39 protein-coding genes (2 of these 39 running past the window's edge) are annotated in these 57,671 nt (G+C 39.9%); 14 read left to right on the top strand and 25 right to left on the bottom strand.

Annotated elements, in window-relative coordinates:
• The 3 genes from AC27JL_RS06985 to AC27JL_RS06975 all read right to left on the bottom strand — a co-directional run.
• Positions 1–923: the 5' end (the start) of a family 20 glycosylhydrolase gene (locus tag AC27JL_RS06985; RefSeq protein WP_487195207.1), read on the bottom strand. 1,747 nt of this gene lie to the left of the window's left edge; only the first 923 of its 2,670 coding nucleotides appear in the window; its start codon is at positions 921–923; its stop codon lies beyond the left edge, outside the window.
• 20 nt (positions 924–943) lie between these two features.
• Positions 944–1,981 (bottom strand): cupin-like domain-containing protein, encoded by a 1,038-nt coding sequence (locus AC27JL_RS06980; protein ID WP_487195206.1) that lies wholly within the window; start codon positions 1,979–1,981, stop codon positions 944–946.
• An 85-nt stretch (positions 1,982–2,066) separates the two neighbouring features.
• Positions 2,067–4,730: a TonB-dependent receptor gene (locus AC27JL_RS06975; RefSeq protein WP_487195205.1), complete on the bottom strand. Its 2,664-nt coding sequence runs from the start codon at positions 4,728–4,730 to the stop codon at positions 2,067–2,069.
• 449 nt (positions 4,731–5,179) lie between these two features.
• Here AC27JL_RS06975 and AC27JL_RS06970 point away from each other — a divergent pair, with 449 nt between their 5' ends.
• Positions 5,180–6,196, top strand: a complete 1,017-nt coding sequence (locus AC27JL_RS06970; RefSeq protein WP_006793525.1) for a LacI family DNA-binding transcriptional regulator — start codon at positions 5,180–5,182, stop codon at positions 6,194–6,196.
• A gap of 222 nt (positions 6,197–6,418) precedes the next feature.
• On the opposite strand, the gene eat is transcribed toward AC27JL_RS06970, so the two are convergent.
• The 3 genes from eat to AC27JL_RS06955 are packed head-to-tail and all read right to left on the bottom strand — an operon-like array spanning position 6,419 to position 10,153.
• Positions 6,419–7,831, bottom strand: coding sequence for an ethanolamine permease (gene eat, locus AC27JL_RS06965; RefSeq protein ID WP_487195204.1), 1,413 nt, complete (start codon positions 7,829–7,831; stop codon positions 6,419–6,421).
• Between the two features lie 52 nt (positions 7,832–7,883).
• The gene (gene eutC, locus AC27JL_RS06960; RefSeq protein WP_487195202.1) at positions 7,884–8,750 is read right to left on the bottom strand and encodes an ethanolamine ammonia-lyase subunit EutC; all 867 of its coding nucleotides are present in this window, start codon (positions 8,748–8,750) and stop codon (positions 7,884–7,886) included.
• A complete protein-coding gene (locus AC27JL_RS06955) occupies positions 8,750–10,153 on the bottom strand; it encodes an ethanolamine ammonia-lyase subunit EutB (RefSeq protein ID WP_058429394.1) in 1,404 nt (467 codons plus the stop codon). The genes eutC and AC27JL_RS06955 overlap by 1 nt, the downstream gene beginning before the upstream one ends.
• A gap of 216 nt (positions 10,154–10,369) precedes the next feature.
• On the opposite strand from AC27JL_RS06955, the gene AC27JL_RS06950 reads away from it, so the two are divergent.
• Both AC27JL_RS06950 and AC27JL_RS06945 read left to right on the top strand, forming a co-directional pair.
• A complete protein-coding gene (locus tag AC27JL_RS06950; protein ID WP_487195201.1) occupies positions 10,370–11,329 on the top strand; it encodes a helix-turn-helix domain-containing protein in 960 nt (319 codons plus the stop codon).
• Positions 11,330–12,247: 918 nt separating this feature from the next.
• The gene (locus AC27JL_RS06945; protein WP_487195200.1) at positions 12,248–12,844 is read left to right on the top strand and encodes a cytochrome b; all 597 of its coding nucleotides are present in this window, start codon (positions 12,248–12,250) and stop codon (positions 12,842–12,844) included.
• Here AC27JL_RS06945 and arfA read toward each other — a convergent pair.
• The 8 genes from arfA to AC27JL_RS06905 form a co-directional block, all read right to left on the bottom strand.
• Entirely contained in the window at positions 12,841–13,041 is a 201-nt protein-coding gene (arfA, locus tag AC27JL_RS06940) for an alternative ribosome rescue factor ArfA (protein ID WP_006793520.1), read from the bottom strand. The genes AC27JL_RS06945 and arfA overlap by 4 nt on opposite strands.
• Positions 13,042–13,412: 371 nt before the next feature.
• The gene (locus tag AC27JL_RS06935) at positions 13,413–15,953 is read right to left on the bottom strand and encodes a TonB-dependent receptor plug domain-containing protein (protein ID WP_487195198.1); all 2,541 of its coding nucleotides are present in this window, start codon (positions 15,951–15,953) and stop codon (positions 13,413–13,415) included.
• Positions 15,954–16,201: 248 nt separating this feature from the next.
• Positions 16,202–17,113 (bottom strand): sensor histidine kinase, encoded by a 912-nt coding sequence (locus AC27JL_RS06930; protein WP_487195197.1) that lies wholly within the window; start codon positions 17,111–17,113, stop codon positions 16,202–16,204.
• Between the two features lie 119 nt (positions 17,114–17,232).
• Positions 17,233–18,360, bottom strand: a complete 1,128-nt coding sequence (locus tag AC27JL_RS06925) for an HDOD domain-containing protein (RefSeq protein WP_487195196.1) — start codon at positions 18,358–18,360, stop codon at positions 17,233–17,235.
• Positions 18,357–20,363 (bottom strand): EAL domain-containing response regulator, encoded by a 2,007-nt coding sequence (locus AC27JL_RS06920; RefSeq protein ID WP_487195195.1) that lies wholly within the window; start codon positions 20,361–20,363, stop codon positions 18,357–18,359. Before AC27JL_RS06920 ends, AC27JL_RS06925 begins: the two co-directional genes overlap by 4 nt.
• A gap of 296 nt (positions 20,364–20,659) precedes the next feature.
• On the bottom strand, positions 20,660–21,937 hold the full coding sequence (locus AC27JL_RS06915) for a PAS domain-containing sensor histidine kinase (protein WP_487195194.1): 1,278 nt from the start codon (positions 21,935–21,937) through the stop codon (positions 20,660–20,662).
• Positions 21,937–22,512 carry a chemotaxis protein CheX gene (locus tag AC27JL_RS06910; protein WP_006793514.1) on the bottom strand — a complete coding sequence of 192 codons (576 nt, stop codon included), beginning with the start codon at positions 22,510–22,512 and terminating at the stop codon, positions 21,937–21,939. Before AC27JL_RS06910 ends, AC27JL_RS06915 begins: the two co-directional genes overlap by 1 nt.
• Positions 22,509–22,874: a response regulator gene (locus AC27JL_RS06905; RefSeq protein WP_008133194.1), complete on the bottom strand. Its 366-nt coding sequence runs from the start codon at positions 22,872–22,874 to the stop codon at positions 22,509–22,511. The genes AC27JL_RS06910 and AC27JL_RS06905 overlap by 4 nt, the downstream gene beginning before the upstream one ends.
• Before the next feature lie 245 nt (positions 22,875–23,119).
• Here AC27JL_RS06905 and nosR point away from each other — a divergent pair, with 245 nt between their 5' ends.
• The 3 genes from nosR to AC27JL_RS06890 all read left to right on the top strand — a co-directional run bounded on the left by nosR (position 23,120) and on the right by AC27JL_RS06890 (position 25,776).
• Positions 23,120–24,454, top strand: a complete 1,335-nt coding sequence (gene nosR / locus AC27JL_RS06900) for a response regulator c-di-GMP phosphodiesterase, NosR family (RefSeq protein ID WP_010556068.1) — start codon at positions 23,120–23,122, stop codon at positions 24,452–24,454.
• A gap of 74 nt (positions 24,455–24,528) precedes the next feature.
• Positions 24,529–25,548, top strand: a complete 1,020-nt coding sequence (gene hemH / locus AC27JL_RS06895; protein WP_006793511.1) for a ferrochelatase — start codon at positions 24,529–24,531, stop codon at positions 25,546–25,548.
• Positions 25,549–25,590: 42 nt separating this feature from the next.
• The gene (locus AC27JL_RS06890; RefSeq protein ID WP_487195192.1) at positions 25,591–25,776 is read left to right on the top strand and encodes a hypothetical protein; all 186 of its coding nucleotides are present in this window, start codon (positions 25,591–25,593) and stop codon (positions 25,774–25,776) included.
• 1,187 nt (positions 25,777–26,963) lie between these two features.
• Here AC27JL_RS06890 and AC27JL_RS06885 read toward each other — a convergent pair.
• Positions 26,964–28,121, bottom strand: a complete 1,158-nt coding sequence (locus AC27JL_RS06885; protein WP_006793510.1) for a benzoate/H(+) symporter BenE family transporter — start codon at positions 28,119–28,121, stop codon at positions 26,964–26,966.
• A 354-nt stretch (positions 28,122–28,475) separates the two neighbouring features.
• On the opposite strand from AC27JL_RS06885, the gene AC27JL_RS06880 reads away from it, so the two are divergent.
• On the top strand, positions 28,476–29,174 hold the full coding sequence (locus AC27JL_RS06880; RefSeq protein ID WP_008133188.1) for a hypothetical protein: 699 nt from the start codon (positions 28,476–28,478) through the stop codon (positions 29,172–29,174).
• Between the two features lie 159 nt (positions 29,175–29,333).
• Positions 29,334–30,077, top strand: a complete 744-nt coding sequence (locus AC27JL_RS06875) for a M12 family metallo-peptidase (protein ID WP_006793508.1) — start codon at positions 29,334–29,336, stop codon at positions 30,075–30,077.
• 125 nt (positions 30,078–30,202) lie between these two features.
• Here the strand turns inward: AC27JL_RS06875 and AC27JL_RS06870 are convergent, their stop codons facing one another.
• On the bottom strand, positions 30,203–31,426 hold the full coding sequence (locus tag AC27JL_RS06870) for an alkaline phosphatase family protein (protein WP_487195191.1): 1,224 nt from the start codon (positions 31,424–31,426) through the stop codon (positions 30,203–30,205).
• 191 nt (positions 31,427–31,617) lie between these two features.
• Between AC27JL_RS06870 and dgt the strand changes: the two genes are divergently transcribed.
• Together dgt and AC27JL_RS06860 are read left to right on the top strand one after the other, a co-directional pair.
• The gene (gene dgt, locus AC27JL_RS06865; protein ID WP_039037273.1) at positions 31,618–33,084 is read left to right on the top strand and encodes a dGTPase; all 1,467 of its coding nucleotides are present in this window, start codon (positions 31,618–31,620) and stop codon (positions 33,082–33,084) included.
• Positions 33,085–33,252: 168 nt separating this feature from the next.
• Positions 33,253–34,857, top strand: a complete 1,605-nt coding sequence (locus tag AC27JL_RS06860) for a cell surface protein (RefSeq protein WP_487195190.1) — start codon at positions 33,253–33,255, stop codon at positions 34,855–34,857.
• Between the two features lie 580 nt (positions 34,858–35,437).
• On the opposite strand, the gene AC27JL_RS06855 is transcribed toward AC27JL_RS06860, so the two are convergent.
• From AC27JL_RS06855 to AC27JL_RS06840, 4 genes are all read right to left on the bottom strand, one after another.
• A complete protein-coding gene (locus AC27JL_RS06855; RefSeq protein WP_487195189.1) occupies positions 35,438–36,535 on the bottom strand; it encodes a Fic family protein in 1,098 nt (365 codons plus the stop codon).
• Positions 36,536–37,348: 813 nt separating this feature from the next.
• Entirely contained in the window at positions 37,349–38,416 is a 1,068-nt protein-coding gene (locus AC27JL_RS06850) for a hypothetical protein (protein ID WP_487195188.1), read from the bottom strand.
• 93 nt (positions 38,417–38,509) lie between these two features.
• Complete coding sequence (locus AC27JL_RS06845; RefSeq protein ID WP_487195187.1) at positions 38,510–39,640, bottom strand: DUF1570 domain-containing protein; 1,131 nt, start codon at positions 39,638–39,640, stop codon at positions 38,510–38,512.
• 2 nt (positions 39,641–39,642) lie between these two features.
• Positions 39,643–40,125 (bottom strand): hypothetical protein, encoded by a 483-nt coding sequence (locus tag AC27JL_RS06840; protein ID WP_487195186.1) that lies wholly within the window; start codon positions 40,123–40,125, stop codon positions 39,643–39,645.
• 459 nt (positions 40,126–40,584) lie between these two features.
• Between AC27JL_RS06840 and AC27JL_RS06835 the strand changes: the two genes are divergently transcribed.
• Positions 40,585–43,737, top strand: a complete 3,153-nt coding sequence (locus AC27JL_RS06835) for a DUF3427 domain-containing protein (protein ID WP_487195185.1) — start codon at positions 40,585–40,587, stop codon at positions 43,735–43,737.
• Between the two features lie 42 nt (positions 43,738–43,779).
• Here AC27JL_RS06835 and AC27JL_RS06830 read toward each other — a convergent pair whose 3' ends face one another.
• The 4 genes from AC27JL_RS06830 to AC27JL_RS06815 all read right to left on the bottom strand — a co-directional run bounded on the left by AC27JL_RS06830 (position 43,780) and on the right by AC27JL_RS06815 (position 51,337).
• A complete protein-coding gene (locus AC27JL_RS06830) occupies positions 43,780–46,239 on the bottom strand; it encodes a hypothetical protein (protein WP_487195184.1) in 2,460 nt (819 codons plus the stop codon).
• A gap of 2 nt (positions 46,240–46,241) precedes the next feature.
• A complete protein-coding gene (locus tag AC27JL_RS06825) occupies positions 46,242–48,863 on the bottom strand; it encodes an AAA family ATPase (protein WP_487195183.1) in 2,622 nt (873 codons plus the stop codon).
• A 342-nt stretch (positions 48,864–49,205) separates the two neighbouring features.
• On the bottom strand, positions 49,206–50,741 hold the full coding sequence (locus tag AC27JL_RS06820; RefSeq protein WP_487195182.1) for a S24 family peptidase: 1,536 nt from the start codon (positions 50,739–50,741) through the stop codon (positions 49,206–49,208).
• Positions 50,738–51,337, bottom strand: a complete 600-nt coding sequence (locus AC27JL_RS06815; protein ID WP_487195181.1) for a class I SAM-dependent methyltransferase — start codon at positions 51,335–51,337, stop codon at positions 50,738–50,740. Before AC27JL_RS06815 ends, AC27JL_RS06820 begins: the two co-directional genes overlap by 4 nt.
• A gap of 332 nt (positions 51,338–51,669) precedes the next feature.
• On the opposite strand from AC27JL_RS06815, the gene AC27JL_RS06810 reads away from it, so the two are divergent.
• From AC27JL_RS06810 to AC27JL_RS06800, 3 genes are all read left to right on the top strand, one after another.
• On the top strand, positions 51,670–52,413 hold the full coding sequence (locus AC27JL_RS06810) for a transporter substrate-binding domain-containing protein (RefSeq protein WP_487195180.1): 744 nt from the start codon (positions 51,670–51,672) through the stop codon (positions 52,411–52,413).
• A 39-nt stretch (positions 52,414–52,452) separates the two neighbouring features.
• On the top strand, positions 52,453–53,190 hold the full coding sequence (locus tag AC27JL_RS06805) for a substrate-binding periplasmic protein (protein WP_487195179.1): 738 nt from the start codon (positions 52,453–52,455) through the stop codon (positions 53,188–53,190).
• Positions 53,191–53,409: 219 nt separating this feature from the next.
• Positions 53,410–55,008: an ABC-F family ATPase gene (locus tag AC27JL_RS06800; protein ID WP_010556085.1), complete on the top strand. Its 1,599-nt coding sequence runs from the start codon at positions 53,410–53,412 to the stop codon at positions 55,006–55,008.
• A 1,214-nt stretch (positions 55,009–56,222) separates the two neighbouring features.
• Here the strand turns inward: AC27JL_RS06800 and katG are convergent.
• Positions 56,223–57,671, bottom strand: partial view of a catalase/peroxidase HPI gene (gene katG, locus AC27JL_RS06795; protein WP_487195178.1) — the 3' portion only. Its footprint extends 729 nt past the window's final position; only the last 1,449 of its 2,178 coding nucleotides appear in the window; its start codon lies off the right edge, out of view; it ends in the stop codon at positions 56,223–56,225.

Raw genomic sequence — 57,671 nt, 5'->3', positions numbered from 1 at the left:
TTAATCGCTAATCTATAACTACCTTGTGAGCCATCTTTTGTGGGTGATAAATTAAGATTTACCGCAATACCAGATGCACTCGTCGTTATACCCAATAATTTAAGTCGCTCAATGGCCGCAGTTACCCCTTTTTTACTTACACCATTAAGGTTAAAGCGTAAGCCTTTGCTAATATCTAGCTGTTGTGTTTGACTAAATGTAGCCTGAGTTGGGGTAGGAATAATGTGCTGTGCTACTTGTTTATTTTCATCTTTTAAATAAGGTGAAAAATCATACTTTGTGTTTCGCTCAAACAACCGTTCTGCTGTCAGCCATTGTGTCTCATCGTTTTTAGTACGCTTAAATTGTCGCTCGTAATCACTATAAGGTACAACATGAGGTAATAACTCTAAACCTGTCTCAGGGTCAACAGTGGGCTTAGTGCTCGTAATTACCTTGGCGTACTCATTATGGTTAACCAAAATATAATTTGGGATTGCATCAGTTTGCGATAACGACCAAAAATTAGCATAAAACGTAATAGTTTTGGTTTCGCCTGCTTTAAGCCCCGTAAACGCCTCTTTTAATTCAATTACATGAAGGTCCCCATTGACATGAGTAATAGTAAATTCATCACTGAGAGCCTGTTGAATAGGCGTGATTTGACTAAAGTAAATTTTCCAACCATCCACATTAACGGCACCACTTGCCTTAATGTGTAGCTTTGCTTCAAAGCAATTACCGTTTTCAATGGTTTTATCGCAGTATTCTGACGGTCTATTATCGACTTGTTCATACTGTATTTGTAGCATGTTAGCGAGTGACTCTATTGCGGTATTACTCGCCTTAACCAGCTCAACATTTTGTTTGTGTGTTATTGTGTCCTGACACGCTGTTAAGCTCAATGCTATACAGCCTGCTATCAGTAATGAATTGAGTGTCATTGCCTGTATCCTTTAATCTATTAACTGAGCTGTTTGATAAGCCACTGCTTAACTTGCGCTCGTTGTTGACTTGTAAGCGGATTTAAAATTCCTTTAAGCTGTTCAGGAATATGTTGATTTTGCGGCTTTTCAAAGTCAAAAATATGGTAGTTAAAAAAAGCCTGCCACGCTTTTTTTTGTGCTGTGGGTAAGTCTCTAATGGTCATAATTGATAACAATAATGCATCCATTGGCACGGGTTCGCTATTCTTTGCAATAGACCCGCCCGACCAATAATTCATCATCATATTTATAGGGCTTAATGCCTCTACATGATGCCACCACAAGGTAGGAATATATAATGCATCTCCCGGTTGTAGCTGAGCGACAAGTGCCTCATTGAGTGCTTGCTTAAACTTGGGGAATTTTTCAAAATCGGGATTATTTAAATCCACCATTGAAACTGGCGCACCCGCTGGCGTATGCTCAATAGAGCCTACATATAAATTTGTGATTTGATGCGGCGCAAACAAAGTAATCTTGCGCTCACCAGCAATTACACAGGCAATATTTTCTGCATCATCATAATGAGCCACCACCGTTGACTGATTACCCAGCCAAAATCGCGGCTTTGGTTTATCTGCAAATAACGCCATAGTGTGAGTTGTTGCAAGGTCATTAAAATAATCAACAACAGGGGCACTTTGAATAGCAACAGCACCAGGGTTATTACCCGCCTTTATTAACTCTGCATTTTGTAACAACACCTGCATAAATTGCATAAAAGGTGCAACTTTGCGGGTAAAGTTAAATCCATCACACGCTTTGTTATAAAAAAACTGAGGTGATTCGCTTTGCGGTATTTCAGCCATTCGAACACTGCCACCCACATAGTGATTGCTTAACATGTTAAGCCAAGCATGAGGGTTTTCGCCTGTGCAGCTAGTTACTTGCTTTACTAACGGCCAATCACTTACTAACCCTTTTAAAATGGCGGGCTCGGCTAATGGTGCTATGTCGTTTTTAAATATAGCTGGAGTTACATTATGCCAAGTTGCTACCTGTTTTAAAGCACGCATAATTAAAGACCATAATTTGTATCAAGGTGATTAATAACCAAAAGCCGAGCTAAACTCGGCTTTTGAAATGCTTATTCATATTAACTTAAAAGTTAACACGAATACCTGCCACATAACGGCGTCCATTAGAGTAAATAGACATAATGCGTTCTTCATTCGTGTTGTACTCAACAATTTCTTCATCTGTTAAGTTAACCGCTTCTAAAGTAAGCGTAACGTATTCATTTACATTATAAGAGGCGCTTGCATCCCACTGGCCAAAGGCGTCATTGAAAAGCTCATCACCATTAAAGTGAAGACCTTTATACCAGTCGCTTCGGTAGTTATACATAATGCGCGCTTGGTAAGCGTCATTTTCGTAATATGCCATTAAGTTAAGCATATTTTTCGATGTCCCTTCGACTAAGCCACTTCCAACCTGATTTGTATCTCGCTGCTCATCAGCGCTTGCATCTGTGTATGTATAGTTCGCTGATACACCAAAACCACCAAAATCGTGTTGTAATCCCAATTCAATACCTTGAATTGTGCCACCTAGTCCATTACCCGGCTGTGCAAAATCAACAGGAACAAATACTTCGTTTTCTTGATCATAACGATCTTCTGTTACGCTAACGGTAGAGCGTAAAGAACTTAAGTCTTTAGCGAAGTAAGCAACCGATAGCATTGATGCCTCGTTGTAATACCATTCCCATGACAAATCAAACTGATTTGAAATAGTGGGTGCTAAGTTTGGATTACCACGACTACCTGTGCCACGACCACCGGTTAATGAGCCAAAGGTTTCTGACGACGAAATATCGGCCCAGTTTTGACGAGCCATAACACGTGCAGCACCTATACGGAGTATTTGCTCTTCAGTTAGATCAAAAGCAATGTTAAAGCTTGGTAAAAACTCAGCGTAGTCATTATCTTGGCTTACCCAGTTTAAAACGCTTGGCGTTAGCCAATCACCATTAATTGTATTTAAGCCCCACGAATCACCTGAAAACTCATAACCATAAGAGGTCTGCTCGGTGCTTACATAACGCATACCTACATTACCTCTGAAACCCTCTCCAGAAAAATCACCTTGTACATACAGCGCTAAAATATCTTCTTCTACTTCCCAAATTTCGGCTAAATTATCGTGAATCGCATAACTGGCAGATATTCCGTTTAAACCGTTAAAGGCAATTTCTTCCATTAGTTCACGGTTATGTGAAACTTGCTCAGTAATATTACCAGTCACAGCAGCATCAATACTTGTAGCGCCATTGGCATCTAAGTCACACGTTGCAAGCGTTGGGCAAGTGTCAAAAATGTGATCAAGATAATTGTCTGAATTTGCACCACCATCGGCAAATGGTGCATGCCAACTATAAGCATGACGCCCTTGAGTACGCTCTGCTTGGCGATATTTAATACCTGTTTTTATTGCTGTGAATGGGCCAAATTCAACATCGTATGTTAAATCGGCTTGAGCAAAGGTTTCTTCATCGGTAGTCGGTTTAGCACCGCCCCAAATCCATCCAGCTGCAAAGTTATTACCATCGGCGGCGTTAACACCCACATTTACATTGGGTGTACCCGTCAAGTCGTAATCATAGCCTGAGCCAACAGCAACATATTCCCAAGACGTTTCACGGTAAGTGCCACCGCTCGCTGCGGTTTTACCTAGCTCAAAATTAAGGCTGTAACCGTCGCCTTGGTAGTCAATATCAAGATGAACTTGATCTGTTTCAGTACTTGATACGCGGTTGATGTAGTTGTAAGCATAATTACCGCCTGCACTTGATGCTAAAATAGCGCCATTTTTAACTTTAGTCGCATTAGTAATAATTTCAGCGCGGTCGCCAAACGCAAAATTAATTAAGTTAGAATTTTGGTTATCTACATCCATTCGCGAATCTAGATAATTTAACGTCATTAATAAGTTATCGTTAGGTGCGTATTGGAGGGTTGCAAATAAGGTTTCGCGCTCCCGGCTTTGAATAAATTTAGGTGCGCCAATGTTACGAGGCACAAGATACTCATCATCGTCGCTTTCAACCCAACCTAGCACTTCAAAACCCTGACGCTCTAAATTACGTTCTTGCTTAACAGCCGATACCATAACACCCAATGTTTCATCGTCATTTTTCCACGAATACATTCCCGCTAATTGTGGGTCTGTTTCGCCAGATGTTTCTGAATACTGCCCTTCTAGTGACAAACTGACTGAGTTTGCATCCATATCCAATGGGCGGCGTGTTTTAAGTACAATAGTGCCCCCTATAGAGCCCTCATCAATACTTGCAACAGGTGATTTATTCACCTCAAGCCCTTTTACAATAACTGACGGTAGCATGGTGTAGTTAAAGCTTCGGTTTGCTTCATCTAAAATAAACCAATCAGCAGTACCCACTGTTTGACCATTTAACAATGTTCGGTTGTATTTAGGGCCAGCACCACGAATACTGATTTTTTCACCTTCACCAAATTCACGGCTAACTGCAACACCAGTAATACGAGACAGTGTTTCAGCAACGTTTTTGTCAGGGAACTTGCCAATGTCTTCAGACGTGATCACGTCTGACACATTTGAAGAAAAGCGTTTTGCATTAAGGTTTTCTTTTAGTGAACTGCGGATCCCTTTAACCTCAATAACTTCCATTTCTTCTTGTGCTAATTGCGCATCTTGTGCAATGGCCGCAGCAGATAAGCTACCAGATAAAATAAGTGCAATTGAACTAGCTAGCATTCCCTTTTTAAACAGTGAATTTGACATTGGTTTCCCCTTATTGGTGTTTCATTTTTTTTAGTGTTCTAGTGTCTGAGTGTCAGTATTTTTACAAATAAACAACGCGCTACGGTGTCATGATATTTTGTGTTAAACAGCATGACAGCGTTGTCATTACGGAGCGACTTTACACCGTTTTTATATTCATAGCTATATATGAGCGCAAAAAAGATACAAAATATTTACATAATAAATCATACAAATTACATAATGTGTTGTATTTAATAAATAATAAATTAGTCATTTTTTTATAAAAAATTTCAGAATTTTCATGATCCGCGATGCCCATTCAATAAATTAACTATCAATCTCAACGGATGTCTTTATAATTTGTTCATTAAAAATAATATCTAATACGCAGTTACCGCTATTTTAACTGTCGATATTAACTAATAAATTAGTGCCAAAAAAAATAATATTAAAGGTCTATTAAGCTTATGAAAGCAACAATAAACGACGTGGCAAAAGATGCAGGGGTATCGATAAAAACGGTATCACGAGTAATAAACAACGAAGCGTCTGTGCGTGACAATACGCGTGAAAAAGTCATGGCGTCGGTTGAAAAGCTAAACTACCATCCAAACTTAGCAGCAAGAAGCCTTGCAGGAACAAAGGCTTACAGTATTGCCTATATTTACGATAATCCTAATGCCTATTACATCATAGACATGCAAAGAGGTATTTTAGATGCCTGTAAAAAACAAGGTTTTGAATTACTCATTCACCCATGCGATGCGAAAGAGACACGAATAATAGATGAAATTACCGACATGGTAAAACGCACGCGAATTGCTGGTATTTTACTCACACCGCCCTTTTCAGAAATGCCCAATTTTGTAGAAAAACTCACGCAGTTAAATATTAAAGTTGTGCGCATACTATCGGGCCACAGCGCACCAGATACGTTAACCCCGTGTATTATGATTGACGATAACTACGCTTCAAAATCTATTACTGAGCATTTAATTAATAATGGCCACAGTCGTATTGGTTTTTTAGCAGGTGGCTCAGAGCACAACTCAACTAAAGAACGATTAGAGGGCTACAAAGCAGCTTTAACGCAGCATAACATTGAAATAGACTCGCAGTTGATCATTGCCGGAGAGTACTCGTTTGAGTCAGGTGTTGAAGGGGCAAAAGCATTAATAAATCAAACCAACAGGCCAACTGCTATTGTGTCTTGTAACGATGAAATCGCCGCAGGTGCGCTATTTGCAGCGCGCTTAATGGAAATTGACATACCGAGTCAATTATCAATTACAGGCTTTGAAGATAGCCCATTTTCGCGCCAAACATGGCCTAAGCTTACTACCGCTCACCAGCCTAACAATCAAATAGCGCAAGATGCTGCTAATTTATTAATTGCGCAAATTCGTAATGGCAACGACCGCGACATTATCAAGCAATATACCCCTGAACTGGTAGTTAGAGACTCAACTGCCCATATTGACTAATTAAAAAAAGCAGGCTAATACTCTTTTTTAGCCTGCCTTATCGCTTTATACCAATTCGCTTGATTAACTGTTCTACTTTGAGGGTAGAATAACGTGTTGATAGCAAAGCAAAAAATTCGTTATTTAGTTATTTTAAATGAGAATTTTTTAACGTAGGTAACGACACGTTTAGTTCCGCAAAATGATTAAGTATTATTGAAGATTGGTATTTCTAAACGTTTATTACCCCTCGTTTACCGCCATTGCTAAATCAGATTCTGCATCAGCTAACATGGCAAACTCTTCATCTGCGGTTTTAGCGACTAAGCGCTTAGAGCTGTATCCAAAATAATACGCCGCTCCGAATGCAAATAAAATTACGGTGTATAAAAACGCGCGAGGGTCAAAGGCATATACACCGGTAAGTGCAACAAGTGATAATACAAGTGCAATACCCGAGGTAACAACACCGCCTGGCGTTTTATAAGGGCGGACTAATTCAGGTTGCTTTATACGCAGCATAATATGGCTTAATGCCATTAATGCGTAAGAAACCGTAGCACCAACAACTGCCATGGCTAGCATTAAGTCACCTTCACCACTTAATGAGGCAATAAAACCAAAAATAGCAGGTACTATTAACGCACGCGCTGGTACTTTGCGCTCTGTAGTAATTGATAGAGATTGTGGTAAATAACCCGCACGAGAAAGGGCAAACACTAAACGGCTGTAACCATAAATAATAGAGAAAAAAGACGCCACCAAGCCCGCTAAACCTAAAACATTAACCGTCGTAGCTAAGCTGCTATTGCCTGTTGCATTAAGCGCATCTACCAGTGGTACTGCACTGGCACCCATTGCATTTGCACCTGCGGCACCAGGTACTAAAACAACCACTAATAACGCAGTGAAAAGTAAAAATACCATTGCTCCAATAATGCCTTTTGGCACATCTTTAGCGGGATTTTTTGCTTCTTCTGCTGCAAGTGGGACACCTTCAACCGCTAAAAATAACCACATTGCAAATGGCAATGCAGCCCACACGCCATACCAGCCAAGCGGTAAAAACTCGCTTGCGCCTGCTGCATCGGTTACGGCTACATCAAATAAATTTGAGGGGTCAAAGTTAGCAACAAGCGCAATCGCAGTGGCAACAATAGCAAGCACCGCTAAACCACTTATTACCATCATTACTTTTAGTGCCTCACCTACACCCGCTAAGTGAATGCCCACAAATGCCAAGTAAAACAGCGCATAAACCCATGGACCATTAAACCCAGTTAATGCTTCTACCGCAGAGCCAATAAATATAACAATAGCAGCCGGCGCAAGCGCGTATTCAATCAATACGGCAAGGCCTGTTAAATAGCCACCAGCGGGACCCATTGCTTGGCGGGCAAAGCTATATCCACCACCTGCGGCTGGAATAGCAGCCGACATCTCAGCAAGCGAAAGTACCAACGTTAAATACATAATAGCCATTAATACTGCGGCAATGGCAAACCCACCCCAACCAGCTTCAGCTATGCCAAAATTCCAACCTGCAAAATCGCCCGATATGACATACGACACCCCCAAACCGGCTAGCAGTAACCAACCTGCAGTGCCACTTTTTAATTGCCTTTTGGCAAGGTATTCTGAGTTATTGTTCGACATTGTTCTCTCCGTTGATGCTTGATTTTTATTGTTTTGATTTTTTAATTGCTTATTATTTGGCAATTAAAAAGTTGGTATTAGGTTGTTGATGTTCAATTACATCGTCTTGGGTTCGATCTTTTAGGTTAACGCCAGTTAATTTGAGCTTTTTTGCTTCGCGTAATAAATACACAGTACGGCGGGCGGCTTCTTCATACGACAAACCAGCGGGTCGAATATTTGAAATACAATTTCTGCACGCATCGCTCAACCCTGCTTTTGGCGCCCATGTTAAATAAAGCCCCAAACTATCTGGGGAGCTCAGCCCTGGTCGCTCACCTATAAGTACCATGACTATTTGCGCATTTAACAACTCACCAATATCATCGCCAATGGCTACACGCCCTTGTTCTACTAACGTTATTGGCGCTAGTTTTAATTGCTGACTTTCGCCTAGCTGTTCTAGTAGTTCGCTAATAAATGGTTGTGTATTTTGTTGAACAGCCAAAGAAGAAAGCCCATCAGCCACAACAATAGCTAAATCATATTTAGACTCAGTGTGTTGCTTTTGTTCTGTCATAAAATTAGCTAATGCTGTGCGACTTGATTGGTTTAACTTACGCCCTAAGTCGGGACGTTGTAAGTAAGTAGTACGATCATCCGCTTGACTGTGAAGATGCAAAACAGGTGCTGCTGGATTTAAATCGCTCAGTCTGCATGACATTTCGTTAATATTAAGCGCAAAGCCAACAGCATCCCGGGCTTGCGCATGAGATAACTGAAACGCGAGCATTTCTGAGGTCGGTAGACTAATACCTGCTCTACCAAGGCCTATACGGGCATCGGTAAAGCGGCGTAAATCGCTCCACGGATTATGTACCACCTTGCCATTACTTTTATGATCAGTGTTTGCATTGAGGGTTTTAGGATTACTTGCCATTAGCTCCCCCCTGCTATTGCATTCAGCGGCTTGGCAAACGCTTCTGGGATTGTATTGGCTAAAATAATGTCCTGAGTATTTTGCATTATTTTCATTTTGCTTAACCACGCCTCAAACTCTGGGGCAGGTTTTGAACCTAAAACTCTGCGCACATAAAGCGCATCATGAAACGAGGTAGTTTGGTAGTTAAGCATAATGTCGTCAGAGCCTGGGATACCCATAACAAATGAACACCCCGCTACACCTAATAATGTAAGTAAATTGTCCATGTCGTTTTGGTCGGCTTCGGCGTGGTTGGTGTAACACACGTCGCACCCCATAGGGATACCTAGTAACTTACCGCAAAAATGATCTTCAAGCCCTGCGCGGGTAATTTCCTTACCGTCAAATAAATATTCTGGGCCAATAAACCCCACAACGGTATTAACTAATAAAGGGTTAAACTTTCGCGCCACAGCATAAGCACGCGCCTCACAAGTTTGTTGATCAAGCCCATGGTGCGCATTGGCCGAAAGCGAGCTGCCTTGTCCGGTTTCAAAATACATTACATTATTACCAACCGTGCCTCGTTTTAAGCTAAGCGCAGCATCTTGCGCCTCTGCTAACGTATTTAAATTAAAACCAAAGCTTGAATTTGTTGCCTCTGTGCCGCCTATTGACTGAAAAACCAAATCAACCGGTGCGCCAGCTTCTATGCACTCAATCGTATTAGTTACATGGGTAAGCACGCAGCTTTGCGTTGGAATTTCATATTTTTGGATTACATCGTCCATAAGCGTCATTAGCTTAATGGCTTGAGCAACATTGTCGGTGGCAGGGTTTATACCTATTACCGCGTCACCATTTCCATAAAGCAGGCCATCCAGCATACTAGCCGCAATACCGTTAATATCATCGGTTGGATGATTTGGCTGTAAGCGGGTTGATAAATGCCCTGGCAAACCAATTGTATTTCTAAATGCACTGGTTACATGGCACTTTTTAGCAACTAAAATTAAATCTTGATTACGCATAATTTTGCTAACCGCTGCCGCCATTTCGGGAGTTATAGCAGACCTGACGCTTGCCAGTACCGCAGGAGTTGCAAAATCACTCAATAACCAATTACGAAAATCCCCAACCGTTAAATGTGAAATGGTCAAAAATGCATTCGCATCGTGCTCGTCCATAATTAGGCGCGTTATTTCGTCATCTTCGTAAGGAATTAACGCATCATTTAAAAATGTTTTAAGTGGCACCTCTGCTAATGTCATTTGTGCTACGGCTCGTTCCTGCGCCGACTGCGCAATAACTCCTGCCAACCTATCGCCCGACCGCGGCGGCGTAGCTTTAGCCATTAACTGGGCTAAATCTCTAAATTTATAAGTTTGTGTACCAAGCGTGTAACGATACGTTTGCCCCATTTTTTACCTCATTTAACTCTTTCAAACCTTGGTACAGGTTTTGCTGCAGCACTATTTACAATTATGTTTAATTTAAATACTAAAAGCTTAATTCGTACCAAAGCACTATCGAATTTTGGCAAATCGGTTTTTTCACTATAATTCAGTAACTTAAAAGAGTTTATAAACGGTTAAAGTTTCTTAATAAGCAATATAAAAATAAAGAGCAAACCCAAAATGGCGCATCAGCATTTATCAAACGCACCACAAAAGAGCAAAGTGGATACTCACGACATTGATGAGCAAGCAAGTAACCTCATCAATTGGCAACAAAAGTATGATCAAGTCAGTGAGGGTGGCTTTTTTGGTTGTATTGAAGGCGTTGCTCATTCTAATATTCACGTATTTGAAGAGTACACAGAGCGTGCGCTTCGCCAGCAATGTGTTATTGCCGAAGACTCTATTTGGTTGGGGATCCCTAAAACATCGTGCGAAAGTAAAATTAATGGCTTAGATGTTCTAAGTAACCAATTTATGTGCCGCAGTAGTCGCAGCGATTTTGAATTAATAACACCTGAAAAATTTAATATTTATGGGGTAGTGATTAACTGGCAATCAATTGAGTGCATGGCGCAACTGCAAGGTATTAATTTACAAAACATGAATGCATTTGGCGCAGAGCGACTCACGGTAAATAACCCAACTCTTAACAGAGCGCGCAGTATTATTAACAGCATGGTTAATCATGATGCCCATGGCTTAAATGCTAATTTACAACAAGAAATGCTTTACATGCTTGCGCTAAATTTATTAAAAACTGAAAGTCAGCAGCACAGCATTGCGCCAAGTTATAAGCATCGCAAAGCCGTAGTAGATAAAGTAAAAGCATATATCAAAGCTGATCCACAAAGCACAGTGACTATCACACAATTATGCGAACTCACGCATGTAAGTCGGCGTACTTTACAGTATAGTTTTGAAAGTATTTTAGGTATTAACCCGCTACGATTTTTACGCTTAACACGTTTAAATAATGTAAGGCGTGAACTTAAAGTAGTTGGGCAAACTAAGCCAATTTCTGTTATTGCTGCAAATTGGGGATTTTGGCATGCAGGTCAATTTACTAAAGATTACACTCAGTTGTTTGGTGAGAACCCATCACAAACCATCGCAAATACTATAAAGGAAGGTGGCTAAAGTTATGATCGGGTCAATTATCTTGTAGACGCACAGCTTGCTGGCGTTACGAGCGATAGCGCGTAAATAAAGCCCATTATTCACAAAGAGTTTTAGAAACGCTTCGCTTTTAGAGAAATAAATAGCATCTTGCGCGTGCAAGCTTAGCGCCTACCAACAAAATTAACTCCTAGGTAAATTACCTTGTAGACGCGCAGCTTGCTGGCGTGACGAGCGATAGCTCGTAAATAAAGCCAATGCATTCACAAAGAGGTTTAGAGGCGCTTCACTTTTAGAGAAGTAACGAGCATCTTGCGCGAGCAAGCTTCGCGCCTACAAGTTTCACTTCTCATTTTCTCCTCATTCCCTTCTCTTAGTCCATTTTTGTATTAAAGATCAATAAATCACAAAGAGTTTTAGAAGCGCTTCGCTTTTAGAGAAGTAACTAACATCTTGCGAGAGCAAGTTTCGCGCCTACCAACAAAATTAACTCCTAGGTAAATTACCTTGTAGACGCGCAGCTTGCTGGCGTTACGAGCGATAGCTCGTAAATAAAGCCAATGCATTCACAAAGAGGTTTAGAGGCGCTTCACTTTTAGAGAAGTAACGAGCATCTTGCGCGAGCAAGCTTCGCGCCTACAAGTTTCACTTCTCATTTTCTCCTCATTCCCTTCTCTTAGTGCATTTTTGTATTAAAGATCAATAAATCACAAAGAGGCTCAGAGGCGTTTCGCTTTTAGAGAAGTAATTAGCATCTTGCGCGAGCAGGCTTCGCGCCTACAACTTTCACTTCACATTGCGGGTTTATCCTTTTAAATTTAAAAAATAAGTTTCGTTAACCCTACTTTAACCCTTTATAGTTTAAGCTAGCTGCAATAATGTAGATTATTCAATTGTACACGCAACTAATGGCCACTTTTTAAGTTAGGAATAACCACAATGAAACTTACAAAAGATACAACAAGTACGTTAAGCAAAACCACCATAAGCCTGCATTGGATTGTAGCTATTTTAATTATTGGGTTATTAGGCTCAGGCCTATATATGGAAAACTTTAAAGCGTTTTTTCTAATGAGTTGGCACAAATCATTTGGCGTAATGCTGCTTGCTTTTGCGTTATTAAGAGTAACATGGCGCATTGTAAATGGTTGGCCAAAGCACGATGTTAAACACCCAAATTATGAGCAAGTATTAGCTAAAATTGTGCATTACGTTCTTATAATAAGCATGTTACTTATGCCTATTTCGGGGCTGATTATGTCGGGCTTTGGTGGGCATGGCGCAGAGGTGTTCGGGCTAGAGCTTATACCGCACAACCCCAACCCAGAAAACCCACAAAAAAGTCTCGCTTTTAACCAAGGCTTAGCAGAGATAGGAAAAACCGTTCACGGTATTACAGCAAATGCGCTTCTTATCGCGTTAAGTTTACATATTGTGGGCGCCTTAAAGCACCATATTATAGATAAAGACAACACACTTACCCGCATGCTGTGGCAAAAAGTAATTCAAAAGCCTTATTTGATCGGTGCTATTTAAGCCGCGATTAAATAAGACTCTCGTCCTACGTGTTTGTTATTGCGTTTAAACGAGCCTTTGCCTTTTTTAGCTTTTACCACTTGAGGTTTAAACACTTTAGAGGTTACTAAAGCCGCAAGCGCATTATGATTAATAACACCTCGGCCGGTGTCTACCGCGCTATTATTTGCGGCTTTACTTTTCGATTTTTTAGCCATTTTATTTCCTAACTATTTATAACAATAAGAACCTTAAGAAGTGGCGATTGTATGCCTAATTTTCAAGCTTGCAAGTGTTTTTATCATTACAGAACGCTCTTTTTTCATAATAAATAAACATAAAAAAAGCGCAGTAAATAACTACGCTTGGTAGTAACCTGAACTCTGGATAATAAATCTATCTCTAGCGGCTATTTTCAGCGCTAACAGCGTTGAATTTACTTGCAATAGGCTAGCTATTGACGCGTAAATTCGCCTTGTTTCCACTGAAAACCTCTGTCTAGAGAAATAAGCTTAAATATCATCATGATAAAATTTGTTGGTATATCTCTTAACCAAAGTTCAGGTTAAATAGTTTGTAGCTTAAATAATTAAAATTCAAAGCTTACTTTTGCATAATATGTACGCCCGTCAAAGCCATAAGGCAATGCACGTACTGGGTATTTAAACGCACCATTGGTGATAAAGTTAAGTACTTCGTCATCACCTAGTTCATCGGGTGTTTCATCAAATACGTTGTCGGCACCAACCGAAAGCGTAAACATCTCATTAATGTCATAACTTACGTTTACATCAACCAATACTGCTGATTCAACTGTACTTGTTGGTTTAAACGACCCCGTTGGAGAAAGCTCTCCCGGTAATGAAATATGGTCGTTACCAAAGTATTTTACATCGGTTTCGCCAAAGTAATTAAAACGAAGTGTTGAAGTATATGCGTCGCGCGCATAATCAAATGTCAGCGTGGCACGTTCACTTGGCTGTCCATCAGTAAAAAAGCTACGTTGTAAGTCATCAAAGGCAACCGCTTCTGGAATACCTTCTTCTGCATTAACGTTATCAATTTTAGTGTCGTTCAAATTACCAGCAAAAGTAACACCCAAATTAGCCCCGTCGATCTCAGTACGGTATGAGGCAATAATATCAACACCTTGCGTAGTAGAATCAACAGAGTTTGAGAAGTAATTAGCCTGTACTGCACCTGTAGCTTGAAGCGCAGCAAGCGCATCTGGGCTAAACGATACGTCGTCAGCCGATAACAAACTTCCTAACGTTATGCGGTCTTTAATTTCCACACGGTAAAAGTCAACTGTAAGTGAAAGCTCGCTGCTTACATCGTAAACAAATCCCGCGCTGTAGTTAGTTGAAGTCTCAAGCTCTAAAGTATCAACCCCTAACGCACTTGGAAATGCCGTGCCTGTGTTAGCAGTAAACGACTGAGTTAACGAGCCATCCGACCCTAAGTTGGTTGTAAAAGCTGTATAACCGCTTTGCTGAAGCGAAGGCGCTCTAAAGCCAGTTGATACCGCACCACGAACAGCAAAGTCATCATTAAACTCGTAACGTGTTGCTAGTTTACCTATTAAATCGTCACCCGCATCTGAAAAGTCTTCAAAGCGCAATGCACCACTAACGTTCCATGCATCTGTGATCATCGTTTCTACATCTACAAATATCGCATAGCTATTTCGATCACTTTTATTTGCCGCTTCTGGGCGTAGGCCGTTGTAAGCCTGGAAGCCACACTGCGCAAATTGATTTTCGTCATTGACTGACGGGTAAGAAGTATCAGTATTAGCTAAACCACAAGCATACGACGCTTGGCTACCTGGTACTATTTCGTAATTTTCTTTACGGTATTCTGCGCCAATAGTTACGTATAGTGGTTCACTGCGACCAATATCTACAATGCCGTTAAAATCCGCATTAAATGTAGTTTGATCAAATCTAAATCCACCTGAATAGCCACCGGTTGGGCCTGCATTAGCTGCAATATCAGCATCGCTTGCATCAGGGTTATTAAATAAGTACTCGGCAGCGTAAGACGCATTTAAGGTATTACGTGAGGTAAAATCGTATTGGTTTTCACCATATACAGCCGACACATCGTAAGTCCAATCAGGGTTTATGTCCCCTTTAAACCCTATTGCGAATGAAAGGTCTTGTGCTTCATTGTATATACGCGGTAAAAAACCATCACTGTATACTTGAGTGACGTTTTTAGACGCTTCGTTAAAGTTACGATAAAAACCATTACCTAACGCGCTTCGCTCTGAGAACCCACCAAACGAGTAAAGCTCGCTATCGCCAACAGGCAGTGCCATATTGTAAAACAGCGATGTGAATTCGCTATCAGCGTTACCTTGTCCCCAGCGAACATCCTCTGAAAGCGTTCCGGGTTCTACATTTAACGAACCACCCGTATCGCGTTCTGCACGGTTAGTTCCGTCAGCATCACGGTATTCAAGTGATAAATTAATAAAACCACCTTCGTTACCTAACTCAAAACCACGGTTTAAACCTGCAGTAACTGTGTCGCCGTCGCCTTCGCTTGTGCCGCCATACTGAACAAAGCCCGTTGTTACACCTGTTGAATTATTAAGTGATAAGTTGATTACACCCGCTATTGCATCGGAGCCATATTTTGCCGCTGCGCCATCACGAAGTACTTCAACGCCTTTAAGCGCAGTTAACGGAATTGCGTTCATATCGGTACCGGCAGCACCAGCACCAACCGTCCCATTAAGGCCAAAAATAGATTGATTATGACGGCGCTTGCCATTAACCAATACAAGCGTTTGATCGGGTTGTAAACCACGAAGTGTAGCGGGTCTAAATAAGTCAGAACCATCTGACACCTGCGTACGCGAAAAGTTAAATGACGGTGCTGTAGCTTGTAGGCTTTGGCCAAGCTCAGTGTAACCGCCTTTATTTAAATCATCTGAGTCTATTAAATCTATTGGTGAAGATGACTCTGTTGAGGTGCGATTAGACACCCGAGAGCCTAATACAGATATTTGTTCAATATTTTTAGCAGCTTGAACGGGGGCTTCTTGCGCGATAACAACGCCTGGTGCGCATACTGCAAATGCAACTGCCGCTGCAAGTGTATTTAAACGATATGTTGACATAGTGACGACCCTGTTTATGTGTGTTCTTATAATTTATATAGCGATTGTGTATCGCCAATGAGGAACATCCTAGCAACATATACAAGCAAAAAGAAATGAAAAAATTTAAATTTATGACCTAAGTATGCAAATTAAATTCAAATAAAGAAAAAACAACCTCAAAACGATTAAAATTAAAGCAAATAAAGAATTAAAATTACAAACTAATTATTTAACACACTATTTACACTAGGTATTTATTTATTAACTTATTCTTTTAAGGGGAGTGAGCATAAAATGGACGTACCTGTCTCTATTATGCTGTTAACTTGTATCTTTCCTGCGTGTTCTTGCACTATTGAGTGCACAAGAGTTAGCCCCATCCCACTATTTTTTCCTACTTCTTTGGTCGTGAAAAAAGGGTCAAACATCTGTTCTTGTACATGGTTTGTCATGCCACAACCGTTATCTTTTATCTCAATACAAATAAAGCTATTTTGTTCAAAAACACGCACTTCAACAATGCACCCTTTGGTGTCATTATGCTCACAGGCTTCTCGGGCATTAATGAGTAAATTAACAAAAAGCTGATTAATTGAAGCTAAATTACAATAAATAGGCGGTACATTTTCAAAATCGGTTTTTATAGCGCACAGCGATAGCTGACTTTCAAGAAGCTTAAGCATATTTACAGCAACATCGACTATGTTGACGAGCTGAACTGCATAACATTCATTAGATTCAGAAAAATTAAGTAAATTTTGAACGCAATAGTTAACCTGCCTTAAGGTGCTCGCGCTGTCTTTTATTTTGGTCGACAAGTCATTGCCAATCCAAGCAAATGGGTGTTGTAAATTAAGTAAGTCGAGCTCGTGTTTAAACTGGCTTTCTTTGAGTTCACCGTTTAAGTATTGCTCGCTGATATTTAGTAATGTGGAGATTATTGGGCTGCTATGGCTAAGGTTATCTATCGTATTAATTGCTTGTGACAATGGGGTGCTTATTTCCGAAGCCGCATCAACACTTAGCGTACCCAATGTTGCCATTTTAGTACTTTGGACAAGCATTTTTTTATACCGTGCTAATTCGGACTCTTTTTCACTTAGTTGCTTTTGTAACGACTTAAGTTTTTTTTCATCGTTTAAACATACACTTTCTAAATGACTCTCTACTTCATTCATGCCAGTATCCCTATAGCTTGTATAACTAATATTTAGTTGCCAAACTGAAAATACGCAACCAGATCTCCTTTTTGTTCTGTAAATAAATGTGTAAATTGACAATAAACAGGCAGACTAACTTAAGGCACTTCCCACTCAAACGTAATTATTGCTTCACAAAAGGATGAACAAACCCCCTGTTGCTGACAACCAACAATAAGGGCCTCGTTAGACTGCTTATTAAATAGCTTTTGATGAACAATATATAGGGTATTACTCAAATTATCAGCGGGGGTTTTTAACTCATTGGAGTTTAAAATTAATGCGCACACCTGCGTACTCTGCCCCCATAATTTCATGATATAAGCAGATACATGAAGGTAATTTATACTTTGCTCAGGCTCAGTTAATTTGTGTTGGTCCGTCACTTCTTCAACATTTATTAATTTACCAACAAAACTCAATAGCGCCACTGAAAATAGCAAAGCCTGCTCTTTTAAGTTCATACCTATATGTTGTGCAAATTTTTTAACACAACTAGCATAATGTGTTGCAACATGTATTTGCTTTTCGTGATCGATGGCCGATATAGAAGGAGGCAAATTTTCTGCCATTAATAATGATGTACTAATTGACAATAAAATAGTCGTACCAAGGCGAGAAACGGCCTCTTCTATAGAGACTGTTTTACGTGTAAAGCCCAAATAGGCCGAGTTAGCAAGTTGCAGCAACTTAGCAACAATAACAGGCTCCTTAGAGACAAGCTCAGCTACTTCGGCTAGGTCGAACTCTCCACTATCAATAAGCGTATTGAGCTCTTGCAGCAGTGAAGGATAAACCGGAAAGCTAGACATTGCCCCCAGTTTTCTTCTCATACTTTCTGAAAACGGGAGTGCTTTTAATTCTGCCACATTGTTAAACAAAAGTATTAAATCGTCTTTATTAAATGGTTTAGCAAGGTACATATGCACAACGTTACATTGACGCATTTTTTCGGTTAACGACGGGTCCCCCGTGAGCAAAGCCCTCACTGGGTACGAATTTTCAATTAAACAGCGCTCTAACACATCTAATCCATTAACGTGCGGCATTAAGTAATCGCTTATAATTAGGTCTATTGATTTATTATTTTTAAGCACAGACCAAAATTCATTTATTTCACTCACCGTAATAACGTCAGCAGCGGGATATATTCTGTTAATAGTTCTATGTAGCGCCTTTAATATAAACAGCTCGTCGTCAAATAAAACTACTCTCATTGTTTTCATTCATCACCGCGCACATTTGTATTTATTAAGTAATCATAAAACTCATCAGCAGGCAAAGGTCTAGAAAAATAAAAACCTTGAATATAATCACAGCCAAGTCTTTCTACCAATTTACATTCGTGAGCCGTCTCGACTCCTTCTGCAATCACCTTTAAATTAAGATCATGGGACATACGCACAATGTTTCTGATCATACTTTGCATTTCAAGGGATGAATCTAAACCACTTATCAGCTCCTTATCTAATTTTATGCCATCGATTGATAACTTTGAAAGATACGCAAGTGATGAATAACCTATACCAAAATCATCAATTTGGACTTCAAACCCTAAGCTTCTTAATCTGGTTATTTGCAGTTGGCATTTTGTTAGATCATCCATTAAGTAGGTTTCTGTTAACTCAAACTGAATGTTTGATGCACTGAGGTTGTTCTCATTTAGAGACTCAAGCATAAAGTCTATCCATTCAGGGTCTTCTTTAATTTGCCGAGCAGAAAGGTTTATAGCGAGTTTACCTACTTCAACTTTTTGCATGTTCCATTGCTTAAGCTGTTTAAAACTCTGTGAAATTACAAATCGACTTATAGCGATAATTTGGCCATCACATTCAGAAATAGGTATAAATAAACTAGGAGACACCCACCCATACTTTGTCGGCTCATACCACCTAATAAGCACTTCGGCACCACTTACCTTATGTGTTTTTAAATCTATTTTTGGCTGAAAACATAAACTAAATTCTTCGTTATCAATTGCTTTAAAAAGCAGCCTACTTAGTTCAAAGTTTTTTCGGTAGTCATTCACAAGCTCTGCATCAAAGCGGGTAAAAAATCGTTGCTGTTTTTTTGCTAGGTAATGCATGTTCAGGCTAAGATGATTTATAAGCTCTTTGCCCGACAAAACATCGTCAGGAAAAATGCCGTAAACCCCATAAAGCTCTAAACTCATTCCTTTGTAACGTTGGGGGATAGCCTCTGTAAATGAGGTCATTGTTTTATTAAGTGCGGCAAGTAATGTGGCATCGTTACTTGCGTGAGGTACAGATAACATAAACTGGTTAGAATGCTTTTGACACATTTTTACCTTTTCACCAAAGGTATTGTGCAGTACTTTTGCAAGCAAATGTGTAAACTCGTAAGCGCTTTGGTAATCTAATAAATCAGCAATAAGTTCAAATTTAGCAATACCGATAAAAATAACCGTGTAGCTAGTGTTTTCACCTTCATACTCATTTAGCTGTTGATAAAAAGCAGGCTCTTTAATTAAAAAATCACCAAAGCTTTCTATTAAAAATTTGTCACTCGACTTACTAGGGTTAACCGACAGCTTAAGTAACTGACAAAAATCATCAGACCAATAACGCTCCAAAATAAACTCGTATTCTTTTTCGCTTTCTGCGCATTTACGAGCAATAAATAACATATTGGTTTTATTACTTAAAAAGGCCGTCAAGTCGTCTTTATTTGGCTGTGCGTCTATATTAATTATGTAATCATCAACAAAGCTGTATAAACCTGAAAACAAAGACTGCGCAGGCGCATTAAAACGGTTTATTTTACCATTTTCGTCTATTTCAATAAGCGCGGTAACGCTACCTAAAAGTAGTTGGTCACGCTCGTGCTGAGCAATACGCTTGCAATAGAGTTGTTGCGCCTGTTCAATGGTTGTTATCAGTTCATTTTCATTCCAAGGCTTTTGTAAAAACTTAATCGCCAGTCCTTGGTTAAGAAGCTCAACCACCGAATTAAAATCAGAATGACCGCTAAGCACTATATTTATTATTTCTGGCCAGTGAATTTTAACTTCTCGAAGTAAATCAGCCCCAGTCATATTAGGCATTCGGTAGTCAGTCACAATAATAGATACGTCGCTTGTTTTTAAGTATTCAAGCGCCTCAGGGCCACTTTCGGCTACACTTACCTTAAAGCCGGCACGCTGCAATACACGCCGTAAAGAGCGCAAAACATTAACTTCATCATCAACCAAAAGGATACTAGGTTCCACTATTGGCTCCTATTGTTATTCAATCTTAAAAAAGATCAAAACAGCTAATACAACAGTACTTAAAAAAGTACTGCCGTCATTAAAATGATAGGGTAACAGTAATTTACATTTAAATAACATGTAACCCTAATGCAAATATATCACTTGCTATCTACAAACCACCAACCCAACCATAAAGAATTAATATAATAAAAAATACCAACCCAATATAATTAGCTAATAATAAACAATACCAGCAACACTATTCAATCAACCTTTAGTCACAAAACATGCCTCTCTTAGCGCTGTTTTTTAGCTCATGAACTTTTTGGGGTATTGAAAACAAACACAAAGCGACTGCCTTCACCCACTTTACTCAGTACATCAACACTTGCTTCGTGCTCTTCAGTGATGGTGTACACCTCAGACAAGCCTAAGCCAGTACCTTGCCCAACCTCTTTGGTTGTAAAAAAGGGATCAAAAATTCGCTCTAAATCAGACTCAGCAATACCTGCGCCAGTGTCTTCAATAATAAGCTTTATTTTGTCTTTTTCTTGCTTACACTCAATGGTCAGTGTTCCTCCAGAAACCATCGCTTGTAACGAGTTTAAAATAGTATTAAACAAGAGTTGCCGTATTTTACTGGCCTTACCCCATAAAAAAACAGGCTCTGCAGGGAACTGCTTTTCAATTTGAACTTTATATTTGAGCTCATTCTTTAACACAATTAACGTCGACTCAATCTCAGCGCATAAGTCCACTTCCATCCAGCTTTCTTCATCGCTTAATGCAAAATCTCGTAAGCTATTAACAATTTTTTTAACTCGCTCTGCACCATCTAGCGACTCATCGAGTAGCTCCGGTAAATCTTCTATTATAAAGTCAACACCCTGGCGTTCGTATACATCCTCAAGTAATTTAATAAAGCGATCTTCAGCCTGTTTTACAATGATTTTTTTTTGCGTCTGCGTTGTTTTTATTAGTTTTAACGCATAATCCTTGAGCGTTTCTAGGTTTGAGCTCACAAACCCTATTGGGTTATTAATTTCATGTGCAACCCCTGCGGCCAACTGACCTATAGACGCCATTTTTTCTGATTGCAGCATTTTCTTTTGCGCTACTTTTAACTCTTGATGCAGTGCCTTTAATTGTTGATGCTCGTCTTCTAGCGCATTTTTTAAATCAGATTGCTGAATAAAATAACTGGCCTCTGCGGTTACATCTGTCACAAAAATACTGACATGCGTAACCTCGGCATTTTCATTTGATAACGGCATAAATTGCACATTTTGGTACATTTGCGACTCATCCCCTGTAATGGGACGACTGCTTCGCATGGGGAATACATGGGGGCGTTGTTGCCAGTAACTAAAGCTTGGGTTTTTTAAAATAAATACACTGTCAATTTTACGTTTTAAAAAACGCGCTTGTTCTTCAAATACAGTTAATAGAGGTTGGCCAACTAAATCGGGTTGGCGAATGGTTAATCCACCTAAAAACGTAGGGTTAGCGAAAGTGATTGTCATATCCTGATTTATAATACAGGCACCAATAGGAAGTTGCTCAATGACGCGTTCAAACTCGCTTTTTTCCATCAATCCTCCAATAAGGCTTTGATTGGTATTAGCAGCTGTTCAATAGAACCTTCACTTAAGCCAATGAGTATGCGCGCATCAAATTGCATTTGCTCAATAAAAAATTCAACTTCTATAATTAAAATAGACGACCACTCATTACTGTGAGCAGATTGCACCGGATAATAAAACGCAGGCATATTTAATTGCGTTGATAACTCAAGCTGACTGGTAAAGCCTTGTAGGCAAGCAGCAGATAAAATATTGGTAATTTCTAAAACAAGTTCTTCTGTTGCGGCTTCATCAAGCGGTAAGTCAAAATCCATTACTTCAGCCAACGCATTGCAACCGTCTTTATGCATACTCATTATCACTTCACCACGAATAGTGCCCGTGAACGACTGCCGTGCAAACCAGTTATTTGAAAGGCTATTAATCATTCCCTGAAAATCTTCAGGAGACATTGCTTGAATAGCAGGAATAGACAAAGACACTTTGGTTTGAATAAGTCGAGCAAGCGCATCGGCCGCTTGCCCCATAGAAATGTTCATTATTTCTTGAAGCGCATCGCGCTCGTCTTCGTTTATTTCAATCATAACAAGCCAACATCCAGCAAGGTTTCGCGTAATTGGTCGGCTTTTAAAGGCTTTTGTAAAAACCTAAAAGCGCCCATAGAGCTAACAAGCGCCTGTGCTGCAGGTTGAATATCTGCGCTAATCACTATAACAATGGTTTTTTGATGCTCTTGCTGCAACTCTTTTAACACTTCAAAGCCATCCATTTGTGGCATTTGCAAGTCTAAAAACAGAACCTCTGCTAACCCGGCATGCACAGCATCTAGCGCTTCAACCCCATTTTTGGCTTCGTGAATCGTAATATCCCAATCTTCAGGAAGTGCGCGTTTAATTGTTTTTCTTGAAAGTGCTGAGTCATCAGCTATTGTAACCGGTATTGGCATACAGTCCTCGCTATACAATATTAGTACGTAACCTTCTGTTTTAGAGTAGAAGTAATTAGTAATTTCTGCAAAAAAAATAGCCTAAAATTCGCTTTTTATGCTGGGTTTTAATTGTGTTTTTATGCATTTTAGATTGACGCTTTAATAAAGTTTGTTGCGATTAATAAAATCTGCCAATTCAGTTGTTTATAAGCCGAGGTTAGACTAAATTTAACCGTATATCAGATTTGGCTGGCTTTACTTTTATGCAAAAAACCTCTGAACTAGAAGAATTTAACAACAGACCTGCCCACATTCTATGTCTAGACGACGAAGCAAGTGTTTTAAAGTCACTTGTACGGCTGTTACGAATGAACAAATTTAATGTGGTTGTATCGACCGACGGACACGACGCACTTCAAAAAATGACAGCCACACAGTTTGATGTGGTCATAAGTGACATGCGTATGCCCAAAATGAGCGGCGCAGAGTTTTTAGCAAAAGCAAAAAAGCTAGCTCCTGACACTCAACGTATTTTGCTAACGGGCTATTCTGATCTAGAGTCAACGGTTAGTGCAGTAAACGATGGGGGTATTAACGCCTACATTCAAAAGCCTTGGCAAAACGATCACTTAATCGGTGTTATAAAATCAGCAGTTGAAAAGTTTCGCTTAAAAAAGCACAACGAACTACTTCAAGCGCATGTCAAAAAACAAAATGCACAATTAACCGAACTGAATCAGTCGTTAGAACTCAGAGTAGAAAAGCGTACAAAGCAAATAAAACAAGTGCTCAGGCAGCTTGAAAAAGCAAATGAACGAGAAAAAAACGAGCATAAATCTACCGTAGAGCTGCTCTACAATTTTATCAATGCAAACCCTTATCTCGATGGCAACAGAGCACAAAACATTGCCAATACCTGTACGCATATAGCCTTGTATCTAAATACATCGCAAAAAAGTATCGAACTTGCGCCAACTGCGGGTTACCTAGCACAAATAGGATTGCTAGCCATGGACCCCGATCTTTATAAAAAACCAGTGAATAAACTAACCGAAGCACAACGCAAAACCTTTTACACACACCCAAGCACCGCGCAGCTAATGCTTATGCCTGCACTGCATTTACACGATGTATCTGATGCTATTTACTATCAATATGAGCGCTATAACGGCAACGGGTTACCTAAAGGGCTTTCGGGTAACGAAATACCCATTGGCGCCATGGTTTTAAGCGTTGCACGTGATTATTGGGAAGCCTATGAACAAAGTGTGGGCGATAACGAGGCCGAACATCATCAGCACGCACTCGACACTATAAAACTTTACAGCGGTACGTTTTATCATCCAAAAATTGTGCGAGCACTTGAAGCCAGCCACAACAAAATGAAAGAGAAGAAAAGCACAGCGGGGTCGGTCACTATTTGTAATGCTCAAGAGCTTAAAGAAAATATGGTATTAGGGAACTCGATACAAAGCCACACTGGCATTATGTTGCTGCCCAAAGGCCATGTGTTTAGCCGTAAATCAATTGAGAAGTTACAACAACTTGAAGCAAAAAAACCAACCCCCTTTAGAATTATGATTAAAAGCGCTAAATGATTGATCTAAAGCAGGCTTTTTTTCGTTACAATAAGCCTAAAATATACATATAACTTTGCTTGAAGGAGCACAACGTGTCGCGATTTTCTGCCGTAACCGACAATCCCCACGACGGGCGTTTTAATCAAAAAACGGGAATACTGCTTACTAACTTAGGGAGCCCAGACGCCCCAACAGCCGCGGCACTGCGTATCTACTTACGCGAGTTTTTATCTGACCCACGCATAGTAGAAATACCACGCCTTGTTTGGATGATCATACTACATGGCATTATTTTACGAGTACGTCCAAAACGTTCAGCAAAGCTATACAAAAGCATTTGGACAGAAAACGGGTCGCCCCTCACGCACATTACGCGCCAGCAAAGCGAAAAGCTCAACACATTGTTAAAGCAAAAAGGCTACACAAACACCGAAGTTGTTATGGCCATGCGCTACGGCAATCCTTCAATAGAAGCTGGCCTTGAAGAGCTAAGAGACAAAGGCCTCACGCGCATAATTATCATGCCAATGTATCCTCAGTATTCAAGCCCTACAACAGGGTCTACATTTGACGCTGTATCAAGCGTGCTACGCAAATGGCGCTGGGTGCCTGAACTTCACTTTATAAACGGTTACCACAAAAACACCACTTATATTGAATCGTTAGCTAATAGCATAAGCGAAGATCTAGCAGCCAACGGGATGCCGCAAAAAATTGTTTTTTCGTACCACGGTATGCCAAAATTATTTTTAGACAACGGCGACCCATATCATTGCCTTTGCTTACAAACAACGCGACTTGTTGTTGAAAAGCTTGGCCTTGATAAAGACAATGTCATTAGCACTTTCCAAAGCCGATTTGGTAAAGCAGAGTGGTTAAAGCCCTACACCGATGCAACGCTAGAAAGCCTGCCAGCCGAAGGCATTAAAGATGTGGCAATTATAAGCCCCGCTTTTAGCGCCGACTGCCTTGAAACACTAGAAGAGTTAGAAGGCGAAAACCGCGAAATATTTGAAGAAGCTGGCGGCGAAAAATACCGCTACATCCCAGCTTTAAACGACAGAGACGACCACATTGAAGCCATATTTGATGTGTTAAAACCAATGTTGTAATCAACTCAATATATAAAAGGCGTTAATATTAACGCCTTTTTTATGCCCATTATTCACAAAGAGGGTAAGAGACGCTGCGCTTTTAGAATTAGTGAAAAGCCCATCATTTACAATGCCATGGCTGAATTTACCTGTAGACGCGCAGCTTGCTGGCGTTTAAAAGCAACGCTTTTACATTTAGTCGATTTATTCGTAAACGTAACTAACTTAACACCGAGAAGTGACTAATAACTACTTTTTAAACTCTGTGTAGCGCAAAGCGCCTCGGTGTGCTCTGTGGTCATATTTATTATTAAATAACAAGAAGCTGCCGCTTCTAACGTGAGCAAGCTCTACGTCTACAAAAATAAACTAAACATTGGCTTTGCCCTGATCATTCACTTCTCTTTGTGCATTACAGTTTTATAAGCTCATTATTTCTAAATTTACTGGTAGACGCGCAGCTTGCTGGCGTTTAAAAGCAACGCTTTTACGGGGGGTAATAAAATGATTGTGTTACCACCGAGAAGTGAAGGAGAAGATCAGAAAAAGTGACCAACCCAATATTTTTTAACTCTGTGTAGCGCGAAGCGCCTCGGTGAACTCTGTGGTGATATTTATTTTTTAGCAAGAAGCTGCGCTTCTAACGTGAGCAAGCTCTACGTCTACAAAACCAAGCTAAAAATAGCCCTATTCACTTTAGCTGCTCATTTACTCCTCATTCACTCCTCTTTGTGCATTACAGTTTTGAAAGTCCATTATTTCTAAATTTACCTGTAGACGCGCAGCTTGCTGGCGTTTAAAAGCAACGCTTTTACGGGGTATAAAGTAATTAACTCACCACCGAGAAGTAGGGGCCAGGAGAAGTGACCAAACCAAAATTTTTAAACTCTGTGTAGCGCAAAGCGCCCCAGTGTGCTCTGTGGTCATATTTATTATTAAATAACAAGAAGCTGCCGCTTCTAACGTGAGCAAGCTCTACGTCTACAAAAACAAACTAAACATTGGTATTGCTCTTCTCATTTACTCCTCATTCACTCCTCTTTGTGTATTACAGTTTTATAAGCCCATTATTTCTAAATTTACTGGTAGACGCGCAGCTTGCTGGCGTTTAAAAGCAACGCTTTTACGGGGAATAAAGTAATTAACTCACCACCGAGAAGTGAAGGCCAGGAGAAGTGACCAAACCAATATTTTTTAAACTCTGTGTAGCGCAAAGCGCCTCGGTGTGCTCTGTGGTCATATTTATTTTTAAATAACAAGAAGCTGCCGCTTCTAACGTGAGCAAGCTATACGTCTACAAAAGCAAACTAAACATTGGCTTTGCTCTTCTCATTTACTTCTCATTCACTCCTCTTTGTGCATTACGTTTTTAAAAGCCAATTAACCACAAAGAGGTCAAAAGGCGCTGCTATTTTACTTAAAACCCAACGTAATTAACCCTTACGAGTGATCATTACTGTACATACGCCCGCTATAATTCCCCAAAAAGCAGATCCTACTGAAAACATCGTTAAATCAGACGCCGTAACCAAAAACGTCACTATTGCAGCCTCGGTATATTGCGAACCCGTTAACGCTTGCTGCAAACTATTTGCAATAGTCCCAAACAAAGCGATACCCGCTAACGCCAAAATAAGTGCCTGCGGCAAACTAGCCACCAAACCGACTAAAGTTGCAGCACACAACGCCATTAAAATGTAAAACACACCGCCTGCAATACTTGCCCAATAGCGTTTATCCGGGTTTTTATCAGCCTCATCACTCATACAAATAGCCGCCGTAATCGCAGCTAAATTAATTGAATACGCTCCAAACGGCGCACAAAGTACATTTACTAGCCCCGTCACATTAAGCGATGCCGAAATAGGCGCCTTATAATTGTGCGCCTTTAACACAGCAATACCTGGCAGGTTTTGAGAGGTCATTGTCACAATATATAAAGGCAAACCAATGCTTATACAGGCTTGTAAATTAAACGAAGGCGCAATATAGGTAAAGTGACTCATTTTCCACTGCAATGCGCTAGTATCTACATGACCAAATTGCCACGCTAATAACACCCCCACAATCAGCACGCTTAGCATGGCAAAGCGCGCAAAAAAGCGCTTACCTACAAAATAAACCAATACCATTAACCCTATAACTAAGGGCATATCATTCATAAAATTAAATACATCAATACCAAAAGTAACCAGCACGCCCGCTAACATGGCACAGGCAAGTTCGCTGGGTATTCGGTTCATTATTTTTTCAAACCAACCCGTTATACCCGACAAAAAAACCAACAACGCGGCAAACATAAATGCTCCAACCGCCTCGTTTAGGTTATACCCCTGTGCACTTGATATAAGCAAAGCAGCCCCGGTGGTCGACCATGCAATTAAAACAGGAACTTTGTAATAGTAAGATAAACCAATTGAGGTTGTTCCCATTACTAAACCTAGCATTAAAATCCAGCTCGCAACTAAATCAGGCGTCCCCCCTAGAGTGATCACAACCTGATAAATTAATGCAATGGAACTTGCAAAACCAATAATCACTGCCACTAATCCAGCGGTTGCTCGGTTAAGTAATTGATCTGAAAACGCCATATATCCCTCTTGCATTTATTTTTATGCACACAACATACGTTGCTCATTTTTACAATGCAATTAACTATTAGTGTAAGAATCGTGAATTATTTTCATTTTTATTTTAAAAAGTTTTGAGCCTTTAAATTGTTGCATTTAAAAAAACAAACAAGTACCTATAAAAGCGCCACAGGCCGCATAAAGCCTACAAAAAGCAATACCTAAAATGTACTAAAAACAAGCTAACCATTACTTTACAACAACTTAAAAAATCAAAAAACAATACATTAATACTATAAAACCAAACTTGATCTAATTACTCACTTAGTATAAAACGTAACAAATAGTTAACCAAAAACACCAAAAGAGAAACAAATGAAGCGTTTAATCATTGCTGCCATTGCTACTGCGGTACTCGCATTTGCCATTTACAAAGGAGTAATTGAGACCAAAAAAGCCGAGGAGCCTACTGCTCCAATAGCGATCGATTTTGTTCCTATTGATCTACAAAAAACACGCACAACCAAAGCGCCTGCGCCTATTGATATGAGTAAAGACCCTATAAAAGCCACGCCAAAAATAGAACAAACAGCTCCATTTGAAAGCTTTGACGCGGTAAACCGCTTATCAGATCGTGCCAAAGCAGTACTTACCAATGCCAAAGTACTGCCTACCGACCTTAATAACGAGGCTTACATAGAGTTTGATTTAGCCACTTTACAAGCACTAAAAACAGGCGAAAACTTTGATTTAGCTATTCCACAAACAACCGAAACTTATACAGCCGAAGTCACTAACGTTATTGAGTCGGCCAATGGTGACAAAAGCATTTTTGGAAAAGTACTTGGCGTTGACGGACGTATGCACAACACGGTACTTACCGTTGGGAAAGACGCTATATACGGTCAGTTTACCGCGCCTTCTGGTAACTACGTATTTGAAAGCAAAGGCCAATACGGCTGGATAGCAGCTAAACGCGATTTATATAAAAGCCATATTGAGCACGACGTAAGTGCCCCACAACCAAAAACCGATAACACTGGCGATATGTTTGCGCCTAAAACCGACGGCTAATCACTTATTCCGCCCGCTTAATTAAGTGCTATCGCGGATTGCTATTACCTAAATATTTATATTAAGCCCCATTAAATGGCTGCTTAAGCGTGCTCGTTATGCTTAAGCAAAATTTAATAATAACTATATTAACCACTACAAGAGTAAGGAAATACAACAATGAAGAATGTAATCATCAAAACAGCAGTAGCAGCTGCATTGTGCGCTGCAAGCACAGCTCAAGCAGAAACAATCGATATTGGTATTTTATATACCGACCAGTCGGCTGCAGCAACCAGCAATATTAATACAAAAATTAACCAGCTTATTGCGTTTAGTAATCAAGTTTACAGCCAAAATGGCGTAGACATTACGCTGCGTTTAGTGGGCTCGCAAAACTTAGGCGACTACGCAATTACGCCATCTGAAGATTGGCTTAATGCAGTAACAAACAGCAGCTACGTAGATAACCTACGCACAGGCTGGAAAGCCGATATGGTAGCAGTGCTAGGTATGGGTCAAAGTGCAGGTGCTGGCTTAATTTCATGTGGTTTAGCATGGGTTGGGCAAGGTACAAACGGCAACCTTTACAGCTCAATGAGCGATCGTATGTACTCAATTACAGCGATTGATTGTGGCGCAAGCACATTTGTACACGAGCTAGGCCATAACCAAGGCTTAGCGCATTCACGTAAACAAGGTGATACGTCGGGTGGTGTTTACACTGACGGCATGGGCCACGGTGTACAAAACGAGTTTGCAAGTATCATGGCGTACCCACAAGTATTTGGTAGCGCAACACAGTACGATTACTTCTCTAACCCAAATTGGAGCGTAAACGGTATTCCTTACGGTATTACAAACCAGGCATACGCAATTCGCACTGTAACGGCTACAAAAACAAGTATTGCTAACTTTAAATAAATGAGCACAAAAAAGCGGGCATATGTAATGCCCGCTTACGTTATTTTGTTAGTCTAATCCGTTTAATTAAGTGATCTATTTTGCGGATTAGCCTTAGTCCCTTTGGAGCGCGTTATGCGCTCTTTTTAATGTACAACAACCTTTTGCTTAATAGCCGGCATTAACGTTTTACCATCGCCATCTACCTTATTTAAAAGCTTTAAGCCCATTACTTTTGCAAGCACCGGGTAAATGTCGAGGTTATTTACTTTTTTAAGGCTTACACCTTGTTTAAATGCAGGCCCAGTTGCAATAAACGTGGCTGCCATGTCGTCTGTGTAAGCGTAACCGTGTGTGCCAACATAAGTCGATTTACCCTTACTGGTAAATACAGCAGGCGCGTTAGTTTGCACTATAATATCGCCCACACGGCTCCCTTTATTATAATGATACCCAGCCAACTGCTCATCAGTTAACACTGTATAACGGCCATTTGCCGCCTCGCGTAAACGCGCTTTGTAATTGGCTATGTCGGCTACGCTGGTTTCGGGTTTTGCATATATTAGTAAACGCGGCCCCGTATTTTTAACTATAAAACCGTCATCACTAGGTAACGTGTTTAACAAAATGCTTTTATCAGGATCAACAACCGCCATACCATGGTCCGACACAATCACTAAGTTCACATCTTGTTCTAATTTATTTAAACGCGCGTGTAACTGCCCCATTAACGTATCGAGCTGTTTAACTGCATCGCGTGTTTGTGGTGCGTCGGGGCCAAATTCGTGCCCCATGCTATCGACTAACGAAAAATAACTCGCAACAAACCGAGGGCGCTGCGCTTTAGGTAAGCTCAACCACTGAATAATTTGATCAACCCGGCCTTGGTACTCACTATGCTTAGAGTAATGATAAAAATAGTCGGGAGTCATACCATTAAAACGCGCATCCGATTCAGGCCAAAAATACGCCGCCGACTTAAGCCCCTGCATTTTAGCTAAGTTCCACAGCGGAATGCCTTTTACCCACGTACTGTCACCTAATGCTTTACCCATGCTGTAACATTCGTTATTACGCGCTTTGTCGCAAAATTTGTTATCAACAATGCCGTGATTCACTGGCAATAATCCAGTCACAATAGAAATATGATTAGGAAACGTTTTTGTGGGGTAAACCGGTATTAACTTTTGTGCCCTTACGCCTTTATCGGCCATAGCTTTTAAATTAGGTGCACCGTGTTTTTCAATGTAGTCCCACCTAAAACCGTCAATCGACACAAGTACTACCGTTTGCTCTTTTGCTGCAAACGCCGTATGGCTGGTTAACACCAAAAGTGCCCACATCATCGCCTTTACAAATCCATACTTCATTACAAATACTCGCCTACATTAAAATACGTTAAATACTGAAAAATATAACTTTATAATACAATTGCCAGGCCTTAAATGATACAAGCACCTGTACCTAACTCTTCTAGGTGTATATATTAGCTAGCAAGTATTAAAAACGAATGACAACGCGCATTTAACTTGCCAGTCATCGCCACTAAACAAGGATACCGATGACTATCGACTTTAGTAAAAAAATAACCCCCGCGCGTATGTACAGAACCACCTCTAATTTACAAATGGCGCTCGAAAGCGACCGTGGCCGCATAATGAACAGCGCCGCTATTCGTCGCTTGCAACAAAAAACACAAGTATTTCCGCTTGAGCGAAACGCCGCTGTGCGTTCAAGGTTAACCCACTCACTTGAAGTACAGCAAGTTGGCCGCTTTATTGTACAGCGTATTTTTGCCAACCTAAGCTTTGAGCAACAAAAAGATTATGGCTTAACCGACCTAGAACGCCCACTCGAAAGCCTAGTAGAAATGGCTTGCCTAATGCACGACATTGGCAACCCACCTTTTGGCCACTTTGGCGAAGCCGCAATAAACCACTGGTTTAATACTAATTTAGCCAGTGTAACGCCCGAGCGATGCCGCGAGCCAAACACCGGCATAGGCGTTATTTTTAAGCACCTAGCGCAAGACATTTGCAACTTTGAAGGCAACGCCCAGGGCATTCGTATTATTCACTCGTTGCAAACCCTTAACCTAACCTACAGCCAAAGTGCAGGTATTTTAAAATACACCCGCCCAGCAGGGCTTGATGTAAAAGACATACCCCAAAATAAAAACTACTTAATGAAAAAAGTAGGCTACTACTACAGTGAAAAAGCCTTTATTGAAGCATTACAAAACGAGTTAACCATAGAGCCATACTGTCGCCATCCGGCCAGTTACATAATGGAAGCCGCCGACGATATATCGTACTGCCTAGCCGACATAGAAGACGCCGTAGAAAAAGGCATAATAACCATTGAGTTGCTGTGCACCGTGCTTAAAAATCACTATCAAAAAGTACTTATAAACCTAACCATTGACGACACCGAACACCAAGACTTTGTTAGCAAAGCAGTAAACTACGCACTAGAGCGTGGCAAAGCACAACCGTATAACTTTAATAGCGAATTTTTTATATACCTGCGTGTAGCCCTGCTGCACCCGCTGGTTAACCATGCCGCAAAACGCTTTATAGAAAACATAGAACCCATTTATCACGGCGACTTTAACCATGCCCTACTAGAAGACCGAAGCCACTTGCACGCCGTAACACAAACGCTTAAACAAGTTGCCCAAGCGCATGTGTTTTCAGATAAAGAAGTAGAAAAGCTTGAGCTACAAGGCTACAGAATTATTAACGGCCTACTCGACAGCTACAAACCACTACTGCAATTAACAAGCGACGACTTTAAACGCGCCCTAAATGGCGACAAACGCCTACTAATAGAATCAAGGCTTGTTAAAAAGCTCTCTAAAAAGCACCTAAACAGCTACCAACATGCCATAGACGCCATGCAAGAAGAGCCCGACCACTTTGCAGCCTACGAATTTTATTACCGATGCCGGTTAATTCAAGATTACATTAGCGGCATGACCGACCAATTTGCCTACGACGAATACCGCAGCCTGATGGTAATAAGCTAATAAAATAGCGCTCACTCAGCGCCATTTATTAACCGCCTGGCTAAGCTTTAATATTAAAGCAAATAAGCTTAGCCATATTCGCCCGCCATTAAGCGTAATACTCCCCTAGATAATTTTTAATTTTACGCTTAAAATCAACTTATTAATGTTTAAACGCTAACCGCCCTTATGACCACTTTACTCACACGCCTGACGCTTTGTTTTGCCTTATTTTATAGTGTTAATAGCGCTGCTTATAACGAAGCAATGTGCATACTTATAAAGCAAGAAGTACAGCAATACAGTAATAACAAAACAAGCGAAAAATACCGTAAAGCGGCGCGTGACTACAAAAAACATTGTAACAAACCTAAGCAAGTACTTACTCAGCCTAAACCAGTAGTAAAAGAGCCAAAGCCAAGCGTAATAGTAACTCAACCACAACCAAACAATGTGCAACCTGCTCCGGTTATTGAGCCCACCAACCAAACCACCGATGGGCTAATTGACGAAAAAACACTTAACTTAACCGATGAGCAAAAACAGCAAATTAGCGACATGATTGACGCTAACGCAAGCGAAGTAACCATTAATGTAGAGCCTACACAACCTACACCTACTGAAAAAAACGAGCCTAACAACACAGCTGACAACCAAACGCTAGCAGAGCCAATAACAACTCAAAAACGTGAACAAGCTTCAGCACAAGTGCTTGAGGCAGAATCAAAAAAAGTACAAGAGCCAGCGCAAAGCCAAGTAACACAGCAAGCGACACCGGTTATACAACCCACAGAGCCAACAGTAGCGCCGGTGATAAAACCAGCGCCAGTGATTGCCCCACAACCAGCGCGCGAGCAACCTAGCTCGCTATTATTACCAAGTTTTGTATTAGTGCTGGTTGTACTTATTGGCGCAATGGTGATCATTCGTTTGCGCCGCGCAAAACAAACCAATGCCAGCGTAGCCGTTACAGCAGTTAGTACGCAAACACAAAATACACAAAGCGCCGAAAAACAAACAGCTAATGTAACCTCAGAGCAAGAGCAACCAAAAACCACACACAAAACACCGGCACCCAGTGAGCAATCGGCTACAGAAGCAGCAGAGCAAAAAGCCCCTACTAACGACGCCGTTACTAATGACAAACCAAGCGAAGAAAAACCACAACCTAATACCGCCGAGTTTGAAGCCGCAGCTAAAACTACGTTAGAGCGTATTAAAAACGCCAGCAGCTTTAACGAACCGCAAGTACGCGACTTTGATCCGGATGCAAAACCTGTAAAAAAACAGCGCAAGCACAGCCCAGTAAAACCAGAGCCAACACCAGCAGAGCCTGTTGAAAAAACTGAACAACCAGCAGAGCCGCTACCAACAAGTACACCTGCTAAATTAGATAAACCCGAGCCAGAAGCGCCTGCATTTAAAACGGAACACGACTTTAAAGAGCCCGAAGTACGCACGTTCGATCCTAATGCACCACTGCCCGGCAAAAAGAAAAAACCACGTAAAACAGAGCCAACACAAACTGAACCGGAGCCACCAGCGCCACAAAACACCCCTGAAACAATGCAACCAGAACCAAAAGCATCAGAAACAAAAGCCGAGCCTAAAACCCCTGCAGCTGAGCCTAAAAAAGTAGATACCAACAACCCATTTGCCAACCTATCACTTGATGCAAGTTGGGACCCAAACTCAGCCGAAAAACCCAAAATAGAAGAAAAACAACGCGCCCCTAAATCACAAGCACTAATAGACGCAGAAGAACGCGCTAAAAAGCTACAAACAAAAGAGTAGCAACCTCACTCACTCCTCTTTGTGCATTAAAATCCTTAAAAACCGTTATTCACAAAGAGGGTAAGAGACGCTGCGCTTTTAGAGAAGTGATTAAGTGACTCGTGATTAAAAAACCAATAAATCAAATGGCTTGGCTTCTCATTTACTCCTCATTCGCTTCTCTTTGTTCATTAAAGCCCTAAAAGCCTATTATTCAAAAAGAGGTTCAATTTACTGGTAGACGCGCAGCTTGCTGGCGTTTAAAAGCAACGCTTTTACGGGGGTTGAAACGTGATTGTTTCAGCACCAAAAGTTAAGAAAAAAGATGCGGAGAAGTAACTAACATTACTAATGTTTTCTCTGTGTAGCGCGAAGCGCCTCGGTGTGCTCTGTGGTAATAAAAAGATCACTTAACACCATCACTTGGCTTCTCATTTACTCCTCATTCGCTTCTCTTTGTGCATTAAAGCCCTAAAAGCAAAGCTTTTAAATTATGGACGAAAGTTTACCTTTCGCTTTAATTAAAGCATTCAGCACTACTCGTTTAACTTAAACACACCTATTTGCCTCAATCAATGAGTCAAATAGCCATTTAATTGCCTCATTGAGCAACTGTGTAACGTGTACTGCGCCCACCGGCAGCTGTTTTTGTTATGAAACCTAATGTTTGTAAATCGGCTAAATGCCGTGTGGCAGTCGCACGACTGACTTTAGCTACCTTTTGATACTGACTGGCACTAATTCCGTGCTCAAATTGGCCATCGAGTAATTTATTAATTACTTTTACTTGTTGCTCACTTAGTTTTGTTTGCTCTTTACTTGCCCAGTAATTAGTTTTAAAAACTGTTTGCTCAATATTTTTAAGCGTATGGTGTATCGCATTATTAAGCGTATTTAAAAACCATTTAATCCACTGTGTTATACAAAGCCCGCCACGCTGCGTGGCTTCTAGCACCTCGTAGTAGCTTTTTCGATCGTCTAAAATAGCCACCGACATAGCATAAAACCGAATAGACTCTGCATACTTTTGTGCTAAAGCCAGGTCGGTTATAAGTCGTGTTATGCGCCCGTTACCATCTTCAAGCGGATGTATTGTTACAAACCACAAGTGTGCGATAGCAGCACGAATAAAAGGGTCTATTTGTGGATCGTTTTGCGTGTTGTTAAACCAATCAAAAAATAGCGACAGCTCTTTGTTTACTAACTTTTTATGTGGCGCTGTAAAATGTAATACCGGTTTATCTAAACGCCCTGATACCACCTGCATTGGCTCACCGCCACGCAACTGCCCGCCCTCAATATTAGTAAACAAGCTTTGCTCATCTGCAAATAATAAACGATGCCAGTTAAGCACCCTTTCTAAACCAAGCGCTGAATCTGTGTTAGTTATTGCATCAAGCATAATTTCTGCAAGATTGTCGCTTTGCACAGTTGTGGGATAAGGCTTCTCGTTAATATTGAGCTTTTTAGCGAGCGAAGAGCGAACCGAAAATGCATTAAGCTTTTCACCCTCAATCGCACTAGAGTGAATAATATTTGCTAATAAAGTATCAAGAGCTTGCTGCTTTTGATGGGCACTTTGCACGCCCATACGGCCCACTAATAAGCCATGGTTATATGAAAGTTCACTTAGTAAGGGAGCAAGCGACGCATAATCCCACGTAAAGTTTGGCCAGTTTTGTTGCTGCCATATCCACATAGTCTTTAGCCCTTAAGTTAGTTAACTTCAGTCTATATGATTTAATCGCCTCATTCAATGAGGCGATTAATGGCATTAATTGCCTCATTGTTTTGCAAGCACCACCGCTTTTTAAATTATAGGCAACCGTAATTTAAATATTTGTAGATGCAATTTTACTTCGCGCTTTGACTACTCATTTTCTTCTCATTCGCTTCTCTTTGTGCATTAAAGCCCTAAAACCCCATTATTCACAAAGAGGTTTAGAGACGCTGCGCTTTTAGAAAAGTGATCAAGTGACTCGTTATTAAAACCAATAACTTAAATCAAGTAGCTTTGCTCTTCTCATTGACTCCTCATTCACTCCTCTTTGTGCATTAAAGCCCTAAAAACCTATTATTAAAAAAGAGGTTAAATTTATTGGTAGACGCGCAGCTTACTGGCGTTTAAAAGCAACGCTTTTACGGGGGTTGAAAGGTGATTGTTTCAGCACCAAAAGTTAAGAAAAAAGATGCGGAGAAGTAACTAACATTACTAATTTTTTCTCTGTGTAGCGCGAAGCGCCTCGGTGTACTCTGTGGTGATATTTATTTTTTAGCAAGAAGCTGCGCTTCTAACGTGAGCAAGCTCTACGTCTACAAAACCAAGCTAAAAATAGCCCTATTCACTTTGGCTCCTCATTCGCTTCTCTTTGTGCATTAAAGCCCGAAAACCCAATTATTCACAAAGAGGTTTAGAGACGCTGCGCTTTTAGATAAGTGATCAAGTGGCTCTTCTCATTTACTCCTCATTTTGTTCTCTTTGTGCATTACGCTTTTAAATAACTAACACACTTTAATAAACAGGAATAAACTCGCCCTCAACCTGCTGCGATGCCTTTAACCACACTAAATACGCCTGCTCGTAATCTATAAAATAGGTATAAAGCGCATTTAAAATCACCTCATTCTCAAGCGAATTGCACGGGTTTTTAGCCTCAGCCTGCACAATCGCCTTTAACACCCTTCTGCCCTGCTTATGCTGAATAAAAAACGCCAACCAATTATTCGCATTAGCGTATAAATCGCCACGGTAAGACTGCTGCTCCCACAACGCCTCTGAATCAATTAACGACCTAAACTCCATATACGTGCGGCGTACACGGTAGGTAGGAATAGCAATAGTTCGGTTAGTTTTATAAATCAGCGTGTTTTCAAAAACCTCAGCTATTCCCTCGTTTAACCACCTAGGGGTACTGCCAATTAAATTAAAATTAATAACATGAATTGCCTCGTGAATTGCTACGCGTAAACTACTTTGCGGATCGGCCGGGTCAAACCTCACCAACGCCGTATTATTTTTACCAAAGTAAATCCCCGCATTGTTGCTTGGTAAAGCCCCAAAGCGCGACACATAATCGTCGTAATAATTATTAGGTAATACAACCAAGTTCATTAAAATGGGTTTGTCGGGGTATAAACCAAATAAGTTTTGATACTTTTCGTATGCTTCAAATAAACGAATACGCAGCGTTTTATGATAATCGTCATTTACATTAGGAGTAATTAAATTAACAGAGGTGTAAGGGCCTATATCAAATTGTTCGGCTGTAAAATCGAGATTATTGTTTAACTGCGACAGCTCACTTTGCGCGTATTCAAGTTCTTCAGGGTCGTGAACCAACTCACAACTATTTTGTTGCACTGGAGCAGCTTTAGGCTGAGCTTTTACTTTACTGGCTACATTACTAACACGCTTATAGTTAACGGTTTCAGTAGTATACACATGCGTATAACTCTCAGCGTTTTCAGCTTTGTGCGTATAGTTATTTACTTCAACCACAGCGGTATTTGGTTTATAAAAAAAGTGTAAAACCAGCAACACCACAACCAACAACAATAAATGACGTGTTTTTATTTTCATTAAATTAGCTCAGCATAATAGTTAAACAACAATACTTAAAAAACAAAACTCACACTAGGGCTAACGCTAAAAATAACTAAAATGTCATTGTTATTAAAAGTTATGCGCCTTAAACGGTGTTTTTAACCACTGGGCATAAACCTTACTTAAATTAGGAAACTGAGAGTGCAGCATGTTTTTTAACTGCTTGGGCTGCAATTTATTACAAGGGGACTCCTGCTCGGCTAGCATTATATTTTTAAGTAATATTCTCCCCTGCGATGAATCCATCAAAAAGTAAATTGTCGCCCAACTACTTGCGTATAATTTACTCGTATTGTTTTGTTTCCACGACTCTTCTGAACCTATTAACCTGCTAATATTAAAAACGCCCTTAGCGAGTTTATTATTTATTGTCCACGAATTATTAGGCTCTACAATACCGGTTTGCATATGGTTTTTAATAATTTCAAAGTACTCTGCAAACCCTTCATTTAACCACCTAGGCGTATAACCTAGTACAGCTTTATTAATCGCATGAACCGCTTCATGCACCGCTGTGCTCATTGCATTTTGAGTATTTCTATACTCTATAAACGCAGAGTTACTAGCATGAAAATACATGCCCACTGTGTTCGTAGGGTCGCCACCGCGCTGCTTAATAGCCACCTCATAAGAGCCTCTAGTAGGCAAAACAGTCAAATTTAACTTCACTTTTTTAAGTGCGTGCACACCAATTATTTGACCATAAACCTTAAAAACAGTATTAAGCTTTATGCGTAAAGCTTGGTTAAAAGACGACGGTAACTTAGGGGTATTTAAGGTTAAATCAAAGTAATCGAGCGGCGCTTTAAAACCTGAATCGTACGTTGCAACTGCAAAGTTAGGTTTTTCATCGGTAAAATGCACAACGCCTTGGCTATCTGTCCAAGTATAAATATCGCCATTGCGTTCATATTTAACTTCCCCTAAAGATGTATCAACACACCGAGTAATATCAGCCTGCGGAAAATGAAAGTCAGTAGACGTTTTATTGCCCTGAACTTTAATAGCACTTTTATTTATTGCTGTTTTTGTTACCGATGGTTCTAAATTTTGTGTGCTTAAACGTTTATAAATGCGCTTAACTTCACCAATCGGATCGTAAAAATTAAATACACGCCCCGTCAAATGGTTAGCCACTAAACCACAAGCAATTACAAACACAAAAAACATAAACACAACACGCAACTTAGTTTTAAACATAATTACGGCTTCCCTTTCCACTGCGCTTCAAACAATGCTTTTTGTTTACCCCTATATTCACTGCACCAAACAAACTCTGATGTGTTCATTCCTTTTTTACGGCAGCGCTCAGGCAACTTATAAAATTTTGACCATGCATCTAGCTTTGCTTTATTACTATAGCTATCGCTATATAAAGACATAGTCGCCACTTTTTGATTCAGTAGTGTACTGTTATTTGAAGAGTAAGCCCGTGCAGGTTTAACGTATTGGCGTGTAGCGGCTTTTTTGGGTTTATCGCAATGATTAGCAAGCTGTTTAAATAAAAAAGTAAAGTGAGTTTTGAGTCTTTCACCTTCAGCGGCTTTGTAACCCTGGCGCATTTTTGAACGAATATGTTCACGCTCTTTTTTAATGCCATCGCAACGCGATTGCGAGTAAGCATCGCCGGCAAAAACTTCAGCGGTAAATAAAGTAGTTGAAACTACCAAAATCCATTTAATCATCACTTTTCCTTTACTTGCAGTGCTTAAAATTTATTTTTATAAAGCAGAATATAAGTGATTGCTGTTAATTTATAAATACAATGATTAATAAATCTGTAGGTGCAGAGCTTGCTTGCGCGAAAGCGCAGCTTTTAAAATAATTTACTTATATCGCGTTGGCGATGGCAACCAAGGGGCGGATACCGCCGACCGCCCCTTGGAACCCCACGGCGCCCCGAGTATTTTGCAATTACCTCAAAGTCTAAATCGATATGAACGTAACTGCCGTGTATTCGCCGTCCATGGCGAAGTCACGGCTTCGATTGCTTCCATGCAATCAATTACTCATGAATTGAGTCTTTTCGGGCAAAATGACGGGGGAATTGTTTTGGCATTAGTCTTTAATTCAATAATGAGTTAATGCTTGTTTACAATGCACTTTTTAGTAAACTAACTACTCGCAAACAGGGAGTGGTTTTAATGCAGCAAATTGGTATTTACGAGCAGTTAATTACGCAAGTAATTGAGCAAAACTTAAATCGTGATCAATTTTATGTGGGCGAGCGACAGCTTGAAACGGCCGAAGCCGCAACATGGCTTTCGCGCTTTTTGGGTAAACTTGTAACGCATGCAATCGATGCCATTCCGAACTCAAACGAGCGCCTACAAGAACAAATTAGCCTAGCTAACAACCTTGTACTTTGGCTTAAAGATCATATTTGCGATGACAAGCTGATCGACGAAAATCTTATCGACAGCCAAGGCCGAATACTCACCGCGCTGTTTAATACCCAAAATCCTATTGCGGCCAACCTTAAAGATTACTCTCACGATATATTCCCACTTACGGGGCTTACACAAAGCGAATTGTTTAGCGGTGCTAATGCAGGTATATCGCTCGAAACCGAGCTAAAGCGCGAGATTAAATCGTCTGACACTATTTACTGGCTTGTCTCATTTATAAAATGGACAGGGCTGCGCATATTTAAAAATGAGCTTGAAGCATTCACCAAAAGTGGCAATAAACTCAAAGTAATTACCACGTCGTACATGGGTGCAACGGATGCCAAAGCCGTTGAGTTTTTAGCAAACTTACCAAATACCGAGGTAAAGCTAAGTTACAATAACCAGCAAGAGCGCCTACACGCTAAATCTTACTTATTTATGCGTAATACGGGTTTTCATACTGGTTATATTGGCTCGTCTAATTTATCGCATTCGGCACTTACCAGCGGCCTTGAGTGGAACTTAAAAATTACAGCGCAAGAAATCCCGCACATAATAGCCAAAACCAAAAGTACCTTTGAAACCTACTGGCAATCGCCAGATTTTGAGCTATTTACAGGCAAAGCTGAATGTAAAGAAAAGCTCATAAATTCACTTAACGAGCAGCGCGGTGTTGGGCAATCAAGCAGCCAGTTTTATTTTGATATAACACCAAAAACGCATCAGCTCACTATTTTAGAAAAGCTAAGCGTTGAGCGCAGCGTACATAATCGTTTTAAAAACTTAGTAGTTGCCGCAACCGGCACAGGTAAAACAATCATATCGGCATTCGACTTTAAAAATGTTTACGATAAAAACCCAAACGCACACTTTTTATTTGTCGCCCACCGAGAAGAAATACTAAAACAAGCGCAAAGCGCTTACCGTGGCGTGCTTAAAAATAACGACTTTGGCGAGCTGTGGGTAGGTAACTACAAACCACAACGCTATAACCAATTATTTGCATCCATCCAAACGCTAAACAGCCAAATTGAATCGCTTAATTTAACGCATGATTACTACGACTATATAGTAATAGACGAAGTACACCACGTAAGCGCTACCAGTTATCGCGCCATTTTAAACCACTTTACGCCCGCAATATTACTTGGCTTAACCGCCACACCAGAGCGACAAGATGACGCAAATATACTCGATGACTTTTGCGGTGTAATAGCCGCCGAAATACGCTTGCCAGAGGCAATAAACCAACGCCATTTATGCCCATTTCAATACTTTGGATTAGATGACGACACCGACCTAAGCCAAATAACATGGCGAGGCGGCCGTTACGATATAAGCGAGCTAAGTAACCTTTATACAGGCGAGAACAGCCGCGCTAACAAAATTATATCCAGCCTTGCTGATATCGTAACCAATGTTCACGCTATTAAAGCACTCGCGTTTTGCGTAAGCCAAAAACACGCAGAATTTATGGCTAAAAAGTTTAACTTAGCAGGCATAAACGCCGATGTACTCACCAGCAAAAACACTAATGAGCGCGCGACCAAACAACAAGCACTGCGTCAAGGCGAAATACAAATACTTTGCGTGGTTGATATTTTTAACGAAGGCGTCGATATTCCAGAAGTCGATACACTATTATTTTTACGCCCAACTGAAAGCCTAACTCTGTTTTTACAGCAATTAGGCCGTGGTTTGCGCCTGCCCGACAACAGCCAAAAACAGTGCTGCACCGTACTCGACTTTGTAGGCAACGCCCGCCCAGAGTACGACTTTGCGTGTAAGTTTCGCGCACTCATTGGTAAAAGTAATCAGCCAATAAAAACCGAGATTGAAAACAACTTCCCGCATTTACCACTGGGTTGCCGCATTGAGCTACAAAAGCGCACACAACAAACGATTTTAAAAAACATTCAGAAAGCTATAAATACCAAGCGCCGTTTACAACAACTGATAAATAGCTATTCGCAACATACCAATGACGCCCTTACGCTGAGTAACTTTTTACGCATAAACCCGCAAGTCACCCTTGAGGATATATACAAACCAAAAGATAAAAAGCTCGGCGGCTGGCACTGCTTAAAAGGCGATGAAATACCCGCAGAGCAAGCCGACATTTACGCCGCGTATTACCGCGCTATCAACACTCAGTTACTCGGCTGCGACTCGCTCAGTTACTTATGCTTTTTACGTGATTTATGTAACAACGACTTTAGTTTTACCCCAACAGCGCAAAACCAACAGTACGCGCTTATGGCGCATTACAATTTTTGGGATAACACAGGCACAAGTTTAGGCTTTAAAACTCTTGAACAAAGCTTACAAGCACTTAAGCACAAAGAGCTACAGCAGGAACTTGAACAAGTTATTACGCTATTAATAAACCGCATTCACCAGCAAGAAAGCGATTTAACGTGCTTACCTAATCACGCAATAAAATTACACAGCCGCTACACGCGACAACAGATACTCGCCGCGTTTGGGGCACACACATTCGATAAAAAATCGACCGCCCGCGAAGGCGTTTTAGAATTTAAAAACCAAAACCTCGAGCTGTTATTTGTAACACTCAATAAATGCGAAAAAAACTACTCGCCCACCACGCTATATCACGACTACGCAATTAGCCCTACCCTGTTCCACTGGCAAACGCAAAACAGCGCCCGCCCAGAACACGGCCGCGGCCTAAGTTATATTGAACACCAGCAAACAGGCAAAACCATCCTGTTATTTGTGCGCGAGCAAGGCAAAGACGAAAACGGCCGAACTATGGGATTTGTAAACTACGGCGAGGTTAAATACCAAAGCCACAACGGCGGCCAACCGATGAATATAACGTGGGAATTAACCAACCCCATGCCAAGTGAAGTGTGGCATGAGGCAGGGAAATTGGCGGTTGGGTGATTAAGTCATTTGATTAATCGACGAAATGAATGACAAAATGAATCATGGTAAATCTATAATGCCATAGCCTTCTTTTCTATCTCGTATTACATCACTATCATAATTAAAATGATATATGCGACCATTTTCATTTAATGTTTTTATGTATGACAATGCAGTATGCGAATCAAGATTAAATTGATGCCTTAGCGTACTAAATATATGGTAAATTTCATTTCGCATATCTGTTACGAAAATCCCAGGATCATCTGAACCTAAAGCTATTAGCATATCACTATCACCTTCAACTCTTCTTTCAGGTACCCTAAGCCATCTGAATAAATGATGTTCGTAAACAGTTTTATAATGGCTAATTCTTACATTACTAGTAGGTAGGCTCTCAATCACTATATGTTTCTCTGAGATAAGACGCTGTACACTTTGTTGTAATTGAATAATCAATTTAGAAGATGTATCAGCCATATTAATTTCTATTAGCTCTTCTGCTGATTTTAAACAATCTTCATTGAACCACCTCTGGTGTAAAAATGCTAAACTTTCATATGAATACTTACTTACCATATCAAGCTCTGAACTAAGCCATCCAACTAGCGTGCTAGTTTCATCAAATAAAAAGCTTTTCACAACAAAAGGATCAAGCCCTCGCATATCAAAGACTCTTTGAGCTATATTTATATTTTTCTCCAATCCTAAGTATTCTAAAATTTTTAAAATTTCTTCTTCTAGCTTTAAAATGGAAAAATCTATTTCTACATTACTCAGCGCTATTTTCCTGATAAACAGTAGATTATCTAGCCAATCAATTCGCTTTATAAAAATTTTTTCAGGCATAGAGTTTAACCATAGTTTGGGATCTATACCGATAGCAGTAGCATGGCCTACTCTATCGCCATTTTTTAAATCCAAAAAGTTGACAGCATCAAAAACAGCCCGAATCCCCGTAACTAGGTGGTCGAAATCCTCACCCACATGATAGGTGAAATTTTTAAAACCATTCTTCTTACAATATCTATAAAAAGAACTAAAAACCTCTGGAGGAGCATCAAGTTCATTTGCAGCAGCATCAATTCCTGTAATAATTTTCTTCAAATTAGGACTTTGCTCCAATAATTCTATTAATACAGCACCATAAACCAACAAACTTTCTCTTAAATTTTGATAAAAATATCCCCCATCTGTTGAGACCCATTTGCGTTTTATAAAATGTGCCACAAGTCTCAATTTAGGTCTGTTAATTGTTAGGATGTCTTTAGATAGATCGTCTAAGTCAGCGGATTGAGTGAGTTTGCATTCACCTTTAGCATAAGCCAAAAAACCGCTTAAGATACTTTTTATTAATTTTTCATTTTTGCTTAATGTTTTTTTAGGGGCAAACCTAGCTTCTAAAGTTGTTAGATCAGGTTTCCCCATAACATTTGGGCCATGCAATTGAAAAAAACGAGATTTATACTCTGCTTCTACTTCTTCACGCACTCCATCGTCGGCAAACTTTTGGAACTGGTCAAAACCATATTGATCACTACCTTGCACTAATAATTTTTGATAGCAATTCATACTCAATACATATAATAAATAACAGCTATCATAAATACTGTTATTACCTATGCGAGATTTAAGTTCATTCTGTAACTTAACCTGCCAATGAAGCTCACTAATATGACTCCAATGACCTATTTTACTGCAGTAGGCCTCTTCATTAGGAAAATAAGATGGTTCTTCCCCACTAAGAATATTTTTATGTAAAATTTCTCTAGCTAATATTACAGCCTTTTCGTCTTGATATAACCATGACAGAAGAAACTCCCTCAATTGGCGAGCTAGCTTCAAAAGTTTATAATATTCTAACGGTTCGCTTAGATATGGGTTACTCGAGTATAATAGTTGCACCCTATTATTATTTTCTTTAACTAAGTTTTCTAAAATTAGATCTGGATGTTGTAAGGCATGATTCCATAGTTGCTCAATTAATGTCGTACCGTTGAGATGTAGATGTGTTTCATGTAAACCATTGTTGTCAATGTAACTTTCAATTAAAGGATGGTGAGGTGAAACAATAGCTCTGAAACCAATTAAATTTTTTAAAATACTATCTAATTCAACATCACTATTAAAAAGTGACTTGTCCAGCATTTGATTCAATTGATAGGCAATTACAGGTAAACCAGATTGTTTTGAAATCCATGCCTGCCAAGAATCAAACTTAACTGATTGAATAGCAAGTCTACGAATATCATTATCGAAATGGAAACGAGCAGCTTGCCCCAATAGTGCTAAACTCCAGAAGCCATCTAATTTTTTTCGCTGCTCAAAATTTTTCCAATGCCCATGAAACACTTGATCTGGCCAATAGTAGTATCTTTGTTGCCAATTTGCATATGTTATGTGCTTGATTCTTTCGCTATCAATCCTACTTTCTGCTGAATTTAGCAAACAGGATAATTGAGAGACAATATCTTTATACAAACGAGGATCAGATAATAAATATTGATTAATATAAGCCATATTTACTTATTCCAACCAATTATTGGTAACCTAGAAACGAATTCTAAACCTTTATGTCTCTCTAAAAACAATTCATCTAAAAAATCTATCTTATCAAAATCATTTTTTATTATTTCTTCTAAAGTACTCCTTATTTCTACTTTTGTTATTTCAGATAAAAAGAAAGGCCATAGTAGTGGGCACAAAAGCAAACAAGTTGTAAACGGTAGTTCTTCTTTTATCTTTACGATATTATTTTCGTAGTGACTAAATACAATATTTAGATTTTGGATAAATACGTTTGAAGCTGAAGCGACATTTTTTGCTTTACTTAAAGAGCTAACTAATAATCCATCAAATTTAGGTTTATAGCGTGCTTCCTCTATAAGTGATGAGTTGATTATTCCTGTAACCCATCGAGTCATTAACTCACCGAGAAAAATATATCTTGTATTTTCTTCAGAATCTACCACCTTCCTTGTATTAGCTATTTCAGAGATACTATTTAAAGTGTAATGTATCCTAGACCAGACTTTACCAACTAGTAAAAATGATACTTTATTTTCTTTGGATTTATTTTTCCCAACCCAGTTAACTAAAAGCTCATTTAGTCTATTATTATTGACAATATCCTCTCCAGTTATATCAACATTTTGCTCTTCCACCCCCATATCTAAAGTTTCACCACTTCCTTGAGCCTCTATATTAACAAATGATGGACTGCTAAATGTTTGTATCGACCCAAATTTTGAAATTAAGATATCTAAATTAATTTTATTATCACCAGCACTAAGTAATTCCCCAATAACCGATAGAAGCAAGTAACTTGATAAATAATCTCTTCCCTCATTTTTTGTCAAACTAGAATGCGAAGACATCGTTATTGATTTAGCGCTTAGAAATTCAACGAAACTTGTATTTTTTTCATCTTGTTTTTTTATTAAGTCATTTAACGTTTTTATTCTAAAGTTACTATCTATATCCTCTAAATTAAAATGACTTTTTAAACATTGTATAAAATTATCACCTGGCTTTGAGGAGCGGGGTAAACGAGCAACCCCTCCCATAACAACCGGTCTATTTGCACCTTTAAAATCCAATATAAATGGGCTGAAATGCGGAACTAAACTAGTTGTCGGGCTATATCTATTTATACCTATAAAATCTATATAATCTTGCTTATTTGCTTTTTCTTTTATTTTTTCTTCTACATAGTTTAAATAAATATTCGACGTGGCAGCAGTTGATAGCATCAATTGTATTGCTGCTCCGATATGATTATCACTAGAGTTTAAAAAATTTGATTTGACCGACGCTAAAAAAATCTGAGAAGAATTGTATGAATCCTGTTCTCCATCGGTACGTGAATAATACCCAGTTTCTAATTCACCATATCGTGAATTTATATTGAAATCAGCTAAGCCTATATCGTTTTGATGCAATAAAGTACTCAATAATTTGTCACTATTAATTCCTTCTTTCTGAAGCAAACCTATATAGCTACTACGTATAAACTCAGAAAAATCAGTAGCGTTGTCAGAACTATAGTTTTTGTAATCAACATTTTTAAACAATTGTAAAATAGTTCTTATTGGCTGCTCAAATATAAAAGATCTATAGGTATTGATAAATGATTTATCAATATTGAAATTATTAACTAATAAAGTATCCAGTGCATTTGTAATCTCAGTACTATTACCCGAATGCGTAGTTTTCAAAACTATCGATATACTATCATCTTCAGAAATAATACCTTGTAGTGTTTTTAAGTGAATTCGTTGCTCAGCTGGAAATACTTTAACAAGATATTGTTGTTCAAGGTGCTCCACTAAATCACTAGTCTTATTGTCGATTTTTAATAATTGAGAACTTAGTTCTTCTAATTTTTTTATTTTAACTATGTGACTATAAATTTTTAAGTCACCTGAAACTACAATTACAATGTTAGGGTGAGTTAAATACTTCCTTATTGTTTCCAGCACATCATGTGCTTTCGTCGTATCATTATCAACATCATCAATAGCAATAACCAATAATTTTTTATTTATACTTTCAAGTAAAATATCAATTAATTTATTTAAATTACGCTCTAAACTATGGCCACTATCTGCATTCTTGATCGCTTTATTTAAAAACCAAGAAGCATCCTGGTCTACGTCTTCTTTTTTTATCTTGAGAAGTTTCAACCCTTCTGACAGTTCACCTAACTGAGCTCTAAATTCATGATATTTTTCTGATTTTTGACACCCATTTATTTCTTTTTCAAATGTTCGTTTTAAGCAGGTAATTATTTCAACTAAGATTGGTTGATTTGTATGTACTAATGTTGGATCAATCAAAGTAACAGGGTAAATATCTCCCCCATCTTGGCTTTCTATATTTAGTTCTGATAAGTAAGTTTTTAGAAATGTAGTTTTACCAGCCCCTCGCTGACCACTTACAAAAATCGTATTATTATATCGAGGAGAGTCAAAGATTGAATTATCCTCTCCTACGACCTTCTGATTTGAAAATGACTTTAGTAACTCATCTAACTTAATTTTGGCTTGGGTTTGTAGAAAACTATCTACATGAATAGCACCGCTACTTAACGGCTTTGTTAAATCTAAAGTAATATTTTTTTTGAAAAATCTTTTTACGTTCATTACCACAACAGTCCCTCTAATTTTATACTTTATAAAATACTCAATTGATCAATAGTTCTATAATTACACGCCGTAAGTCATTAACTATCTAGTAAATAACCTTTCCCTAGTTTAAAAGTGATACAAAACTTTAAGTAAGGTTGAAGATATGGTCTGAGTCTTGGGATTCCAAAGGGTGGACAGCGGTATGCCCCCTTTGGTTGCCGCCAGCAACCTGGCAAAAACCTCGAATAGAGGTTATTAAACCGCTAAACTCTCACGTAGAAAACCTATTTTAAAAGCTACGCTTTTAACGCCAGCAAGCTTCGCGTCTACACATTAAAACGCGATATAAAATCGCGACTACAAAACCACTTGTTTAAAGCGTGCGAACGTTCGCATGCTTTCATCTGCAATCATTACTTCGTAATCGGGGTTTTGAGCAATTAGCTCATATTGCCCATTAGATAATTTATTAACTTTACGCAGTAAATACTGCCCTTCCCCGCCTATATCATCCCGCTCTATTACAACTATTTGGTCGCGTAGCGATCCGGCTCTATCGGAAGTTATAAGCTCAAGCAGTAATAAATCACCATCAAGTATTGGGTGTTTACCGCCATTCATAGAGTTGCCCGATGCGCGTGCTAAAAAATGCACGTTTGGATCAAGCTTGCCTGCGCCGAGTGGCGCGTCTAAATATTCAACATCGCTGCTATCGCCTGTTTTAAAATGTCCGCAGGCTATTTTAATATTTGGGAAATACGGCAATTTTAATGTTTGTTCAATGGGCTTAATGTTTACTGCGGGCTCTGCAACTTGGTTTTGCTTAGCCAAGTTTTCTTGCGGAAACGTTACTATATCGGCAGTTGGCTTTGCTTCTTCAAAATGGTCTTTATTGGCAATCCATAATTTAGCGCTGTTTGCTTGCGCTACTTGGTAAGCCCAATTACTTACAGCAAGCGATTTATCGGCATCGCAATGAAAATACGCACTTAGCTCATTACTAATAATTTGGCCGTTAACAACCAAGTTTTGGTTTTGCCAGCGTTCACGGTGCTGCTGTGCAGCTAAAAAATCGCGTTTGTTGTTATTACATGCACGGTGTGCGGCAACAAAGTTATGCCCAAGGTCGTTTGCGTAGCGGGCAAACGGTATAAAGTGATCGATCTCAACATCGTTTTTCATTGGCTTTTGGCAATAAAAACAAGTGTTTGATTGCAGCTCAACTAAAACAGGCTTTGCCTTGGTAAGTGCATTACGGTCTACCCCAAATAAAAACTCTTGTAGTTGGCTTTGCGGGCCAATTAGCGCTTGGTTGTGCTTTATACTTTGAATTTTTTGAAGCCATGCATTTTTAGCTAAGTACACAACTAAATCGTAAAAGCGCCTAAAGCAGCTCGCGATACCTGCATTTAGCGTAATAAATTGAGTGCTGTTTGTATGCGGGTATAAAAAACATTCCTCTTGTTTGGCGAGAATTTGTAAGCGCCAAAGCGGCCCTGTTTTTAGTGTTGCCATAGCCGCATTAAATGTGGGCTTATAAAACGGGCTTTGCTTAAGCTGGCGAAAGTTACGTATATTGTTTTGCTGGCATTCAAACAATACGCTAATTACTTTTGATTGCGCGCCTGTATTTTGCTTAAGTAAGGCGCTTTCGCCGGTGTGCTCTGACGAAAACGGCATTGCATGATGCCAGTATAAGGTAATGAGTTTGTCAGCAAGGGTTGGTAGCTCTATTACTAATTCACTTTGCTCTGACAACAGCGGTTGCTCTACGCACACATCGGCTATAGCGTATAAAAGCGCAAATTTGTAGGTAGCGCTAAAATCGCCCTCAACTAGCATACGTTGTATGTATGCAATAAAGTCGAGCTGTTGCTGCATTGCGCCAATCATAAAACAGGCACAGCTTTAATTAGGGCATTGAGCCACACTTCGCTTTCGCGCTCTGGCCGCTGATCAACCGTTTGCCAGTGTTTTATTATTTTAAGTTTTGTGTGGCTGTTAATTAACGCAGTTAAAGCACTTTCATTTAAATCGGTAAATTCACGGCCATTATGTACACGCTCTTGCGTACCATATTTAAACGATACATATAAAACGCCATCGGGTTTTAAGGCATTTTGCAGCTTTAAAAACACTTGCGGTAACTCAGCTTTTGGTACGTGCAATAAACTAGCGCAGCACCAAATGCCATCGTATTTATTTACACATTCAAGTTGTTGAAAGGTTTTAACCGCTACAGGTTGCTGTAAGTAATTACTGGCTAACTTTGCAATCGCTGGGCTTGCATCAAACGCGCTAACCGTAAAACCTTGCTGTTTAAAATACATGGCATCGCGGGCACTGCCACAACCAGCATCTAAAATATGGCCATGTTGTTTTACATGCGGTAAAAACTCAGCATACAACGCCGACATATCAACATTAAGCGTTGAGTCGCTAAAGATTTGTGCGTTGTTATTGTAGTAAGTGAGTGTGGTACTTGGCACGATACACCCGCTCCTTGGCTAATCGTTTAACAGCTAAGCCGCTGTTAATATTAAATTCATTGGCGTTTAATCTACAGGAACAAATAAATAAAATATAGACTTAGTAGTAGAATATTTTAAATTAATACGCCCTTTTTATTAATCACATATACGCACTGCAAATTTAACGATTACAAAATTGAACATGTTAGCTTAGCCCTCCCAACACATTGATTATAAATACATAACTTTTTACAGCCAGTAATGTTATTTACATGCTTATACAAAATTTGCTACCAAATTTTTAGGCTGGTTTATACTGTACGTATTGCGTCGCTAGCATGAGGGATATAATGCATAGATTAAAAAAATACGGTGTGTATTTGTTAGTAGCCCTCTCTTTTGGGAGCACGGCTTGCGAAAAAAGGTTTTTTGTCGCGTCGCACGATACCTATTGGCCGCCTTACGTTGTTAATGTAGACGGCCACGCACAAGGTAAAGAGGTAACGGCGCTTTGGCTTATATTTGCGGGGTCGCCTTATTGTGTTCAGGTTGAGTTTTTACCCAATACCGAGCGTGCATTTGTTGAACAAACTAAAGGCCGAATGGATTTAGGCTGGGCTGCCAGCTTTACTGAAAAACGTGCAGAGCATGTTTATTTTTCGGATAGTTACCGCAACGAGGTGATGTGGCTGTATCAGCATAAAAATAAACAATATAATGTTAAAAACCTGCAAGATGCGCTTGAACAGGGCTACACCGTGGCCGCACATGTAGGGAGTTATTACGGCGAGCAATTTGAGCACTTAAAAAGTATTTATCCAAAACAAATTATTTTTACCGGTGCAGCAAAAACGCGTTTTGCTTTATTAGCTAAACAACGGGTCGATTTTATAATTGAAGACCAGTTAGTGGGTGAGTACTTTATTAACCAGTCAAACACTATTAAGCGAGTTAATACTACAACCTATGTTAACAAGGGTTCTATTCATTTAATGCTGAGTAAAAATACCTCCACTATGCAAGATGTTATTGAGGTTAATAAATTAATACAAAGCCATAAGGCACAATTAGAAGAACTATTTGAAAAATTATAACTAAATACACACTAAAAACCGTTTACAAAAGGCTGTAGTTTGAAAATATTATTGTTTATAACCCTTTTTACTTTTAGTGCATTTAATGCCTGGGGATGCACTAAAACGTTAACAGTAGCTACCAACGAAAGTTACTGGCCGCCTTATGTAATATTAAAAAACAATACGCTGGGTGGTACTGAAATAGACGTACTTAAGGCTATTTTTAAAAGCTCTCCTTATTGTTTAAATTTTAGTGTGTTACCTAGCTCTTTACGTGCATTTGAAGAGCTAAAACAGGGCCGTGTTGATTTAATTTTTGCCGCCAGTAAAACGGCAGAGCGCGCTGAGTATGCCCACTTTACGTTACCTTACCGTGTTGAAAAAATGCTGTTATATAAGCACGCCAGCTCGCCTAATGTGAATAGCATTAACGAGTTATTTAAAAAGTCGCTTACGGTGGGTGTAAACAGAGGGAGTGTTTTTGGCGATGCGTTTGAACAATTACGCATGCAGTATGCAAACCAAGTGGTGCTTACGGGGGAGTCTAAAAAGCGTTTTATTTTGCTTAATAAGCAGCGCATTAATTTTTTAATTGATGATTCGTTAGTGGCGCAATATTTTACAAAGCAGTATTCAAACATTATGCCTGCGGCATTGGTTGAGCCCATAAATATTAATAATGTGCATTTTATGCTGAGTAAAAAAACGGTTACTGCCGACGATATAGCAGCTATTAATTCGTATATTACTAACAATAAAGCGGTTATTGAGCGTATTTACCAATCACACCAGTAAATTTACTTAGTTAACCTCCTTTACTTGCTAGGCAAATTTTAAGGCTTTTTGCACCGTTTAAGTGCGTTTAGGGTTGGTTATAAATTAGCTGCCTTTTACCTTTCATTAATTGTGGCTGATCTGTATAATTCGCCAGCTAATTTACCCTATTGCTTGATGTTGTTTGTGGCCTTTTGCTGCAACAAGCTCCTGTCAGTACTCATTCTAGGATTACCCTTTTTGATCTCCACCGCAAATATTACGATGCAGTTTGGCGCAGAGCCGTTGTTTGAAAACATTTCAGCTAAATTTGGTAACGGTAACCGTTACGGTTTAATTGGCGCTAACGGCTGCGGCAAGTCGACCTTCATGAAAATTTTAAGCGGTGCGCTTGTGCCTAGTGCGGGTAATGTGTCGATTACCCCGGGGTTAAAAGTAGGTAACCTTAGCCAAGACCAGTTTGCATTTGAGCAATACACGGTGGTAGATGCGGTAATTATGGGCGACGTTGAGCTTTGGAAAGTAAAGCAAGAGCGTGAACGTATTTATTCGTTACCCGAAATGAGCGAAGAAGACGGCATGAAAGTGGCCGACCTTGAAAGCGTTTTTGCCGAAATGGACGGTTACACAGCCGAAAGCCGCGCTGAAGAAATACTAATAGAAGCGGGTATAGATAAAGAGTTTCATTATGGGTTAATGGCAAACGTTGCCCCAGGTTGGAAACTCCGTGTGCTTTTAGCGCAGGCCTTGTTTGCAAACCCAGATATACTGCTACTCGATGAGCCTACCAATAACTTGGATATTCATACCATTACGTGGCTTGCTGATGAGCTTAATAAACGTAAATGCACCATGATTATTATTTCGCATGACCGCCACTTTTTAAATTCGGTATGTACTCACATGGCCGACATTGATTACGGCGAGCTGCGTATTTACCCAGGTAACTACGAGAAGTTTTTAGAAGCGGCAGGCTTGCAGCGCGAGCAGCTGTTAGCCGAAAACGCTAAAAAGAGTGCAGAGATTGACGAGCTACAAGACTTTGTTAACCGCTTTGGTGCTAACGCATCTAAAGCTAAGCAAGCAAGTTCGCGCGCTAAAAAAATGGATAAAATTAAGCTTGATGAAGTTAAAGCGTCAAGCCGTATGAGCCCATCGTTAAGTTTTGACGAAGGCAAAAAAATGTACCGCCAAGCGCTTGAAGTTAACAAGCTTGGCCATGGTTTTGATGGTGAAACATTATTTAGTGGCGGTGAGTTTTTACTAGAAGCCGGTGCAAAGCTTGCGGTAATTGGCGAAAACGGTGTGGGTAAAACTACTTTTTTACGCTGTTTAGTTAACGAGCTTAAAAGTAACGAAGGCGAAATTAAGTGGTCTGAAAATGCGAGCTTTGGTTACTGCCCGCAAGACAGCACTAAAGATTTTGATAACGATTTAACGTTGTTTGATTGGATGTCGCAGTGGCGTACGGCCAAGCATAACGATTTAATGGTACGTGGCATGTTGGGCCGTTTGTTGTTTACCGCAGACGATTCAAACAAAAAAGCGCGTAACTGTTCAGGTGGTGAAAAAAACCGTTTGTTATTTGGTAAGTTAATGATGCAAGACGTGAACGTGCTTGTAATGGACGAGCCAACAAACCACATGGATATGGAAGCCATTGAGGCGTTAAATAATGCGCTTAAAGACTTTGCAGGTACGCTTATTTTTGTAAGCCACGACCGTGAGTTTGTGTCGTCGTTAGCTACGCGTATTATTGATATTAAAGATAAGCAGGTTATTGATTTTCAGGGTACGTTTGACGAGTACCTTGCAAGCTGCGAAGAGAAAAAAGCATAAACCCATTGGTTTTTAGTTTAAAAGGCGCTTAGTTAGCGCCTTTTTTGTGCTTGGTTAAATGTATTAGTAAACAAGTAATTAAATCATCACCAAGAGGTAATTAACTATTGCTCGTGTTTTTTTTGTAGCGCTGAGAAGCTTTCACTTCTAACGTGAGCAAGCTCTACGTTTACAAAATAAGTTAACCCTGCTTAGTATGGCTACTCATTTACTCCTCATTCACTTCTCTTTGTGCATTATGTTTTTAAAAACCTATTTTTCACAAAGAGGTTGAGAGGCGCTGCGCTTTTAGAGGAATCGCTTTAAAAGTTAGTAACAAGAAGCTGCACTTCAAACGTGAGCAAGCTCTTCGTCTACAAAACAAAGCTAAACTATGACCTATTCACTTTATCTTCTCATTTACTCCTCATTCTCTTCTCTTTGTGCATTATGTTTTTAAAAGCTCAGCTTTCAAAAGCAGTGGCTGAATGTAGCCTGCAGGTGCGCTTTGCATTCATTTAATAGCAACAGCTACAAAAGTGATTGTTTTACCACCGAGAAGTTAAGGAGAAGAGCAGGAGCAGTGACTAACCAATATTTTTAACTCTGTGTAGCGCAAAGCGCCTCGGTGTGCTCTGTGGTGATAAAAAAATCACTTAACACTATTCAATTTGTCTGCTCATTTACTTCTCATTCGCTTCTCTTTGTGCATTAAGATTTTAAAAGCCCATTAATCACAAAGAGGTTAAGAGACGCTGCGCTTTAGAGGTAGAGCTTATTGAACTGACATAGTTGCATGAGCACACTCGGCGTGTAAAAACCAAATTTAGGATTGGTTTTGCTCTTCTCATTTACTCCTCATTCACTTCTCTTTGTGCATTACGGTCTTAAAAGCCCATTATTCACAAAAAGTTTAAATTAACCTGCTGACGTGCTTTGCTTTCGTTTAATACCAACGTTTTACATTTAGTTGATTTATTCGTAAAAATGATTGTTTTACCACCGAGAAGTTAAGGAGAAGAGCAGGAGCAGTGACTAACCAATATTTTTAACTCTGTGTAGCGCAAAGCGCCTCGGTGTGCTCTGTGGTGATAAAAAAATCACTTAACACTATTCAATTTGGCTACTCATTTACTCCTCATTCGTTTCTCTTTGTGCAATACGGTTTTAAAAGCCCCGTTTTTAAAAACAAAAAAGGAGCATTGCTGCTCCTTTTTAACTGTTAATTAGGTTTATTAAATATCAAACCTGTCGGCGTTCATTACTTTTACCCATGCATTTACAAAGTCGTCAACAAAACGGGTTTTATTATCGTCTTGTGCATAAAACTCTGCCAATGCGCGTAAAATTGAGTTTGACCCAAATACTAAATCTACGCGTGTTGCGGTCCATTTAGTTGCACCGCTTGCGCGGTCAACAATGTTGTAAAGGCCATTACCTGTTGGCTCCCAGCGGTTTGCCATGTCGGTTAGGTTTACAAAAAAGTCGTTACTTAACGTTCCTACATTATTTGTAAATACGCCATGTTGTGTGCCGCTATGGTTTGTGCCAAGCATACGCATGCCACCCATTAATACCGACATTTCTGGCGCTGTTAAACCCATTAGCTGGCTGCGCTCAAGTAATAACTCTTCTGCAGACACAACGTAGTCTTTTTTCAGCCAGTTTCTAAAACCGTCGTGAATAGGTTCAAGTACGTCGAACGATTCGGCGTCGGTCATGTCGTCGGTTGCGTCTCCGCGCCCTGGCGCAAATGGTACGTTAACCTCTACCCCTGCGTTTTTAGCGGCTTGTTCAACCGCTGCTGTGCCACCAAGTACAATTAAATCGGCCATGCTAACAGGTTTACTTAACCCAGCTTGCACTTTTTCAAGTGCCGCTAACACACTTGCTAAGCGCTCGGGCTCATTGCCTTGCCACTCTTTTTGCGGTGCTAAACGAATACGTGCACCGTTTGCGCCGCCTCGGTGATCAGAGCCTCGGTACGTACGCGTACTGTCCCATGCGGTGTTAATTAAATCGCTGGCGCTTACGCCGCAATTAAGTAGTGTTACTTTTAAATCGGCGATTTCAGTATCTGTTAGGGTGTAATCAACGCTTGGAATTGGGTCTTGCCAAATTAAGTCTTCGCTTGGTACATCGGCACCTAGGTAGCGCGCTTTTGGCCCTAAGTCGCGGTGCGTAAGTTTAAACCATGCGCGTGCAAACACGTCTGAAAAGTATTCAAAGTCGTTATGAAAACGCTCAATTATTTTGCGGTACGCTGGGTCGAGCTTCATTGCCATGTCGGCATCGGTCATTATTGGGTTTAAGCGAATTGATGGGTCTTCTACATCGACCGGTTTGTCTTCTTCTTTAATATTTACAGGTTCCCATTGGTGAGCGCCTGCTGGGCTTTTTGTCAGTTCCCATTCGTAATTTAAAAGAAGGTCACAGTAGCCGTTATCCCATTTTGTTGGGTGTGTGGTCCACGCACCTTCAATGCCCGATGTCATTGTATCGCGGCCAATGCCCCGTGTTTTGTGGTTGTTCCACCCCATACCTTGCTCTGAAATATCAGCCGCTTCTGGCTCTGGGCCAAGGTTTGACTCTTTTCCGTTACCGTGTGTTTTACCAACTGTGTGGCCGCCTACGGTAAGCGCTGCCGTTTCTTCGTCGTTCATTGCCATGCGGGCAAACGTTTC

This window comes from Pseudoalteromonas sp. 4NS20-0020 (assembly GCF_057554385.1).
The sequence above is the reverse complement of the archived record's forward strand: the minus strand, read 5'-3'. Positions and strand labels throughout refer to the sequence as shown.

What these genes read in the sequence shown, in the direction of transcription:
- AC27JL_RS06945 (WP_487195200.1), top strand. Translation starts at nt 12,248, where the DNA reads ATGAAACTTACAAAAGATACAACAAGTACGTTAAGCAAAACCACCATA.
- AC27JL_RS06885 (WP_006793510.1), bottom strand. Translation starts at nt 28,121, where the DNA reads ATGGCGTTTTCAGATCAATTACTTAACCGAGCAACCGCTGGATTAGTG.
- AC27JL_RS06875 (WP_006793508.1), top strand. Translation starts at nt 29,334, where the DNA reads ATGAAGAATGTAATCATCAAAACAGCAGTAGCAGCTGCATTGTGCGCT.
- AC27JL_RS06910 (WP_006793514.1), bottom strand. Translation starts at nt 22,512, where the DNA reads ATGATTGAAATAAACGAAGACGAGCGCGATGCGCTTCAAGAAATAATG.
- AC27JL_RS06980 (WP_487195206.1), bottom strand. Translation starts at nt 1,981, where the DNA reads ATGCGTGCTTTAAAACAGGTAGCAACTTGGCATAATGTAACTCCAGCT.
- AC27JL_RS06915 (WP_487195194.1), bottom strand. Translation starts at nt 21,937, where the DNA reads ATGGAAAAAAGCGAGTTTGAACGCGTCATTGAGCAACTTCCTATTGGT.
- AC27JL_RS06975 (WP_487195205.1), bottom strand. Translation starts at nt 4,730, where the DNA reads ATGTCAAATTCACTGTTTAAAAAGGGAATGCTAGCTAGTTCAATTGCA.
- AC27JL_RS06860 (WP_487195190.1), top strand. Translation starts at nt 33,253, where the DNA reads ATGACCACTTTACTCACACGCCTGACGCTTTGTTTTGCCTTATTTTAT.
- AC27JL_RS06870 (WP_487195191.1), bottom strand. Translation starts at nt 31,426, where the DNA reads ATGAAGTATGGATTTGTAAAGGCGATGATGTGGGCACTTTTGGTGTTA.
- eat (WP_487195204.1), bottom strand. Translation starts at nt 7,831, where the DNA reads ATGTCGAACAATAACTCAGAATACCTTGCCAAAAGGCAATTAAAAAGT.
- AC27JL_RS06840 (WP_487195186.1), bottom strand. Translation starts at nt 40,125, where the DNA reads ATGATTAAATGGATTTTGGTAGTTTCAACTACTTTATTTACCGCTGAA.
- AC27JL_RS06890 (WP_487195192.1), top strand. Translation starts at nt 25,591, where the DNA reads ATGCCCATTATTCACAAAGAGGGTAAGAGACGCTGCGCTTTTAGAATT.
- AC27JL_RS06950 (WP_487195201.1), top strand. Translation starts at nt 10,370, where the DNA reads ATGGCGCATCAGCATTTATCAAACGCACCACAAAAGAGCAAAGTGGAT.
- AC27JL_RS06925 (WP_487195196.1), bottom strand. Translation starts at nt 18,360, where the DNA reads ATGAAAACAATGAGAGTAGTTTTATTTGACGACGAGCTGTTTATATTA.
- AC27JL_RS06830 (WP_487195184.1), bottom strand. Translation starts at nt 46,239, where the DNA reads ATGGCTTATATTAATCAATATTTATTATCTGATCCTCGTTTGTATAAA.
- AC27JL_RS06850 (WP_487195188.1), bottom strand. Translation starts at nt 38,416, where the DNA reads ATGAAAATAAAAACACGTCATTTATTGTTGTTGGTTGTGGTGTTGCTG.
- eutC (WP_487195202.1), bottom strand. Translation starts at nt 8,750, where the DNA reads ATGGCAAGTAATCCTAAAACCCTCAATGCAAACACTGATCATAAAAGT.
- dgt (WP_039037273.1), top strand. Translation starts at nt 31,618, where the DNA reads ATGACTATCGACTTTAGTAAAAAAATAACCCCCGCGCGTATGTACAGA.
- AC27JL_RS06835 (WP_487195185.1), top strand. Translation starts at nt 40,585, where the DNA reads ATGCAGCAAATTGGTATTTACGAGCAGTTAATTACGCAAGTAATTGAG.
- AC27JL_RS06810 (WP_487195180.1), top strand. Translation starts at nt 51,670, where the DNA reads ATGCATAGATTAAAAAAATACGGTGTGTATTTGTTAGTAGCCCTCTCT.
- arfA (WP_006793520.1), bottom strand. Translation starts at nt 13,041, where the DNA reads ATGGCTAAAAAATCGAAAAGTAAAGCCGCAAATAATAGCGCGGTAGAC.
- AC27JL_RS06855 (WP_487195189.1), bottom strand. Translation starts at nt 36,535, where the DNA reads ATGTGGATATGGCAGCAACAAAACTGGCCAAACTTTACGTGGGATTAT.
- AC27JL_RS06845 (WP_487195187.1), bottom strand. Translation starts at nt 39,640, where the DNA reads ATGTTTAAAACTAAGTTGCGTGTTGTGTTTATGTTTTTTGTGTTTGTA.
- AC27JL_RS06970 (WP_006793525.1), top strand. Translation starts at nt 5,180, where the DNA reads ATGAAAGCAACAATAAACGACGTGGCAAAAGATGCAGGGGTATCGATA.
- AC27JL_RS06935 (WP_487195198.1), bottom strand. Translation starts at nt 15,953, where the DNA reads ATGTCAACATATCGTTTAAATACACTTGCAGCGGCAGTTGCATTTGCA.
- AC27JL_RS06930 (WP_487195197.1), bottom strand. Translation starts at nt 17,113, where the DNA reads ATGAATGAAGTAGAGAGTCATTTAGAAAGTGTATGTTTAAACGATGAA.
- nosR (WP_010556068.1), top strand. Translation starts at nt 23,120, where the DNA reads ATGCAAAAAACCTCTGAACTAGAAGAATTTAACAACAGACCTGCCCAC.
- AC27JL_RS06825 (WP_487195183.1), bottom strand. Translation starts at nt 48,863, where the DNA reads ATGAACGTAAAAAGATTTTTCAAAAAAAATATTACTTTAGATTTAACA.
- AC27JL_RS06955 (WP_058429394.1), bottom strand. Translation starts at nt 10,153, where the DNA reads ATGGGGCAAACGTATCGTTACACGCTTGGTACACAAACTTATAAATTT.
- AC27JL_RS06880 (WP_008133188.1), top strand. Translation starts at nt 28,476, where the DNA reads ATGAAGCGTTTAATCATTGCTGCCATTGCTACTGCGGTACTCGCATTT.
- AC27JL_RS06820 (WP_487195182.1), bottom strand. Translation starts at nt 50,741, where the DNA reads ATGATTGGCGCAATGCAGCAACAGCTCGACTTTATTGCATACATACAA.
- AC27JL_RS06905 (WP_008133194.1), bottom strand. Translation starts at nt 22,874, where the DNA reads ATGCCAATACCGGTTACAATAGCTGATGACTCAGCACTTTCAAGAAAA.